Annotated in this window: 62 protein-coding genes and 1 tRNA gene (1 of these 63 only partly in view); 24 read left to right on the top strand and 39 right to left on the bottom strand. The window is 56.2% G+C overall.

The genetic code is table 11. The features are described from left to right. Nucleotides 1-67 precede the first annotated feature (67 nt). Nucleotides 68-154 (bottom strand) — tRNA-Leu (locus tag ACYCZJ_RS07860). Between the two features lie 106 nt (nucleotides 155-260). On the opposite strand from ACYCZJ_RS07860, the gene queA reads away from it, so the two are divergent. From queA to ACYCZJ_RS07900, 8 genes are all read left to right on the top strand, one after another. Beyond that, the gene (gene queA / locus ACYCZJ_RS07865; protein WP_461553679.1) at nucleotides 261-1298 is read left to right on the top strand and encodes a tRNA preQ1(34) S-adenosylmethionine ribosyltransferase-isomerase QueA; all 1038 of its coding nucleotides are present in this window, start codon (nucleotides 261-263) and stop codon (nucleotides 1296-1298) included. Further along, nucleotides 1288-2391, top strand: a complete 1104-nt coding sequence (gene tgt / locus ACYCZJ_RS07870) for a tRNA guanosine(34) transglycosylase Tgt (protein ID WP_461553680.1) — start codon at nucleotides 1288-1290, stop codon at nucleotides 2389-2391. The genes queA and tgt overlap by 11 nt, the downstream gene beginning before the upstream one ends. 30 nt (nucleotides 2392-2421) lie before the next feature. Continuing rightward, entirely contained in the window at nucleotides 2422-2745 is a 324-nt protein-coding gene (gene yajC, locus ACYCZJ_RS07875) for a preprotein translocase subunit YajC (protein ID WP_461553681.1), read from the top strand. 40 nt (nucleotides 2746-2785) lie between these two features. Next, the gene (secD, locus tag ACYCZJ_RS07880; RefSeq protein ID WP_461553682.1) at nucleotides 2786-4600 is read left to right on the top strand and encodes a protein translocase subunit SecD; all 1815 of its coding nucleotides are present in this window, start codon (nucleotides 2786-2788) and stop codon (nucleotides 4598-4600) included. A 10-nt stretch (nucleotides 4601-4610) separates the two neighbouring features. Next, nucleotides 4611-5555 (top strand): protein translocase subunit SecF, encoded by a 945-nt coding sequence (secF, locus tag ACYCZJ_RS07885; protein ID WP_461553683.1) that lies wholly within the window; start codon nucleotides 4611-4613, stop codon nucleotides 5553-5555. 4 nt (nucleotides 5556-5559) lie between these two features. Then, on the top strand, nucleotides 5560-6168 hold the full coding sequence (locus ACYCZJ_RS07890) for a DedA family protein (protein ID WP_461553684.1): 609 nt from the start codon (nucleotides 5560-5562) through the stop codon (nucleotides 6166-6168). A 2-nt stretch (nucleotides 6169-6170) separates the two neighbouring features. Continuing rightward, nucleotides 6171-6581: a YchJ family protein gene (locus ACYCZJ_RS07895; protein WP_461553685.1), complete on the top strand. Its 411-nt coding sequence runs from the start codon at nucleotides 6171-6173 to the stop codon at nucleotides 6579-6581. Between the two features lie 411 nt (nucleotides 6582-6992). Next, the gene (locus ACYCZJ_RS07900; RefSeq protein ID WP_461553686.1) at nucleotides 6993-8201 is read left to right on the top strand and encodes a hypothetical protein; all 1209 of its coding nucleotides are present in this window, start codon (nucleotides 6993-6995) and stop codon (nucleotides 8199-8201) included. Between the two features lie 246 nt (nucleotides 8202-8447). Here ACYCZJ_RS07900 and ACYCZJ_RS07905 read toward each other — a convergent pair whose 3' ends face one another. The 10 genes from ACYCZJ_RS07905 to ACYCZJ_RS07950 form a co-directional block, all read right to left on the bottom strand. Beyond that, nucleotides 8448-9752 (bottom strand): DUF58 domain-containing protein, encoded by a 1305-nt coding sequence (locus ACYCZJ_RS07905; RefSeq protein WP_461553687.1) that lies wholly within the window; start codon nucleotides 9750-9752, stop codon nucleotides 8448-8450. Next, a complete protein-coding gene (locus ACYCZJ_RS07910; RefSeq protein ID WP_461553688.1) occupies nucleotides 9749-10753 on the bottom strand; it encodes an AAA family ATPase in 1005 nt (334 codons plus the stop codon). The genes ACYCZJ_RS07905 and ACYCZJ_RS07910 overlap by 4 nt, the downstream gene beginning before the upstream one ends. After that, nucleotides 10750-11874: a DUF4350 domain-containing protein gene (locus ACYCZJ_RS07915; RefSeq protein WP_461553689.1), complete on the bottom strand. Its 1125-nt coding sequence runs from the start codon at nucleotides 11872-11874 to the stop codon at nucleotides 10750-10752. The genes ACYCZJ_RS07910 and ACYCZJ_RS07915 overlap by 4 nt, the downstream gene beginning before the upstream one ends. Further along, a complete protein-coding gene (locus ACYCZJ_RS07920; RefSeq protein ID WP_461553690.1) occupies nucleotides 11871-13418 on the bottom strand; it encodes a hypothetical protein in 1548 nt (515 codons plus the stop codon). Before ACYCZJ_RS07920 ends, ACYCZJ_RS07915 begins: the two co-directional genes overlap by 4 nt. Then, nucleotides 13408-14391 (bottom strand): stage II sporulation protein M, encoded by a 984-nt coding sequence (locus ACYCZJ_RS07925; protein ID WP_461553691.1) that lies wholly within the window; start codon nucleotides 14389-14391, stop codon nucleotides 13408-13410. Before ACYCZJ_RS07925 ends, ACYCZJ_RS07920 begins: the two co-directional genes overlap by 11 nt. A 6-nt stretch (nucleotides 14392-14397) precedes the next feature. Continuing rightward, nucleotides 14398-15081: an RDD family protein gene (locus ACYCZJ_RS07930; protein WP_461553692.1), complete on the bottom strand. Its 684-nt coding sequence runs from the start codon at nucleotides 15079-15081 to the stop codon at nucleotides 14398-14400. An 8-nt stretch (nucleotides 15082-15089) separates the two neighbouring features. After that, nucleotides 15090-15650, bottom strand: a complete 561-nt coding sequence (locus tag ACYCZJ_RS07935) for a DUF805 domain-containing protein (RefSeq protein ID WP_461553693.1) — start codon at nucleotides 15648-15650, stop codon at nucleotides 15090-15092. A 216-nt stretch (nucleotides 15651-15866) separates the two neighbouring features. Continuing rightward, complete coding sequence (locus tag ACYCZJ_RS07940) at nucleotides 15867-16199, bottom strand: hypothetical protein (RefSeq protein ID WP_461553694.1); 333 nt, start codon at nucleotides 16197-16199, stop codon at nucleotides 15867-15869. A gap of 102 nt (nucleotides 16200-16301) precedes the next feature. Beyond that, a complete protein-coding gene (locus tag ACYCZJ_RS07945) occupies nucleotides 16302-17426 on the bottom strand; it encodes a M14 family metallopeptidase (RefSeq protein ID WP_461553695.1) in 1125 nt (374 codons plus the stop codon). Nucleotides 17427-17500: 74 nt separating this feature from the next. Next, nucleotides 17501-17689 (bottom strand): YgaP family membrane protein, encoded by a 189-nt coding sequence (locus ACYCZJ_RS07950; protein ID WP_461553696.1) that lies wholly within the window; start codon nucleotides 17687-17689, stop codon nucleotides 17501-17503. A gap of 296 nt (nucleotides 17690-17985) precedes the next feature. On the opposite strand from ACYCZJ_RS07950, the gene ACYCZJ_RS07955 reads away from it, so the two are divergent. Beyond that, nucleotides 17986-20664 carry a bifunctional diguanylate cyclase/phosphodiesterase gene (locus ACYCZJ_RS07955; protein WP_461553697.1) on the top strand — a complete coding sequence of 893 codons (2679 nt, stop codon included), beginning with the start codon at nucleotides 17986-17988 and terminating at the stop codon, nucleotides 20662-20664. Nucleotides 20665-20712: 48 nt separating this feature from the next. Here the strand turns inward: ACYCZJ_RS07955 and pdxJ are convergent, their stop codons facing one another. The 13 genes from pdxJ to rpoE form a co-directional block, all read right to left on the bottom strand. Beyond that, nucleotides 20713-21453, bottom strand: a complete 741-nt coding sequence (pdxJ, locus tag ACYCZJ_RS07960; protein WP_461553698.1) for a pyridoxine 5'-phosphate synthase — start codon at nucleotides 21451-21453, stop codon at nucleotides 20713-20715. Continuing rightward, nucleotides 21450-22208, bottom strand: coding sequence for a DNA repair protein RecO (gene recO, locus ACYCZJ_RS07965; protein WP_461553699.1), 759 nt, complete (start codon nucleotides 22206-22208; stop codon nucleotides 21450-21452). The genes pdxJ and recO overlap by 4 nt, the downstream gene beginning before the upstream one ends. Next, nucleotides 22205-23101, bottom strand: coding sequence for a GTPase Era (gene era, locus ACYCZJ_RS07970; RefSeq protein WP_461553700.1), 897 nt, complete (start codon nucleotides 23099-23101; stop codon nucleotides 22205-22207). Before era ends, recO begins: the two co-directional genes overlap by 4 nt. Nucleotides 23102-23198: 97 nt before the next feature. Then, a complete protein-coding gene (rnc, locus tag ACYCZJ_RS07975) occupies nucleotides 23199-23879 on the bottom strand; it encodes a ribonuclease III (RefSeq protein ID WP_461553701.1) in 681 nt (226 codons plus the stop codon). Between the two features lie 15 nt (nucleotides 23880-23894). Beyond that, nucleotides 23895-24263 (bottom strand): DUF4845 domain-containing protein, encoded by a 369-nt coding sequence (locus ACYCZJ_RS07980; RefSeq protein WP_461553702.1) that lies wholly within the window; start codon nucleotides 24261-24263, stop codon nucleotides 23895-23897. A gap of 10 nt (nucleotides 24264-24273) precedes the next feature. After that, entirely contained in the window at nucleotides 24274-25080 is an 807-nt protein-coding gene (lepB, locus tag ACYCZJ_RS07985) for a signal peptidase I (protein ID WP_461553703.1), read from the bottom strand. Nucleotides 25081-25114: 34 nt separating this feature from the next. Next, the gene (gene lepA / locus ACYCZJ_RS07990; protein WP_461553772.1) at nucleotides 25115-26911 is read right to left on the bottom strand and encodes a translation elongation factor 4; all 1797 of its coding nucleotides are present in this window, start codon (nucleotides 26909-26911) and stop codon (nucleotides 25115-25117) included. A 57-nt stretch (nucleotides 26912-26968) separates the two neighbouring features. Further along, nucleotides 26969-27220, bottom strand: a complete 252-nt coding sequence (locus ACYCZJ_RS07995; RefSeq protein WP_461553704.1) for a glutaredoxin family protein — start codon at nucleotides 27218-27220, stop codon at nucleotides 26969-26971. Beyond that, nucleotides 27217-28626, bottom strand: coding sequence for a DegQ family serine endoprotease (locus tag ACYCZJ_RS08000; RefSeq protein ID WP_461553705.1), 1410 nt, complete (start codon nucleotides 28624-28626; stop codon nucleotides 27217-27219). Before ACYCZJ_RS08000 ends, ACYCZJ_RS07995 begins: the two co-directional genes overlap by 4 nt. Continuing rightward, entirely contained in the window at nucleotides 28623-29102 is a 480-nt protein-coding gene (locus ACYCZJ_RS08005) for a SoxR reducing system RseC family protein (RefSeq protein WP_461553706.1), read from the bottom strand. Before ACYCZJ_RS08005 ends, ACYCZJ_RS08000 begins: the two co-directional genes overlap by 4 nt. Next, complete coding sequence (locus ACYCZJ_RS08010; RefSeq protein WP_461553707.1) at nucleotides 29099-30058, bottom strand: MucB/RseB C-terminal domain-containing protein; 960 nt, start codon at nucleotides 30056-30058, stop codon at nucleotides 29099-29101. Before ACYCZJ_RS08010 ends, ACYCZJ_RS08005 begins: the two co-directional genes overlap by 4 nt. Further along, nucleotides 30055-30585 (bottom strand): sigma-E factor negative regulatory protein, encoded by a 531-nt coding sequence (locus ACYCZJ_RS08015; protein ID WP_461553708.1) that lies wholly within the window; start codon nucleotides 30583-30585, stop codon nucleotides 30055-30057. The genes ACYCZJ_RS08010 and ACYCZJ_RS08015 overlap by 4 nt, the downstream gene beginning before the upstream one ends. Before the next feature lie 11 nt (nucleotides 30586-30596). Further along, a complete protein-coding gene (gene rpoE, locus ACYCZJ_RS08020; RefSeq protein WP_461553709.1) occupies nucleotides 30597-31196 on the bottom strand; it encodes an RNA polymerase sigma factor RpoE in 600 nt (199 codons plus the stop codon). Nucleotides 31197-31389: 193 nt separating this feature from the next. On the opposite strand from rpoE, the gene nadB reads away from it, so the two are divergent. Beyond that, complete coding sequence (gene nadB, locus ACYCZJ_RS08025; RefSeq protein WP_461553773.1) at nucleotides 31390-33003, top strand: L-aspartate oxidase; 1614 nt, start codon at nucleotides 31390-31392, stop codon at nucleotides 33001-33003. 26 nt (nucleotides 33004-33029) lie between these two features. On the opposite strand, the gene ACYCZJ_RS08030 is transcribed toward nadB, so the two are convergent. After that, complete coding sequence (locus ACYCZJ_RS08030) at nucleotides 33030-33494, bottom strand: protein YgfX (RefSeq protein ID WP_461553710.1); 465 nt, start codon at nucleotides 33492-33494, stop codon at nucleotides 33030-33032. Nucleotides 33495-33502: 8 nt separating this feature from the next. Here ACYCZJ_RS08030 and ygfZ point away from each other — a divergent pair, with 8 nt between their 5' ends. The 3 genes from ygfZ to ACYCZJ_RS08045 are packed head-to-tail and all read left to right on the top strand — an operon-like array spanning nucleotide 33503 to nucleotide 34961. Continuing rightward, nucleotides 33503-34450 (top strand): CAF17-like 4Fe-4S cluster assembly/insertion protein YgfZ, encoded by a 948-nt coding sequence (gene ygfZ, locus ACYCZJ_RS08035; protein WP_461553711.1) that lies wholly within the window; start codon nucleotides 33503-33505, stop codon nucleotides 34448-34450. Next, the gene (locus ACYCZJ_RS08040) at nucleotides 34447-34761 is read left to right on the top strand and encodes a DUF4936 family protein (RefSeq protein ID WP_461553712.1); all 315 of its coding nucleotides are present in this window, start codon (nucleotides 34447-34449) and stop codon (nucleotides 34759-34761) included. Before ygfZ ends, ACYCZJ_RS08040 begins: the two co-directional genes overlap by 4 nt. A 38-nt stretch (nucleotides 34762-34799) precedes the next feature. After that, nucleotides 34800-34961 (top strand): hypothetical protein, encoded by a 162-nt coding sequence (locus tag ACYCZJ_RS08045; RefSeq protein WP_461553713.1) that lies wholly within the window; start codon nucleotides 34800-34802, stop codon nucleotides 34959-34961. A gap of 286 nt (nucleotides 34962-35247) precedes the next feature. Here the strand turns inward: ACYCZJ_RS08045 and ACYCZJ_RS08050 are convergent, their stop codons facing one another. After that, complete coding sequence (locus tag ACYCZJ_RS08050; RefSeq protein ID WP_461553714.1) at nucleotides 35248-35652, bottom strand: putative toxin-antitoxin system toxin component, PIN family; 405 nt, start codon at nucleotides 35650-35652, stop codon at nucleotides 35248-35250. Next, complete coding sequence (locus tag ACYCZJ_RS08055) at nucleotides 35653-35928, bottom strand: type II toxin-antitoxin system prevent-host-death family antitoxin (protein WP_461553715.1); 276 nt, start codon at nucleotides 35926-35928, stop codon at nucleotides 35653-35655. It abuts the gene before it with no gap. Between the two features lie 228 nt (nucleotides 35929-36156). Between ACYCZJ_RS08055 and ACYCZJ_RS08060 the strand changes: the two genes are divergently transcribed. After that, nucleotides 36157-37233: an NADH:flavin oxidoreductase/NADH oxidase gene (locus ACYCZJ_RS08060; protein ID WP_461553716.1), complete on the top strand. Its 1077-nt coding sequence runs from the start codon at nucleotides 36157-36159 to the stop codon at nucleotides 37231-37233. Nucleotides 37234-37280: 47 nt separating this feature from the next. Here the strand turns inward: ACYCZJ_RS08060 and queF are convergent, their stop codons facing one another. The 10 genes from queF to ACYCZJ_RS08110 all read right to left on the bottom strand — a co-directional run bounded on the left by queF (nucleotide 37281) and on the right by ACYCZJ_RS08110 (nucleotide 44900). After that, nucleotides 37281-38111 (bottom strand): NADPH-dependent 7-cyano-7-deazaguanine reductase QueF, encoded by an 831-nt coding sequence (queF, locus tag ACYCZJ_RS08065; protein WP_461553717.1) that lies wholly within the window; start codon nucleotides 38109-38111, stop codon nucleotides 37281-37283. 1 nt (nucleotide 38112) lies between these two features. Continuing rightward, nucleotides 38113-39180 (bottom strand): alanine racemase, encoded by a 1068-nt coding sequence (alr, locus tag ACYCZJ_RS08070; protein WP_461553718.1) that lies wholly within the window; start codon nucleotides 39178-39180, stop codon nucleotides 38113-38115. A gap of 16 nt (nucleotides 39181-39196) precedes the next feature. Then, entirely contained in the window at nucleotides 39197-40582 is a 1386-nt protein-coding gene (locus tag ACYCZJ_RS08075) for a replicative DNA helicase (RefSeq protein WP_461553719.1), read from the bottom strand. Between the two features lie 126 nt (nucleotides 40583-40708). Next, nucleotides 40709-41158 (bottom strand): 50S ribosomal protein L9, encoded by a 450-nt coding sequence (gene rplI / locus ACYCZJ_RS08080; protein WP_461553720.1) that lies wholly within the window; start codon nucleotides 41156-41158, stop codon nucleotides 40709-40711. A 10-nt stretch (nucleotides 41159-41168) separates the two neighbouring features. Then, the gene (gene rpsR, locus ACYCZJ_RS08085) at nucleotides 41169-41438 is read right to left on the bottom strand and encodes a 30S ribosomal protein S18 (RefSeq protein WP_124704950.1); all 270 of its coding nucleotides are present in this window, start codon (nucleotides 41436-41438) and stop codon (nucleotides 41169-41171) included. Nucleotides 41439-41451: 13 nt separating this feature from the next. Then, nucleotides 41452-41748 (bottom strand): primosomal replication protein N, encoded by a 297-nt coding sequence (gene priB, locus ACYCZJ_RS08090; protein ID WP_461553721.1) that lies wholly within the window; start codon nucleotides 41746-41748, stop codon nucleotides 41452-41454. 4 nt (nucleotides 41749-41752) lie between these two features. Further along, nucleotides 41753-42160 carry a 30S ribosomal protein S6 gene (gene rpsF / locus ACYCZJ_RS08095; protein ID WP_461553722.1) on the bottom strand — a complete coding sequence of 136 codons (408 nt, stop codon included), beginning with the start codon at nucleotides 42158-42160 and terminating at the stop codon, nucleotides 41753-41755. Nucleotides 42161-42346: 186 nt separating this feature from the next. Continuing rightward, on the bottom strand, nucleotides 42347-42691 hold the full coding sequence (locus ACYCZJ_RS08100) for a SpoIIAA family protein (protein ID WP_461553723.1): 345 nt from the start codon (nucleotides 42689-42691) through the stop codon (nucleotides 42347-42349). 251 nt (nucleotides 42692-42942) lie between these two features. Next, entirely contained in the window at nucleotides 42943-43794 is an 852-nt protein-coding gene (locus ACYCZJ_RS08105) for a DMT family transporter (RefSeq protein WP_461553724.1), read from the bottom strand. Next, the gene (locus tag ACYCZJ_RS08110) at nucleotides 43791-44900 is read right to left on the bottom strand and encodes an aromatic ring-hydroxylating oxygenase subunit alpha (RefSeq protein ID WP_461553725.1); all 1110 of its coding nucleotides are present in this window, start codon (nucleotides 44898-44900) and stop codon (nucleotides 43791-43793) included. The genes ACYCZJ_RS08105 and ACYCZJ_RS08110 overlap by 4 nt, the downstream gene beginning before the upstream one ends. A gap of 174 nt (nucleotides 44901-45074) precedes the next feature. On the opposite strand from ACYCZJ_RS08110, the gene ACYCZJ_RS08115 reads away from it, so the two are divergent. From ACYCZJ_RS08115 to folE2, 4 genes are all read left to right on the top strand, one after another. Continuing rightward, entirely contained in the window at nucleotides 45075-45320 is a 246-nt protein-coding gene (locus ACYCZJ_RS08115; RefSeq protein ID WP_461553726.1) for an exodeoxyribonuclease VII small subunit, read from the top strand. Then, the gene (locus ACYCZJ_RS08120) at nucleotides 45310-46200 is read left to right on the top strand and encodes a polyprenyl synthetase family protein (RefSeq protein ID WP_461553727.1); all 891 of its coding nucleotides are present in this window, start codon (nucleotides 45310-45312) and stop codon (nucleotides 46198-46200) included. The genes ACYCZJ_RS08115 and ACYCZJ_RS08120 overlap by 11 nt, the downstream gene beginning before the upstream one ends. Continuing rightward, nucleotides 46197-48050 carry a 1-deoxy-D-xylulose-5-phosphate synthase gene (dxs, locus tag ACYCZJ_RS08125; RefSeq protein WP_461553728.1) on the top strand — a complete coding sequence of 618 codons (1854 nt, stop codon included), beginning with the start codon at nucleotides 46197-46199 and terminating at the stop codon, nucleotides 48048-48050. The genes ACYCZJ_RS08120 and dxs overlap by 4 nt, the downstream gene beginning before the upstream one ends. Before the next feature lie 62 nt (nucleotides 48051-48112). Beyond that, nucleotides 48113-48922 carry a GTP cyclohydrolase FolE2 gene (gene folE2 / locus ACYCZJ_RS08130; protein WP_461553729.1) on the top strand — a complete coding sequence of 270 codons (810 nt, stop codon included), beginning with the start codon at nucleotides 48113-48115 and terminating at the stop codon, nucleotides 48920-48922. Between the two features lie 64 nt (nucleotides 48923-48986). On the opposite strand, the gene ACYCZJ_RS08135 is transcribed toward folE2, so the two are convergent. Beyond that, the gene (locus ACYCZJ_RS08135; RefSeq protein ID WP_461553730.1) at nucleotides 48987-49871 is read right to left on the bottom strand and encodes a tetratricopeptide repeat protein; all 885 of its coding nucleotides are present in this window, start codon (nucleotides 49869-49871) and stop codon (nucleotides 48987-48989) included. A 136-nt stretch (nucleotides 49872-50007) separates the two neighbouring features. Further along, entirely contained in the window at nucleotides 50008-50649 is a 642-nt protein-coding gene (locus ACYCZJ_RS08140) for a retropepsin-like aspartic protease family protein (protein ID WP_461553731.1), read from the bottom strand. Nucleotides 50650-50677: 28 nt separating this feature from the next. On the opposite strand from ACYCZJ_RS08140, the gene ACYCZJ_RS08145 reads away from it, so the two are divergent. From ACYCZJ_RS08145 to aprA, 6 genes are all read left to right on the top strand, one after another. Next, nucleotides 50678-51382, top strand: a complete 705-nt coding sequence (locus ACYCZJ_RS08145) for a type 1 glutamine amidotransferase (RefSeq protein ID WP_461553732.1) — start codon at nucleotides 50678-50680, stop codon at nucleotides 51380-51382. Continuing rightward, on the top strand, nucleotides 51382-51645 hold the full coding sequence (locus ACYCZJ_RS08150) for a hypothetical protein (RefSeq protein WP_461553733.1): 264 nt from the start codon (nucleotides 51382-51384) through the stop codon (nucleotides 51643-51645). Before ACYCZJ_RS08145 ends, ACYCZJ_RS08150 begins: the two co-directional genes overlap by 1 nt. Nucleotides 51646-51724: 79 nt before the next feature. Continuing rightward, nucleotides 51725-52138 (top strand): hypothetical protein, encoded by a 414-nt coding sequence (locus ACYCZJ_RS08155; protein ID WP_461553734.1) that lies wholly within the window; start codon nucleotides 51725-51727, stop codon nucleotides 52136-52138. A 181-nt stretch (nucleotides 52139-52319) separates the two neighbouring features. Beyond that, entirely contained in the window at nucleotides 52320-53537 is a 1218-nt protein-coding gene (sat, locus tag ACYCZJ_RS08160) for a sulfate adenylyltransferase (RefSeq protein ID WP_461553735.1), read from the top strand. Nucleotides 53538-53708: 171 nt separating this feature from the next. Then, entirely contained in the window at nucleotides 53709-54176 is a 468-nt protein-coding gene (aprB, locus tag ACYCZJ_RS08165) for an adenylyl-sulfate reductase subunit beta (RefSeq protein WP_124704962.1), read from the top strand. A gap of 81 nt (nucleotides 54177-54257) precedes the next feature. After that, nucleotides 54258-55938, top strand: the 5' portion of a protein-coding gene (gene aprA / locus ACYCZJ_RS08170; RefSeq protein WP_461553736.1) for an adenylyl-sulfate reductase subunit alpha. Its footprint extends 341 nt past the window's final position; the window shows 1681 of its 2022 coding nt (coding positions 1-1681); its start codon is at nucleotides 54258-54260; its stop codon lies beyond the right edge, outside the window.

Genomic DNA, 55938 nt, shown 5'->3' on the forward strand with positions numbered 1-55938 from the left:
CGACTGCCGTTAAAGCCATAAAACGCGGGCTTTTTGAGACTTTATGAGATGTTGCGATATGCTGCCTTGGTGCCGGGAGGGGGACTCGAACCCCCACAGTGTCACCACCGGCGGATTTTGAGTCCGCTGCGTCTACCAATTCCGCCATCCCGGCCATGAGAGGTGAATCAAAGAGGGCGAATTATCCTCGAAATGCCGTCATCCGGCAATGCTCAATGATGACAAGGTATAATCGCGCCTTGTTTTGAGCCTTCATCTATATGCGCACGACCGATTTCGATTTCTCTCTGCCTGACGATCTTATCGCCCAGTTTCCGACCGCTTCGCGTTCATCCAGCCGCCTGCTGCATCTGGATGGCGCGAACGGCCAGCTTGCCGATTGCCGGTTTACCGACCTGCCCGGCTATTTGCGCCGTGGCGATGTGATGGTATTCAACGATACCCGGGTGATCAAGGCGCGTTTATATGGGCGCAAGGCCAGTGGTGGACAGGTGGAGTTGCTGATCGAGCGCGTTACTGACGAGAAGGAGGCGCTGGCATTCATCCGCGCCAGTCACGCGCCGCAGCCGGGCAGTACGCTCAGCGTGGCGGATGCAGTCACGGTAACCGTGTTGGGGCGCGAGCAGGATCTTTACCGGCTGCGCTTTGATGGCGACGCGAGCGTGCTGGAAGTACTCGATCAATATGGTGCGCTGCCGCTGCCGCCCTATATCGAGCGGGCCGCCGATGGCTCGGACGATGCGCGCTATCAAACGGTATACGCACGACATCCCGGTGCAGTGGCCGCGCCCACAGCCGGGCTGCATTTCGATGAAGCCATGCTGGCGCAACTCGACGCCATGGGCGTGATCCGCGCCCATGTGACCCTGCATGTCGGTGCGGGAACCTTCCAGCCGGTGCGCGTGGACGATGTGGCCGAGCATAAAATGCACAGCGAGCGCTACACCATTCCACAGACTACGGTGGATGCGATTGCCCATGCCAAGGCGAATGGCGGACGCGTGATTGCCGTGGGTACCACCAGCCTGCGTGCGCTGGAAGCCGCCGCACAATCGGGAGCCTTGCTGGCGGGCGAAGGCGAAACCAGTATTTTCATCACGCCGGGCTACCAATTCAAAGTGGTGGAACGTTTGCTCACCAATTTTCATCTACCCAAATCCACGCTGCTGATGCTGGTGTCGGCGTTTGCCGGGCTGGACCATATCCGCCGTGCTTACGCCCACGCGATAGCCGAACGCTACCGCTTTTTCAGTTATGGCGACGCCATGCTGATCGAAAGAAAAAACCATGGAATTTAAGCTGCACCGCACCGATGGCCTGGCCCGCCGCGGCACGCTCACCCTCGCCCACGGCACGGTGGAAACGCCCGCTTTCATGCCGGTCGGCACCTACGGCACAGTCAAGGCCATGTCGCCGCTGGAGCTCAAGGAGGTCGGCGCGCACATTGTGCTCGGCAACACCTTTCACTTGTGGCTGCGCCCCGGTCTGGAAGCCGTTGAGATACATGGCGGTCTGCACCGTTTCATGGGATGGGATCGACCCATCCTGACCGATTCGGGCGGATTTCAGGTATTCAGTCTCGGTGCACTGCGCAAGATTACCGAAGAAGGGGTGAAATTCGCCTCGCCGCTAAATGGCGACCGGCTGTTCCTGACACCGGAAGAATCCATGCGGATTCAGAAAGTGCTGAATTCCGACATCGTGATGATTTTCGACGAATGCACACCCTATCCGGCCGAACCCGACGCAGCGGCGTATTCCATGCGCCTGTCGTTGCGCTGGGCGGAGCGCTCCAAAGTAGCCCATGCGGGCAACCCGAATGCGCTGTTCGGTATCGTGCAGGGAGGGATGTACGAAGATTTGCGCGACGAATCGCTGCGCGAGCTCGCTGACATGGATTTCGACGGCTATGCCATCGGCGGGCTTTCCGTGGGCGAGCCCAAGGACGACATGCGCCGCATCCTCGCCCACACGGCACCGCAGTTGCCGCAACACAAGCCGCGCTATCTGATGGGCGTCGGCACGCCGGAGGATATTGTGGCATCGGTGCAACATGGCGTGGATATGTTCGACTGCGTGCTGCCCACGCGCAACGCGCGCCACGGTATCCTGTTTACCCGGCACGGCGACCTGCGCATCAAGAACGCGCGCTTTCGCACCGACGTCACACCGGTAGACGCGCAATGCGGCTGTTATTGCTGCCGTAACTTTAGTCGTGCCTACTTGCACCATCTGATCCGCTGCGGCGAGATTCTCGGCGCGCGCCTGGCCACCATTCACAACCTGCATTACTACCAGGAATTGATGGCCGGGCTGCGATCAGCAATTGAAACAGGTACATTAGCCGACTTCGTTGCCCACTTTCATGAGCAGCGCGCGGGGTCATGTTAGAATGTCCCGATTTATTGAAGGAGTAAAACCATGCTGATTTCAAACGCCTTCGCCGCACCGGCTGCAGCATCCCCCACCAGTGAGCTGATGAGCTTTTTACCTTTGGCGGTTATCGCAGTCCTGTTTTTCTTCATGATTATCCGCCCGCAAATGAAACGCGCCAAAGAATTGCGCACCATGCTTGAATCGCTGCAAAAAGGCGATGAGGTCGTCACCAGCGGCGGCCAGGTAGGCAAAATTGTCAAAATGGGCGAACAGTACATCAGCCTTGAAATTGCCGATGGCGTCGTCACCCACGTGCAAAAAGCCACCGTGCAAACCCTGCTGCCAAAAGGCACCATCAAGGGCCTGTAATCCGCTGTACCCATATCCATAACAGTATGAAGGCCGCGCCGTGAACAGATTCCCGCTTTGGAAGTACATCCTCATTGCAGTCGTGCTGTTAGTCAGCGTGCTGTATACGCTGCCCAATTTTTATGGCGAAGTGCCTGCCGTGCAGGTGTCGCCTACACGAACTGCGATCAAGGCCGATGCGACCCTGATGCAACAGGTCGAGGATGAACTGAAGGCGCAGAAAATTCCTTACGCAGGTGCCTTCATCGAAGGCAATAGTGTCAAAGTCCGTTTCACCAGTACCGATATCCAGCTCAAGGCCAAAGATGCGCTTCAGGCCCGTTTTGGAGATGGTTACAGCGTGGCGCTCAATCTGCTGCCGGCATCACCTGCCTGGCTGACTGCCATTGGCGCCAAGCCCATGTTCCTGGGTCTGGATTTGCGCGGTGGCGTGTATTTCCTGATGCAGGTGGATATGCCCGCAGCACTGGATAAAGCCGCCGACCGTTATAACAACGATTTACGCGTCCAGCTGCGTGAACAGAAAATCCGTTACAACGGCATCAATCGTGTCGGCCAGAAAGTTGAAATCCGGTTCAGTGATGCGGCCACACTTGAACAGGCCAGGAAATATATTTCCGGCAATTTTTCTGATCTGCTGCTCACGGAACAGGACAGTGGCGGTGACTACAAACTGATTGCTGCTCTCCGTCCCGAAGCGCAAACACGCACCCAGGATTTGGCCATTCAGCAAAACATTACGACACTGCGCAACCGGGTGAATGAACTGGGCGTGTCCGAGCCTGTTATTCAACAGCAGGGTCTGGATCGCGTGGTCGTGCAACTGCCCGGCGTGCAGGACACCGCCAAGGCCAAGGAAATTCTGGGGCGTACCGCCACGCTGGAAATCCGCATGGTGGATGAGGAGCATGATGTCACCGCCGCGTTGCAAGGCCAGGTTCCATTTGGCGATGACCTTTATACGGACCGCAGCGGCCAGCCATTACTGGTGAAAAAGAATGTGGTGCTGACCGGCGATTACATCACCGACGCGGCCCCCGGGTTTGACCAGCAAACCGGCCAGGCCACTGTCCATATCAATCTGGACAGCCGCGGCGCGCGCATCTTCAAGGATGTCACACGTGACAACGTGGGCAAGCGCATGGCCATCCTGCTGATCGAAAAGGGTAAAGCCGAGGTGATTACCGCACCGGTGATACGCGAGGAAATCGGTGGTGGCCGGGTACAGATTACCGGCATGGACTCAGCCCAGGAAGCTTCCGACGACGCGCTGCTGTTACGCGCCGGCGCGCTGGCAGCGCCGATGAACATTGTCGAAGAACGTACCGTGGGCCCCAGCCTGGGTGCAGACAACATCAAAAAAGGCTTTCATTCCAACTTGTGGGGCTTTGCAGCGGTTGCCATCTTCATGATGTTCTATTACCGCTTGGTGGGGGTTTTCTCCACCCTGGCGCTGGCGTTCAACGGCCTGTTCCTGGTAGCGCTGCTGTCCATGATGCAAGCCACGCTGACCCTGCCGGGTCTGGCGGGTATCGCACTCACGCTGGGTATGGCGATTGACGCCAACGTGCTGATCAACGAGCGTATCCGGGAAGAACTGCGCAACGGCAATTCGCCGCAGGCCGCCATTCATGCCGGCTACGACCGCGCCTGGGGCACCATTATGGACTCCAACATCACCACCCTGATTGCCGGTGTCGCACTATTCTGGCTGGGCTCGGGGCCGGTACGCGGCTTTGCCGTGGTGCTGTGTCTGGGCATCCTGACCTCCATGTTCAGCGCGGTGACAGTATCGCGTGCCATGGTCAACCTCACTTATGGCCGCACCGTGCGTCTGGCCAAAGTTTCCATCTAAGGTATCCGTCATGGAATTTTTCAGACTCAAAAAAGACATCCCGTTCATGCGCTACGGGAAGGTGACCACGGCCATTTCCCTGCTCACCTTTATCTTCGCAGTATGGGCGCTGGCGAGTAAAGGCCTGAATCTGGGGGTGGACTTCACCGGCGGCACGGTGATGGAAGTGTCGTACCCTCAACCGGCCCAGCTGGATACCATCCGCACTACACTGGCACATACTGCCCTGCCTGAAGTATCGGTGCAGACTTTCGGCACGACGCACGATGTGCTTGTCCGCCTGCCGCTGAAAGGCAAAACCAGCAGCGCCAAAAGCAGTGATATCGTCATGGCGGCATTGAAGGCGCAAGATCCCGCAGTGGAACTGAAACGCGTCGATTTCGTAGGCCCGCAGGTCGGCAAGGAACTCTACAACAATGGCGCGCTGGCGCTGGTGGTCGTGGCGATCGGCATCCTGATTTATCTGGCGCTACGCTTTGAATGGCGTTTTGCACTCTCGGCCATCATCGCCAACGTGCATGACGTCGTCATCATCCTCGGCTGTTTCGCGTTCTTCCAGTGGGAATTCACCCTTACGGTTCTCGCCGGCGTACTGGCAGTGCTCGGCTACTCGGTGAACGAATCGGTGGTGGTTTTCGACCGGATCCGCGAAAACCTGCGCAAGATGCGCAAGGCATCGATCCCCGACATCATCGACAGCGCCATCACCACCACCATGAGCCGTACCATCATCACCCATGCGATGACGCAGATGATGGTGTTGTCGATGCTGTTCCTGGGCGGCGAAGCGTTGCACAACTTTGCCCTCGCCCTCACCATCGGCATCATGTTCGGCATCTACTCGTCGGTGCTGGTGGCTTCGCCGATACTGCTCATGCTCGGCGTCAAACGCGAACACTTCATCAAGGACAACAAGCCCAAAGAAGGCGTGGCCGCCGACGGCGCGCAGGTCTGATTTCATGGAGATGCTGCATGAATTCATTACCTGGCTACTTGCCACCGTCCATGGCTGGGGCTATGCCGGCATATTCATCCTGATGGCGCTGGAATCCACCGTGTTGCCGGTGCCTTCCGAGCTGGTGCTGATCCCGGCAGGCTATCTTGCCTATCAGGGACACCTGAGCTTGCCCCTGGTGCTGATCTCGGCCACCCTGGGCTGTCTGGCAGGCGCCTCGCTCAACTACGCCTTTGCACTTTGGGTAGGACGGCCGTTCCTCGAACGCTACGGCAAATATTTTTTCGTGCGCCCGGCATTGCTGCACAAGACAGATGTTTTTTTCGAGCGCCACGGCAAAATTTCCACTTTCACCGGCCGCCTGATTCCCGGCATCCGCCACCTGATTTCCTTGCCCGCCGGACTGGCGCGCATGAACATCGCGGCGTTTGCACTCTATACCAGCCTCGGCGCCGGTCTCTGGTCCAGCGTACTGACCCTGCTCGGCTACTTCATCGGCGGGAATGAACTACTCCTCAAGGAATACCTGAAATATCTCAGCGCAGGCGTGATCATCTTCGTCGTTCTGGCAATTACCATTTACTGGCAGTGGCAAAAACGCAACGGCAAATAAATTTGTCCCCACTGGGCGCAACGGCTTGCCCGTGCGGTGCCACGTTCACCCTTGATTCATGCTGCGGCCGCTATCTCGCAGGCGAGGCCGCACCTACCGCAGAAGCACTGATGCGCTCACGCTACACCGCCTTTACGTTGCAGGATGAAGCTTATCTGTTATCCAGCTGGCATATCTCCACCCGCCCCGCTTCCCTTGATTTCCTTGCCTCGCCGCAGCCGAAATGGCTGGGACTGAAAATTCTTGCCCATCACATTCAGGATGAAAACCATGCCACAGTCGAATTTGTGGCGCGCAGCAAACTGGCTGGCAGAGCGCAACGCTTGCATGAAGTGAGCCGCTTTGTGCGTGAAGACGGACGCTGGTATTACCTCGACGGTGAGGCACCGCCGATTCCAGCTCAAAACCGCTAGTGGTTCCAGTCAAAACGCGTCACCTCTAACGGTATGGTTACGCTAGATACTGAAAGTCGCAGAAGTGCCAACAAGCGGTCAGATGGGCTACCAAAATGACAGACCCTAATATGCAAACAGCGGCCATTCAGTGAGAAAATATTGAGAAGGAATACTTCTTTTGGGTAGATTGACAGATAATCTCGCCGCTTTAATACTTTAGATAATACGAACCAGAGGATGCATCACATCATATCTAGACCTGACCCTGAATTTCTAGACCTGACCCTGAATTTCTAGATAATACGAACCAGAGGATGCATCACATCATATCTAGACCTGACCCTGAATTTCCTGAATTTCCAGTCGAGATCAGGATAGGCCAGACAAACAAATTTGTGGCGAATATTTGGTGGCAACGCTGGAGGATGGATGAAGCACTACCAAGATGCAGAAACGGGTCAGATCCATGCGTTTGAGGATGGCATTGATCCGCATACTCTGAACAACCGGAACATCCCCACCATGCTTTCTGAAGACATTAGACCAAAGCCCGATGATTCATACGTTTGGCATCAGGGGGACTGGATTAAACAGGAAGATGCCCCTCCGGGTTACACGCAACCCCTCTCCAGTATTCCATCGTATAACCCCGCATGGATGGCCTATCTGCTCCCATATTCGGCAGTCTATCGTGATGAAGCCTCTGGATTGAATATCTCTCTCGATCAGATCAATGCAAATTTCTACGATGGCAATAAGCTGGCAGAAGTCGTTGCAACCCTCCCGTTAGGCACTCCGTGCGGAATACCTGCGCTTATCAGCTATGACGGGGCAGTAGCAATTCCCCAATGTGAAGACTTCCCATGCAAGGCTGATGGCGTTAACAAGCTTAACGAGATTCTTTGTAGCCTTTTGCTAGGAGGTGTCCATACGGAGGTGCTTCACTCGAATGCTCTTGTCGTCGGTTCTTTGCAGGACGGGATAAGGCTATTTGCCTACACGCTATCCCTTCATACCCGACTGCGGTTTAACGGGGCCGTCATAACTGATCGACTACAGCCTTTGATGTTTCCAAGGGTGTTGATGGTGACGGAGATACAAGAAGCTTACAGTCAGGGGCAACAAGTCGTTAAGGCCATCCACAACTTCTCTCCATTTTTTCTCTTGAACGGCTACACAGCCATGGTGTATCGGAATAACAGTGACGCACTCAATAACCTTTGGATAACCGTGGAGCAGCTTACAGACTACCTATGGACAGAATACTACGTTAAAAACAAGAGCACTTTCCCCGCTCGTGTTGCTAAGTGTCATGACCATCTTAAGCGGGAAAAGCAGCTTAAGAATATTTGGGCAAAACATCAGCTTCTACGACTCTCGAAGATCATCAGCAAGGAATGTCACAAGGCGCTTTGCCAGGCGCGTAACAAGCGTAATGACCTAGTGCATGACGGCATCGTGCCCGACTTACAAATTGTCGAAGCGCTCTGGAAAGCTCTGCCCGAGCTGCTCGAAGTGGCATCGGGAATTCGAGAACTGTGCGTGAGAAGGCTTTATGGTGGTGGCGCAAACAACTGGTCTATACCCGCGAGGACTAACTTCGATGAATGGGCGGAGCTTGCTACCAAGGTCCTTTGAAAATTTAACTTTGCGTTCAACCGGCCTTGCTCCAGAATCTGTGCAGGCTAATCGGCCACGACGTTGAAAAACTTATTTCCAATAGCACGAACATCGTCTTTGGGTCGTTAACCGTCTTCGCTCATCCCCAGCTTTTAAATCAATACGACTGACCGCTTTGGGCTGGAATCGGTAGTAGGTTTGGATTGGCGTGCGTAGCTGTTTTAGCGCGGAACACCAGCGTCGTTCGCCCTGTCTGCGGCGGACTTACAGACGCCCGCTACGCTTGATATCCAGATAGCGATTCACCAATGCCACGGGCAACTTCTCCGGCTCGACATCGACGCCCAGTACCCCGTACGCCTTGATGGCCTCATGTGCCTTGCGCCGTTCTTCCAGATAAATATGCGTTGCACTATTGCGCAAGGCGGCGCTGAAATCCTGGACCGGTTCGGACAGGACGTCATTGATAATGCGTTCCTGCAGACTGGCCAGAAGCACTAGATGACGTTGCCGCATCAAGTGTAATGCGGGCAGCAGTTCGTCATTATCTTCATCGCGCAGATTGGTCACCAGCACGACCAGCGAGCGCTTGTTGAGACGCGACATCAATTCTGTCGCCGCTTTCAAAAAATCCGGACTGCTGGTGCCTGCCTGCAAATCGTAGACGGTATCGAGCAGGCTGTTAATCACGCCTGCGCCCTTGCGCGGCGGCAGATAACACGGGCGGCCGCCGAATGCCATCAACCCGACAGTATCGCCCTGCCTTAACGCCACATAAGACAGTAACAGTACTGCATTGAGCGCATGGTCGAAGTGGCTCAGTTCGCCGTCCCTGGCATGCATGCGGCGCCCGCAATCGATCAGGAACACCACCTGCTGGTCGCGCTCATCCTGATACTCGCGCGAGATGAATTTTTTCAGGCGCGATGTGGCTTTCCAGTCGATCTGTCGCAGCATGTCGCCGGTCCGGTATTCGCGCAACTGGTGAAACTCCAGCCCTTCCCCGCGACGCTGGCGCAAACGTATGCCCATCATGCTGAGCCGGTTGTCGGTGGCGAGCAATGCGTAACTGGTCATCGCAGCAAAGTTTGGATACACCTTGACGCATTCACGCGCACCCGCCATATGGCTGCGACGCCACAGCCGCAATGGTGACAAAATCAGTAACCGGGTTGCAGAAAAACACTGTTCGCCACGTTCTGTTGGCCTGACTTCGTAGCTGATTTCGACCCAGCCGGAAGCGGGAATCCGTGTCTGGACCGGCATCCCCCGGACTTCGACCTGCGCCGGAAAGTGATCGAAAATTTCCACAGTGACAGGCGATTTTTTTGCCTGCCGCACACGCAGCCGAACCTCACTCCAAACGCCCAGAGCGAGCGTAGCGGAAACCTGCCGCACGACGGTTATTTCAGCTTGCCGCAATGAAGCAAGCAGATCGAGGCCTGCGGCCAGCAATATCAGTACACCGCCACCGATCCAGACCATCACCAGCACCGGCCAGAATGCCGCGGCCACGCCTATAGCCAGCCACAACCACAGCAAGTAGAACAGCCGCCGTGCGGGTATCACGCGCGCGGCGCTTTCACTTTTTCCAGCATGGCCTTGAGGACATCGTCCGCACTTTGGCCTTCGATTTCCAGTTCCGGCCGCAGCATGATGCGATGGCGCAGGGCTGCGATTGATACTGACTTGACGTCATCCGGCGTAACAAAATCACGCCCGGCCAGCAATGCCTGTGCACGCGCCGCACGGATCAGGGCAATGCCGCCGCGCGGCCCAGCGCCGATGGCGATCCCCGGCCACTCGCGGGTTTGGCGTACTATTTGCACGGCGTAATCATTCACTTGCTGATCGACACGCAAACTCGCCACGATCCGCTGTATCCCCAGCACCGTCTGCGGCTTGATAACCGTGGCCACACGTTCGACATTGAGCGCGTCACCGGTCTGCCCGGCCGTCACGCTGGCCACCAGGGATTTCTCCTCGTCTTCGCCTGGATAGCCGATCAATATCTTGAGCAAAAACCGGTCAAGCTGTGCTTCCGGCAGTGGATAGGTACCTTCCTGTTCGATCGGGTTCTGCGTTGCCAATGTCATGAACGGCGGCGCCAAAGTCATGGATTGGCCTTCGATCGTGACCTGGCATTCCTGCATCACTTCCAGCAACGCCGCCTGGGTTTTGGCAGGTGCGCGGTTGATTTCATCCGCCAATAGCAAATTGGTAAAGATCGGCCCTTTGCGGATGCTGAACTGCTCGCTTTTCAGATCATAGAGTGCATGGCCGGTAATATCGGATGGCATGAGATCCGGGGTGAACTGGATGCGCGCAAATGCGCCGTCAAAAGTTTTTGCCAAGGCGCGCACCAGCAAGGTTTTTCCGAGTCCCGGTACGCCTTCAATCAGGACATGGCCGCCTGCAAACAGGGCGATCAACACCTGATCCACGGTGTCTGTCTGCCCGATCAAGGCTTTGGCTATTTCGGCACGCATGCGTTGCGCAATCGCGCTTGCCTGCGCAATTTTACTGGTTGCCGTGGCGGCTTCTGCTTCCAATGGGGTGGTTTCATTCATAGCTTTTTCCTTATCGTCTCCAGCAGGATGATTGCTTCGGTAAACTCGGTTTCATTCGGGGCGTATTGATTGAACAGGATTTTTTGAATCGTGTCAGGCGTCGTTTTCGACAATTCAGCGAGATGTATCGCCAACGCAGCAGGGGGCAGACTGGCCAGCGCCGGGTGCCTGGATTCCAGCATCCGCAGCAAGGCCGCGCGCGTGCCATTCAACAGTTTTGCACGCTGACCCTGCTGCCACAGAAAACGCCCGCTGGCGACGATGTGGTCCAGCAGGCGCCGCCGTGCCAGCGACGGCATCGCGCGCTTCGGGCCCAATCCACGACTGCTTGACCATAGCCATGCGATCAGCAGCGCGGCTGCGCTGACCAATACCGTCCAGGCGTTCATGCCCAGCCATTTCCACAGCGGCGGCATATCCCCGCTGTAGATCAGCCAGATTTCACCCTCGCGCTGATGATGGGTCAGATACCACAGAAACGCAGCGTTGTCGTAACGCCCAATGGATGCATTGCGCATAAAATCAGCATCGCTCAAAACCGTCAGATCGCCGGCACCCAAGCGGTAGCGCAGCAGATGCCCATCCATGTCACCCACCATGACGGCATGCGTTTTCTGGTTGCGATATGCCAGCGTGGTGCATGGCTTGAAAGTCACCTGCATGAAATCGCTGGCCGCGGGGATGTCCACATTGGTCGGCACAAAAGCTTCACGTGCCCTGGCTGGATTATTTACACGCCGCACCCCTAATCCGTCCAATAACCAGTCTTGCGCTTTTTCGTTTTCGGCAGTGTCGGCCGGAATGACGATCAGATGGCCGCCCGCGCGTACCCAGCCTAACAATTGTGCGGCCTGCTGCGGGCCCATCTCATAGCGCTCGCTCGGCATTACCAGCGTAGCGCCGGTTGGCGGCAGGCCCGACAGGCTGGGCATGCTCCGCGCAGAATTCTTTTTGGTGTTCAGGAAACGTGTGGCTGCCAGCAGCGGGTTGTCACGTGCCTCACCCTGGTAACCGACCTGTACTTTGTCGGAAACCAGCTCAAAATTCCGGTAAAACCAATAGCCGCCCGCCCCCGTCAGTACTGCGAGCAAAACGGCAATCAGCCAGGGTCTGGCGCTCATGGCGTGCGTCCGAAATGAACATCCCAATTGCGGCACAACTGCTGCATTGCTTCCGCATTGGGATGGCGATCGGCATAGGCAATGCTTTGCCAGGCAGTGGTTAGCAGACAGAAATAGTCGCCGGTTTCCTGTGTCGCGCCGCTACGGAACAAACGGATGCATTCTCCCTCCGTGGCATTGGCCCCCAGCACTACTTTTTCCCGCGTCACCCAATGCGCAAGCGCACCCCGGTAAAGCAGGCCCAGCGCGTTGCGAGGCTGGCCATCCTGCCACAGCTTCCAGGCCGTCTCTGCGATATTCTCCGGTAACGATTGCGGCTGGATATCCAGGCCGAAAAGCGCCTGCACAGGTGGCGTGGCCGTGGCTGCCGGCTGATGCCCGAACCAGCCAAACCAACCGAGCCAACGCTCACGTTTTACAATCAGCCAGACGATGGCGGCAGCGAGCACCAGCCACAACAAGCCTTCGAAAACGCGCGCCATGCCCGGAACAATCCTGGCCAGAAATTTCAGCCAGGCAGGCGTGTCGTCCGGTTGTTTTTTCTGAGCGCGCTTGCCTATATATTTCCAGTGCTGCTCGACTTTTCCGGTTTCAAACTCGGGTTGTTTCAGCACGCTGGAAATTCGTTGCTTCAGTTGTTGGGTTGTCTCTGTTGCGACAACAGTCTGCGATGCCGGAATGGATGCTGGTGCAACAACCGCAGCCTGGGTCTGGCCTGGCAAAGCGAATACGCCGCCTAACGCACAGATCATCAATATGGACATGAGCGCCGTTCCGGCTGGCACCGATTTTTCGGAAGGCTGCTGGCGCTGGGCAATACGCCGGAAAGCAATTTCGATATCCCAGCCTTCCAGCAGCGTGCGGCGATTAAGGTAGAGCGCAAAACCGCCAGCGACATAAAACGGTTCCATCACCGTCATCGCAACCAGATAAAAAACATGTTGCAATACATCCTGCCAGGCCGCCTGGCCGCTGGTGGCGAAAAACAGTTTGAAAAAATCCTGCTGCATGGCCTGCGGCAACAATAAATAGAGCAGCGCGAACAAGGCGATATTCAGCACGACTTCCAGGTTGACACAAACGATAGTCAGCCACACTGCACCGTTACGCGTCTTCTTTTGCAGAACTTTCAGGCGTTGCCTGCGTGCCTTGCCATGCAAGCCTTCCAGGTCCCTTACCGGCATATTGAATGAGCGCGCCATGTTGAAGCGGCCGAGCGTCAAATCCCACACAAAACTCCGGCGCCACAATGGCAGCACGGCCCTGATGGTTTCCTTGATTCCCGGCGTATCGCCGAATGTGGCGCGGCTTAAAATATAGAGCGGGATACGGTCGAATAAAGGCTTTAACCACCATATCAGCAGCGGCGCCAGCCATTGCACTTCCCAGCACAGCAGATTGATGACCACGGCAACCGGCAACACCACTGCCAGCCATGCACTGAATACCGGCTTCCACCAGCGATGCACCATGCTGAAGCCAAGATCGATCGCTTCCCAAGGCTTGCGCGGGCGCAATGCAACAGTAACCGAATCAAGCTGCACGATTGCGCCCCATCAACATGAAGTAGCCTGCAACAAGCAACCACAGCAGCGCCCCTACCGTATATTTCACTACCGGTGCGATCGCTGCGGAGGATGACCAGAATGCTTCAAGAAATGCGGCAATCAACAACATGCCAACCACGCCATAGACGATACGAATGCTGACCTGCGCCGCATCGCGCAAGGCGTTCAAACGCGTTTTGTCGCCCGGGGCCAGTAATGCCAGGCCCATTTTCAGTCCGGCCATTCCCGACAAGGCAATCGCCGTCAATTCAAAGGCGCCATGCCCCACCACAAACGGATAAAATGTTGTGCCATAGCCTATGCGCGTCAAATGTCCCGCCACCGCGCCGAGAAACAATCCGTTGTAGACCAGATAAAAAATGCTGCCCAGGCCGTATAGCAATCCGCCCGCGAATGTCTGAAAACTGATCCCGATATTGTTCTTGATGTAATAGCCAAACATCAAAAAGTTTCCATCCGATTGGCGTTCACGGCCGATATGCGCCGCACCCGGGTTGTACATGCTCTCGATGGAAGCCAGATTGTGGTGGTCCAGCATGGTGTAAACCATTTGCGGTTCATACTGCAGCGCAATACCCATCAGCAGAGCCGGCAGGTATAACAGCGCGAAAGACAGCCAGAGCAGGCGCGCTTCGGCACGGATCAATGCCGGAAAACCGGCGCCGATAAAATGCAATGTCTGGGACAGAAAAAAACTGCGCGCCCGATACAAATGCCGATGGCCGTCAACCATCAGCCGGTCGAGGCGGTCGATCAGATAGGTTGCATACTGACGTTCCCTTGCCAGCGCCAGATGATGGCAAATCTGCCGGTAATCCTGCGGGAATGCGCCTATATCCGCGGGCAGTTGCGAACGCTTTGTCCTGCGCTGCTGTTCGAGCGCCACCAGCAGTCCTTCCATGCGCTGCCACAGGGCTTCATGCCGGATTTCGAAATCTTGCTGTTTCATTTCGGTTTAACTTTTCTTGCCCAGTAGCCAGTTGGCTGTCGCGTGAAGCTGGTTGATGCCGCTACCGTGCTGGTTTCCGCTATGCGGGAATACGATGCCCGCCAGTTCCTCCATACGCTCCGGTGATATTTCCTGAGAACGTTCGGCAAAATTGATCACCGCACGTTGGGCTTCCAGATTCAGCGGAAAGTGCGGTGGCCGGGCTGGAACGGCAGGGACCTGAGCCACCTTCTGTGCCGCATCCCGGTATACCACACGCGTCCCGGCGGCAATATCTCCAAGACGCTTGAAATCGGGATGCAGCAACATGGAAACCAGTCCAAAGCCATACAACACCGGCAGGAAATCCACGTAGCGCAGGAGATTACGAATCATCGAAGCCGACCAGCCGACGGGCGTACCGTCGTCGTTGACCACACACAGTCCCATGCTGCGCTTGCCCGGCGTCACCCCATGCCGGTACACCTCGAACAGCACAGGATAAAACCATTCGATCAAAAACAATCCAACCAGCAGCAATCCCCAACCAAATTTTCCGAACATGGAAAAAACAATGGATAGCGCAATATAAATACCGCCACGGACCAGCAAATCAATCGCCCAGGCGAGACTGCGCACCACCGGACCGGCGACGCGCAGCCTTAATTCGACGCCTTCCGGCGTCTCGATCGCACGATAGGTATCAAGCAAACCGAAAATTACTCAGGCCGGGCAGCCGGTGCGGGCAGATTGTTTTGTGCTGCCGCTTGCGCTCTGTGCACATATGTCTGGTATGCGGGGATTGCGATGGCCGCGAGTATGCCGATGATTGCGATGCCGACAATGCCGATCACCACCCATACCAGCACGCCCCGATTGGGCGGCGTCTGCTTGCCAAAACGGTTCTCGCCTTCGGTGCCCGGAATAAACCAGAAAATCAGGTTTATCAATGGAATAAAGACCAACAGGGCGAGCCAGCCGGTTTTATTGAAATCATGCGCACGCTGAATTGTCAGCATCAAGGACATTGCCAGAACCAGGAAATAGCCAAACCCCACCAGGCCCATAAATATTCCGCGCGGCAATCCCATGGCAATCGTGATGCCTCCCAAAACTGCGAAAGCCATGTAGATCAGCATGCCGTAGCCCATGCTGTAACCCAGATATCTCAAACGACCGATTCGGCCACTAATCGACAGAAGCTTTACTTCTGAATAATCGTCCTGGCCTTGATAGTCGACATTGGATTGCGGAACCTGATACGGATTGGCTGTCGTCATGATGTGTTCTCTCCCTGAAAACAATTATTGATTTTTTAGACGTCCGGGTTAAACAGTTCCCGGCGTCTGTCTTTATATGCCTGCATGAACATACCTCGTTCATGCCATGCAGAGAATACACCACGCATGTTTTGTCTGTATACAGAAGCGTCACCAGGCGCAGGAAACAAAAAAAACCGCACTTGAAAGTGCGGTTTTTATCGGCTTGAATAAAACTTAGCTGGCATGCTTATCGTGACGACGCTCCATGCGGTCATGCTGCCGATCATGGCGCGCATGGCTCAAATGGCGACGCTGGTGATGCAGTTTGGCCCGGTCATGAGCCAACTCGTGACGCTGTTTGGCAACGCCTGCGGCATCTCCCTCACGTTTTTCATGGCGCAGTTCGCGTCGATCCTGGTGAATGTCGCGCACATTCTGGCGTACAGCATGCTGGTCGGCGTGGATCGCCTGGTTATCTTGATGGATGCCGCCATCGGCTGCGTAGGCAGCAGGCAAAACAGTAATGGCGAACACAGCACCAACAGCAATCAAAGTGGATTTAAACATTGCGGTATCTCCTGTAAGTGGTTTATGTGATTGAGTACAACCACAGTACAGATAACGCGCTTGGTCCAACTGCCGGGGGACAGGATTGTGTATCAAGTTGTGTCAAATCGTTTCAGGCTTGCTGTTTATGCAATGCGCCAATACGGCTTCCAGCAAGGCTGCGCCCAGCCGTTTGCTGCGCGTGGCGCTCCAGCCATGTACAGGATCCGGCAGATTGTTGTTGTCCTTGAACGGCATTTCCAGCGTAAGTGATGCGCAGTCGAAGGTATACCCCACATACTTGGAGGCCAGGGTGAGCATCTCATCGGAAAAGCGATCCGGCGCGTAGCCGTGTTCGCGCTGAAAATCCGGGCTGGCCTGCAGCAGACGCGACAGGAATCCTTCCTGTCGCGCCACCAGGCTGGCGGCATAGCCGGGGATCATTTCGCAACCATCAGTGAAGACATACGGAATGGTCTCGTCACCGTGGATATCCAGGAACAGATCCACACTGCTGGCATGCATGGCCTGCCGCACATGCAGGACTTCCGGACTTTTTTCCGGGCTGGGGGTCATCCATTCGCGATTGAGATTGGCGCCTGCTGCATTGCTGCGCAGATTGCCCAACGCGGCGCCGTCCGGGTTCATGTTGGGTACGATATGCAGCGTGGCCAGTTGCGCGAGCTTGCGCGCCACCGGATCGGCAGGGTCTAGCAAACGTTCGATCAATCCCTCGACCAGCCATTCGGCCATGGTTTCGCCCGGGTGCTGGCGCGCGATGATCCACACTTGCTGCGCACCGCTGCCCCAACTGAGCTTGTCGATATCCCGGCCTTGCAAACTGCTTCCCAGACGCGTGACGCGCAGGTCCGGTGCAGCCTGGGCAATCAGGTCGAGATGGCGCTCCCATGAATACGGTTCGAAATAGGCATAATAAACGCTGTCGCACTCGGCAGAGTGGCTGATAGTCAGCACTTGCCCGTCGTATGTAGTGGGCACGCGAAACCAGTGGCGGCGGTCGTAGCTGGCGACAGCCTGGTAACCATGCCAGCCGGCGCTGTAAGTGCAGTTACCTGCATTGAGCAGGCGCATCACCAGTGCCTGCCCGGCGACGCCGCTCACCCGGAAGTGAAACCACTGGCGGAATTCGGCGGCACTGTCGCTGCGGATATTGAGACGGATGTCGGCAGGGTCGGCGGCGGCGACAATTTCAATCGCGCCGGAATCAAACTGGCTGGAAATGTGCATGGCAGAATACTGGATCAAACATCATGATAAAAAAGGCGACGCCAGCGGCATCGCCTCTTGAAAAATACGCAAAATTACCTGGTCTTGCAGGTTTTGATACCGAACGGCAAATAGGCCGGGCACCAGCCAATCAGGCCAGTAGCGAGCGGTACCACGCCGATGTAGCCCCACACGCCGATCCTGGCCGTTACCGCCAGGCCAATCAGCACGATACCAACAATGATGCGCAGTGCGCGGTCTATGCCGCCAACATTACAACTCATGGTCAACTCCTTGCGGGTGGATGGAACCCTCATTAAAGCACATGTTGGCAGGTGCGCCGTAACCAACGCCATCGAATAAACTACCATCCAATCCAGCGAGCTGCGACTTGAATGAACTTATCCTTTCATCGCGACAACTTAAGTTGACGCCAATGATTCTGTCTGGATTAGAAGCTGCCACCCTCCAGAAAATACTTGTTCGCACCGTTAATGTCATATGAATACAATCTGCCTGGGTATATAGGGCCGTGCGCACATTTTCGATCCGAACCCATCTCCTGCTGTTGGTCCTGGCAGTGTCCGTCCCACTCGTGGCGACCGTAGGCTATGTCATTTATTCCGACATGCAGCAGACCATCGCTTACACCAAGACTTCTCTGCGAACATTGGCGAGCACGATAGCCATAAACACGGGCGGCAGGATTGCCGATAAACGCCAGCTTCTTGAACGCGTGGCTACGCGTCCGCTCATCAGGCAGATTGACCCCAAAAAATGTGATGGGATACTCAAGGAACTGTTAATCCTGAATCCCTACTACGCCAATATCGGTTATACGGATATGGCGGGACAAGTAATCTGCTCTGCAGTGCCGCATCCTGATAGCAAATCGATTAATTTCCGGAAAACGCCATGGTTCCAGAAGTTTCTGAAGGAAAAACGCTTCACGGTCGGGCAACCGTTTTTCGGTCCGATTTCCCACAAGTGGGTCTCCGTTCTGAGCGCACCGATCTGGAACGAGCGTCACGAAATGGTCGGGGCGGTCAACCTTCCTCTCGACCTGCAAGTCCTTGATCCAAGGATTCCTGCTCATATGCTGCCAGCCGGGAGCCACTACGGCTTCTTCAGCCAGGATGGCATGCTGGTCTGGCGCGATTCTGACCAGGCTGCCATAGGTACGCGGCCGAAAGCGGATGCGGCGAGACAGATTGTCAAAACAGGTAATGGCGAATTTGAAAGCCAGGCGGCGGACGGCGTGACGCGTTACTTTTCGGTGGTGTCGATGCCGGAAGCAGGGTGGATTGCCTATGTGGGCGTACCCGTGTCGACGATTTATGCCGAGGCCAGACAGCGTACGATAACCGCCACGGTTATCGTACTGGCCGTCATTGTCTTGCTGTTTGTTCTAGCCATTACCATTGCACGCCGGATTGCCAAACCGGTGGCGAAACTGGAAAGAACTGCGCAAGCAGTTCAAGGCGGGAACTTCGAGGTCAGGGCAGCAACTGAAGGTCCAAGTGAAATCGTAGCCGTGGCACAGGAATTCAATGCCATGGTCGATTCCCAGCAACGCAATATTGCTCAACTCCGTATAGCCGCCGCGGCTTTTGAGTCGCAGGAAAGCATGATGGTGACCGATGCCAACACTGTAATCTTGCGAATCAACCGGACTTTTACCGAGACCACCGGCTACACATCGGCGGAGGTTATTGGTCAAACACCGCATCTGCTTCAATCGGGTCGTCATGACGCAGAATTTTACCGCTCCATGTGGAAAAGCATCCACCGTACCGGCGGATGGCAGGGAGAAATATGGGGCCGCCGCAAAAATGGCGAGATATACCCCAAATGGCTCTCCATTACTGCGGTGAAGGACGATGATCATACCGTCACTCATTACATCAGTACGCATTTCGACATTTCCGAACGCAAGAAAGCCGAAGAAAAGATCAATGAACTGGCCTTCTTTGACCAGTTGACCGGTCTGCCCAACCGGACACTCCTGCTGGATCGCCTGAATCTGGCCATGTCCACCAGTACCCGCAGCGGCAGTTTCGGTGCGCTGCTGTTGATCGATCTCGATAATTTCAAGACCCTTAACGATACCCTCGGCCATGATATGGGCGACTTGCTGCTGAAGCAGGTTGCACAACGCCTGAGCGCATGCATTCGTGCGGGAGAAACCGTGGCGCGGCTGGGCGGCGATGAATTTGTGGTCATGCTGTCGGACCTGAGTACGTCTGAAATAGATGCCGCCACCCGAGCCAAAACAGTCTGCGAAAAAATTCGCTCCGCCCTGAACCAGACATATCAGCTCAACAGTTTGGTTTACCACATTACGCCAAGTATCGGTGCCTCCTTGTTCAGAGGTCATCTGGTAAGTATCGATGACCTGGTGAAACAAGCCGATCTCGCCATGTACAAATCCAAGGAAAGCGGACGCAATGCCATCCATTTCTTTGATCCGGCCATGCAGGCCAGCGTGGTCGCACGAGCCAATCTGGAAACGGATTTGCGCAGGGCAATCGAGGAAAATCAATTCCTGCTGCACTATCAGGCCCAGGTGGTGGGCGCAGGCCGCGTCACCGGCGCCGAAGCACTGGTGCGCTGGCAGCACCCCCAGCGCGGCTTGGTGTCTCCTGCCGAATTCATTCCCCTGGCCGAAGAAACCAGATTGATTTTGCCACTGGGTCTATGGGTTCTGGAAACTGCTTGCACCCAATTAGCCGTATGGGCCGGCCAACCCAGGATGGCTGATCTCACCCTTGCGGTGAATGTCAGCGCCCACCAATTCCGCCAGGCCGATTTCGTCGATCAAGTGCTGTCAACGCTCAAAAACACGGGCGCCAATCCGCATCGATTGAAACTGGAACTGACCGAAAGCCTGCTGGTAGACAACGTGCAGGACATTATCGAGAAAATGTTCGCGCTGAAGGCCAAGGGCGTGGGCTTCTCTCTTGATGATTTCGGCACCGGGTATTCCTCGTTGTCCTACCTGAAGCGCATGCCGCTGGACCATTTAAAGATCGACCAGTCTTTTGTGCGCGACGTGCTCAGCGACCCCAACGATGCCGCCATAGCCAGAACCATCGTCGCACTGGCCCAGAACCTGGGGCTGGGTGTGATCGCAGAGGGTGTTGAAACAGAGGCGCAACAAGAGTTTCTGGCAAGTGCAGGCTGCCATGCCTATCAGGGCTATTTCTTCAGCCGGCCCCTACCCATAGACGACTTCGAGGAATTTGCGCAACGGCTTTGATCCTGAATGATTATACAATTCTCACCAACGCAAGCGCACTTCCACGGCTTAATCGCCGCGTGACTCCGGTGCGACAACCAGCATCAACCGCTTCATCTCGCGCACGGCTGCTTCCCAGCCCACAAACAACGCATGCGCGACAATCGCGTGGCCGATATTAAGCTCTGCCACGCCGGGGATGGCAGCGATGTCCTGTACATTATGGTAGTGCAGGCCGTGCCCGGCATTCACCTGCAAGCCGATGCGATTGCCGTATTCCACTGCTGCAACAATCCGCTGCAATTCACCGGCCTGATCTGCGCGGCTGTGTGCATCGGCAAAACGGCCGGTATGAATTTCCACCACCGGCGCGTCACAGGCGCGTGCGGCGTCGAGCTGGCGCGGGTCGGCATCGATAAATAGCGAAACACGGATTCCGGCCTCGCCCAGCACGCCGCAGGCACGCTTGATCTTGTCAAGCTGGCCGGCCACGTCCAGCCCGCCTTCGGTAGTGAGCTCTTCGCGCCGCTCCGGCACCAGGCAGGCGTCCTGCGGTTTGACGCGGCAGGCAATGCCGAGCATCTCGTCAGTCACCGCCATTTCCAGATTCATGCGCGTGGTGAGCACTCGGCTCAGGGTATCCACATCGTGATCCTGGATGTGGCGGCGGTCTTCGCGCAGATGCAGGGTAATCGCGTCCGCACCGGCGGATTCAGCCACCAGCGCGGCCTGCACCGGACTGGGGTAGCGCGTGCCGCGCGCCTGGCGGATGGTGACGATGTGGTCGATGTTGACGCCGAGCTGGATCATAGCTGTTGCAGGTCCTTCAAAAGTTCACGGGCATGCAGGGTTTGCCCGCCCAGGTGATGGTTGATAATAAGCCGCATAAGCTGCTTGCTTTGCATCAGGGTAACCGGGTCATGGTAATCGTCTGCCGCCATGTCGAGCAGTGTCTTGCCGGACAACTGCATGTCAGCGTGACCATGGGCGCGTTGGGCAGGCAGCGCACCGCGATCGAGCACATAGACATAATCCTGTTGCGCCAGCACGGCCTGCCCGGAATCCGCCTCGAATTCGAACGGTTGCGCGTAACCCAGTTCCGCCAGCAGCCGTTTTTCGAAACGGCGCAGGATGGCAGCATAGGCGCTTTGCGGCATCGCGCTGGACAAAGCCTGCAACGCGGCCTGGTAATCAGTGAACAGGTTCTCATGCGGGTCTTCGCGCGCCAACAGTTTCAGCATCAGTTCGTTCAGATAAAATCCGCACAGCAGCCCCATGCCCTGCGGCAATGCCAGCCCGCCCTGCCACTCGGCACGGTGCAGCGTGCGCAACTCGCCCTTGCCAGCCCATGACAGCAGCAACGGCGTAAACGACTGCACCAGGCCGCGCAATTGCGAGCGTGGCCGCCGCGCACCGCGTGCTACCAGGGCGACCCGCCCATGCGCACGGGTGAAGGTTTCCACAATCAGGCTGGTTTCACGGAACGGATAACTGTGCAGCACAAAGCCGGCAGCGTTATCTACGCGGCTGCGCTCCTGTGAAAATGTGGCGGGACGAGCATTCATTCATAACCCAGCTGTTTCAATATGCGTTCACTATCTGCCCAGCCACCTTTGACCTTGACCCATAGCTCCAGATAAACCTTGCCGCCGAACAGCCTTTCCATATCCAGGCGCGCGGCGGTGCCGATCTCCTTGAGCTTGGCTCCCTGATGGCCGATCAGGATGCCTTTCTGGTTAGGCTTGTCGACCAGAATACCGGCAAAAATGCGGCGCATCTCGCCTTCCTGCTCGAATTTTTCGATAATCACGCTGGCTGAATAGGGTACCTCTTCGCCGGACAGGCGGAACACTTTTTCGCGCACGATTTCGGCCGCCAGAAAGCGCTCGCTCTTGTCGGTGATTTCATCTTCATCAAACATCGGCGGCGCTTCTGGCAGGTGCTTGCGTATTTCTCCCATCAGGCCCGGCACATTGTCACCGTCACGTGCCGACAACGGCACCACGGCGGCAAACGGAAACACCTCGCTCATCTGCGCGATAAACGGCAACAGCTGGTCCTTGTCCTTGATCAGATCCAGTTTGTTCAACACCAGAATCACCGGCATGTCGCGCGGCAGCAATGCCACCACCTGACGGTCGCGCGCGTCGAAGTGGGTGCCATCCAGCACGAACAGCACGACGTCTGTAGATCGCAGCGCATCCACGACAGTCTTGTTCATGCTGCGGTTGAGCGCATTACTGTATTTGGTCTGAAAGCCGGGCGTATCAACAAAAATGAACTGCGCGTCAGGCGTTGTGTAAATACCATGTATGCGATGGCGGGTAGTCTGTGCCTTGCGCGAGGTGATGCTGACCTTGGCACCGACAATGTGATTGGTCAACGTGGATTTACCCACATTGGGACGGCCGACGATGGCAATGTACCCGGTACGGAAATCTGACTCGGCTGTATGCATTTTGTATCCTGTTTAGAGCTTGCTATCAAAAAAACACAACAGCCGTGCAACCCATCCTGGCGCTACATGCAGCATTTCCTGCGCATCCCATTTGAATTCAGAAACTGTCCTTGGCGGCAGCCACTATCAGATTATAGGCGGCCCGCGCGGCCGTTTGTTCGGCCGCACGGCGGCTGGCAGCTTCGCCTTGCGTACAAATCCGCAATGCCGGTACGCTGCAGGTCACCCGGAAAGTTTGCGCATGGGCATCGCCGGCAGTCCCCGCCAATTCATAGATTGGCAAGGGCAGTTTGCGGCTTTGCAGGATCTCCTGGAGCAGCGTCTTGGAATCCTTGGCTGGCAGATCGGGGTTGATGTCTGCCAATCGCGAATCATACAGCGCATGAATGACGCGCTCCGCTTCGGCAAAGCCGCCATCCAGGAAAACCGCCCCGAACAGCGATTCCAGTCCATCAGCAAGGATGGATGGGCGATTGCGGCCGCCGCTTTTTACTTCGCCGTCGCCCATCTTCAGCAGCGTCCCCAGTTCCAGCGTGAGCGCAATTTCAAACAGGCTTTGCTTGCGCACCAGATTGGCGCGCAAGCGGGACAGCACGCCTTCCGGCAAATCCGGAAAATGGATATACAGCAGATGTGCAATGGCGCAATTCAGCACACTGTCGCCGAGGAATTCCAGGCGCTCGTTATGCGGCGTGCCGAAACTGCGATGCGTCAATGCCTGATGCAGGTGACGCGGTTGTAGAAATGTATAGCCTAACGCCTGTTCAATCGCTGCCAAGTCAGAAGCTTCGCGCTATTGCGCGGTCCCGGGTGCGGTCGAAGCGGAAAAATCCATATATATGCCAAGATTACCGAACAATGGTTTTTCTACCCGGTACTTGGCGGAAACCACCAACTGGCCGCTCGCACGCGAGATGTCCAGATCATCGGGTTTGACTACAGTGACGTAGCCAGCATCAGAGCGACGCGCAAAGGACGAGCGGACTTCTTGTGAAGTGGCGTCTTTCATCGCTGGATCGGCCGCCATGGCGCTGAACACTTTCTTGACTGAAAAATACTCGATATAAGCCGGCACTATTTTCATGACGACAATCGCCGCGAACACAATCACGATGCCCACCAACAGCATCCCGATCAGCGTAGCTCCCTTTTGCTTTTGCATGCTATTTTCCTTATTCAAGGATGTGGCCAATACGTTTGAGATGATCAAAATTCCACCACACCATGAAGGCGCGACCAACAATGTTGCGTTCCGGGACAAAGCCCCAGTAGCGGCTGTCGGTACTGTCATCACGGTTATCGCCCATCATGAAGTAATAACCCTGGGGTACCTTGCAGGTGAAACCTGCGTCATTGTAATCGCAATTTTCACGGTGCGGAAACTGGCTGTCCACCTGGCTCAAATCGATACTGGGACGGTCGGACTGAGTAATGATGCTATGCAGATGCTGGCCAAGCTGCTCCTTGTAGCGCTCGGTGGTGACATAATTCAGCCCCCTGCCGATATAGCTATATGAACCATCATTTGTGGTTGCCAGCGCCTGTCCATTGATGGTGAGGCGTTTGTTGCTGTAGGTCACCGTATCACCTGGCACACCGACCACGCGCTTGATATAGTCAAGCGATGGATCCTTGGGGTAACGGAACACCATGATATCGCCCTTTTTTGGCTCGCCTACATTGATGATTTTCTTGTTGATAATGGGCAGGCGGATGCCGTAGGTGTACTTGTTTACCAGAATGAAATCTCCCACCAGCAGGGTCGGTATCATCGAGCCGGATGGTATTTTGAACGGCTCCACCAGAAATGAGCGCAGCATGAATACCGCCAGAATCACCGGGAAAAAGCTCTTGGCGTACTCGGTCAATACCGGCAGCTTGGCATCTTTGGGACGTTTCGGTTTGAAAAACAAACTATCCAGCAGCCAGATCACGCCGGTGATGACCAGCGCGATAAACATGATAAGTGCGAAGTCCATACTGCTCCCTTACAGCTTGATTGATGAATGAAGCCTATTTATCCCCAACTTGCAGAATCGCCAGAAAGGCTTCCTGCGGGATTTCCACATTACCCACTTGTTTCATGCGTTTCTTGCCTGCCTTCTGCTTTTCCAGCAACTTGCGCTTGCGGCTGATATCACCACCGTAGCACTTGGCCAGCACGTTCTTGCGCAGCGCCTTGACGTTTTCACGTGCGATGATCTGCGCACCGATGGCGGCCTGAATGGCAACGTCGAACATCTGGCGCGGGATGAGTTCACGCATTTTGGACGCCAGCTCGCGACCTTTGTACTGGCTGGTGGCACGATGCACGATCAGCGACAGCGCATCGACCTTCTCACTATTTACCAGAATATCGAGCTTGACCAGATCGGCTGCGCGGAATTCCTTGAAATCATAATCGAGCGAAGCATAACCGCGCGTGGCTGACTTGAGCCGGTCGAAAAAATCCATCACCACTTCGTTCATCGGCATGTCGTAATTGAGCATGACCTGCCGCCCCATGTACTGCATATTGGTCTGCGCACCACGCTTCTGCGTGCACAGCGTCATCACGTTGCCCAGATATTCCTCCGGCACCAGGATGGTGGCGGTAATAATCGGCTCGCGGATTTCCTCAATGCTGGACAGGTCAGGCAGCTTGGACGGGTTCTCGATGTGGATCACGCTGCTGTCTTTCAATACCACCTGGTAGATTACCGTGGGCGCGGTGGTAATCAGATCCATATCGTATTCGCGTTCCAACCGCTCCTGCACGATTTCCATATGCAGCAGGCCAAGAAAGCCACAGCGGAAACCGAAACCCAGCGCCTGTGATACTTCCGGCTCGTATTGCAGCGAGGCATCATTAAGCTTGAGCTTTTCCAGCGCGTCGCGCAGCGAGTCATAATCGTGCGATTCCACTGGATACAGTCCAGCGAACACTTGCGGCTTGATTTCCTTGAAACCGGGCAATGGCTCTGCGGCGGGCCGGGCATCCAGCGTCACCGTATCGCCGACCTTGGCAGCCTTCAGTTCCTTGATACCGGCGATAATGAAACCGACTTCCCCGGCAGATAGCTGGGTGCGCTGCTTTGCCTTGGGCGTAAAGACGCCCACCTGTTCGGTGAGATGGACCGAACCCGCAGCCATCAGGCGAATTTTTTCCTTGGGGCGCAACATACCGTCCACTACCCGCACCAGCATCACTACGCCGACATAATTATCGAACCATGAGTCGATGATCAGCGCTTTCAGCGGTGCTTCCGGATCACCTTGCGGCGGCGGGATTTTCGCAATCACCGCTTCAAGTATGTCTTCCACGCCCAGCCCGGTCTTGGCCGAGGCGCGCACCGCGTCGTGCGCGTCGATGCCGATAATGTCCTCAATTTCCTGGATCACCCGATCCGGCTCGGCGGCAGGCAGGTCAATCTTGTTCAGCACCGGCACCACTTCCACTCCCAGCTCGGTCGCGGTATAGCAGTTGGCCACGGTTTGCGCTTCCACGCCCTGCGAGGCATCCACCACCAGCAGCGCCCCTTCGCACGCCGACAACGAGCGGCTCACCTCATAGGAAAAGTCGACGTGGCCGGGGGTATCGATCAGATGCAGCTGATACACCTGGCCGTCGCGCGCCTTGTATTCCAGCGCCGCAGTCTGCGCCTTGATGGTAATACCGCGCTCTCGCTCCAGATCCATGGAGTCGAGCACTTGCGCCTCCATTTCACGTGCAGCCAGCCCGCCGCAAAGCTGGATGATACGATCCGCCAGGGTGGATTTACCGTGATCGATATGGGCAATAATGGAAAAATTACGGATGTTTTTCATCAACACAATCAATAAAAAAGGCACACCGCGTGTGCCTGGAATGCTCAACAGCCGTGAATTTTAACGGATTTTCCCCAAACAATCAGCAAGCGCAGCCGCGTCCAGAAAATAATGGCAGATTTCCACCCCGTCAGGCCCGGTCAGCACAGGGATCAACGTGCCAAAACGGGCCTCCAGAGCGGGATCCAGGTCAATGTCAACTTCCTGCACAGTAAAATCCAGTTGAGATTTGTATGGCGCCAATGCTGCCAACAGGTCATCGCACAAATGGCAGTAGCGGCGCAGATAGACCGTCAATACGGTCTGGCTCATGGCATACGCAAGGGAATGTACACCGTGTCCTGTCCGCGCTTGACCAACAGGGCCACACGCTTGTTCGCACCAATTCCTTTTAGCAACTGGTCAAATTGAACGGCATTATGTACCGGCGCATTGCTTACCGCCAGAATCACATCACCTGGCTGGATACCGGCACGCGCTGCCACACCTCGCGATTCTACCACCTGGACACCATGACTCACGCCAAGCGCATGCTGTTGATCCTTATTAATATCCGCGAGTACCAATCCTATTTTATTCGGCAGCTTCGAACCTTTGACCGGCTTGCCGGAGGCGGTCGTCTTCGCATCAGGAAGTGCGCCCACGGTGACGTCAATACGCTTGAGCGCACGATTTCGCCACAATTCAATGTCTACTTTGCTTCCCGGCTTTGTAGCCGCGACCAGACGCGGCAAATCGAACGAGCTATTGATGGCCTTGCCGCCAAACTTGAGAATCACGTCTCCCACCTTCACCCCGGCTTTTTCGGCTGGACTGTCTTTTTCCACACCGGACACCAGCGCCCCGGCAGGTTTGGGCAACCCGAATGCATCGGCGTTACCAGCATTCACCTCCTGAATCACCACACCCAGGCGCCCACGGCTGACTTTCCCCTGCATCTTGAGCTGATCGGCGACCTGCATGGCCACATCGATGGGGATGGCGAATGACAGCCCCATGTAACCGCCCGAACGCGACAGAATCTCCGAGTTGATGCCGATCACTTCGCCATTCATGTTGAACAGCGGGCCGCCGGAATTTCCAGGGTTGACAGCTGCATCCGTCTGGATGAAAGGGACGTAGTTGTCATTGGGCAATGCGCGGCCCGTCGCGCTGACGATACCCGCCGTAACTGAATTTTCGAACCCGAAGGGTGAACCAATCGCAATCACCCATTCACCCACCTTGATTTGATCCGGCTTGCCGATCACCACTTGCGGGAGATTGGTGGCGTTGATCTTGATCAGCGCCACATCACTTCTCTGATCTGCGCCGATTACCTTGGCCCGGAACTCGCGCCGGTCGGTCAGCTTGACCGTCACCTCGTCCGCACCATCGACCACATGCGCATTGGTAAGAATGTAGCCGTCCGGGCTAATGATGAAACCCGAGCCACTGCTGCGTACCGGCACCTCGCTAGACGCTTGCGGCTGCTGGGGTGAGGGCATCGCGCCATCGGGAACAGACCCGGGAGGCATGAAGCGGCGGAAAAACTCGAGCATGTCCTGCTCGGACATGGTCTGCCCCTGACCACCGGACTTAACCAGCTGCGTACTGGTAATGTTGACCACAGTGGGACCATATTTCTGCACCAGCCCGGTGAAATCAGGCAAATCACGCGCCCATGCAAAGCTCGCCAGCATTAACCATAATGCCCATACCCAAACCACTTTTTTCATGATCCAAGTTCCTTTAATACAAATGTGTTTTCATTTACCGCACGCAGGATGACAGGCTGAAAACGCGCATCGCGTGCGGCCCTGCGGCTAAACCACAACAGCCAGAACGTACCCATTACAAAACCAGTTGCTGCCCCGGCGATCGACCAGACATCGCTGTTTGCCAATGGCGCGAAGTGGCTCGCCAACAGCGCACCTGCAAAAACCAGCAGTAGCGGCAGCAAATACACTGCACCCGATCCGCGCAACACCGCACCGTCGGCCACGCCAATCACCACGGCCTCGCCCACTTTGCTGCCACGCGGATCGAGCACCCGGTAATTTTTACTGCGCAGGGTAAACACCTGACCAATGCGATCCGCACCGCAACCGCCACCCTTGGTACCGCCGCATGCTGAACAACCGGATGGCTCCATTGGCTCTACCAATGCCGCGCCCGCTTCAATTTCCAGGATTCTGGCTTGGGTTTCGATCATTTGCTGTCGTTTTCGTGGACCAGGCTATCTGCCATCTGTATCACAGTTTCGGAGGGTACTTCGCCTAACGCAGTAACCTGGTATTTACCTACCGGCCTTGCGTACACATTCAGCAGACTGCGGGTGGATAGCCCGCGCATCGGATTGACCAGGTTCGCATAGGGTTCGATAAACAGTGATACGGTAGCCAGACCATCCGAATAGACCAGCTGCACCACCGGGGTTTTCTTGCCGGGCAACATGCGCCGTCCTTCCATTACCTTGGCAAATCCGGCAGGCAATTGTTTGACACGCCAATCGGTCAACCCATAGGTATCCTCATTGGCTACACGCACGGTTTTCTTGTCATCAAAACCGGATTTGAACGTCTCACGCGGGGCACTGCCGATGCTCACCTGGGTAAACAAGAACTGTCCGGAGGGCCGATTATCGGCATCAAGCGGCTGGGCTTTCAACAGCAATCCAGTAGCGGCATCTGCCCACAATACATAGCCAAAACGGTATTCGTCCTTGGGCACAAGCATGACCCCGACGCTATCGTGTCCGGCAACCATGGCATGACCCAGCGGCTTCAATACATATTGTTGCGCCAGCGTCGAGGCCTGTACCGGCAATAGCGCGGGGAAAAACTTATGACGTTCGCGCTTCTCCACCTTGACCCGATCGCCATCAGGTATGTAACAGTACACATCGTCATTGACACTTACAAACGCGTGCGGCGGGCCGGAAAGCACATCGATCTTGGCCATCTCGACACCATTGTCAACACGATGAGAAATTTTGGAAACCTCCACTGTGGAGCCATGCTGGTATACGAAGGTTCCGGTGTAATCCAGCCGCTCTGCGGCGGCCGCTACCTGGTTCAACCAGGCAACCAGATCACCTGGATAGGTAGCGCCTGCGGCATTGGCCAGCGGCATCGCCGCCAGCCACAGCCACATCAACCACCATCTCATCGGGCAGGATCCGCCGGCACTTCAAACGAGGCGTCAGCCAGCATCGCGCCTGGGGAAAAATCACGATGCGCCGTCATATAATCGTGCATGTCATCCGGCGCTTTAGCCAAAGAATGAACCGGACTGATTGAAGCCAACTGACTACCGGAAAATGACTGGCTGCCGTTTTGCATCAAATTGACGGCCCCCCAGGCGACCAGCATTACGGCGGCGAGCGAGGCCGCTGCGGGCATCCCGAAACGGGTCAGAAGTGAACGGCGCGGGGCCAGGATCGTGGGTTCATCCGCCAGCAACAGGCTGATCCGCGTAGCCAGATCGGATTTTAGCGGAGGGGTGCTGCGCAGGCAGTCGCCGATCACATGATAGCTCTGCCAGCGCGCGCGCCAGTCCTCACCATGACTCATCGTTTCGAGGATACGCACGGTTTCCTGATGATCCAGTTCGCCATCGGCAAGCGCGGACAGCGTCGTATCTTCAGCAAGGGGACTGCTTTCATGAGTGTGGGTGGATATTGCAGAATTTCGCATGTCGTTACTCCTTACCATCTTGTATCTTTGCTGGTGCCCAAAATTGGGCGCAGACGCGTTGCAATTGCCTCACGCGCACGGAAAATCCGGGATCGCACCGTACCAATCGGACAACCCATGATCTCGGCGATCTCTTCGTAGCTCATCCCTTCCATCTCGCGCAGCGAAATCGCTGTGCGTAAATCCTCCGGCAAATCCGCCATCGCTGCATTCACTTCTTGGGCAACTTCTTTGGAGAGAAGTTCGTTCTCCGGCGTATTGAGATCACGCAAACCATCGGCATCTTCAAAACCTTCCGCTTCTTCGGCATCGAACTCGGTGGAGGTGGGCGCACGCCGTCCGCGCGACACCAGATAATTTTTCGCGGTATTGATACCGATCCGGTATAACCACGTGTAAAAAGCCGATTCGCCGCGAAACGCGGGCAGCGCACGATAGGCCTTGATAAACGCCTCTTGCGAGATATCCTCGACCTCCGCCGCATCGCGCACGAAGCGCGACAGCAGCCGCGCCAGACGCCGCTCGTATTTAATCACCAGCAAATCGAAAGCGCGCTTGTCACCGCGTTGTACCCGCTCGACTAGTAATTGATCGACATCGCGATCACTCATCGTGAATCTTCATCCCTGATTCCTGTTGTATGCCGTAGTATACCTGCGGCCAAGGCAATACTGCACCGGCATGCCTTATAGTGCGTGACAGACAGTGCGATGTATGGCGAAGTTCCATGACAATGCCGGGAATGGGTATTCAGCCATGGAACGCTCTGCTATTCTTGCCGCACCCAATACCTTGCAGGTCAATATGGAGCGCACCGACGTACTCATCATCGGCAGTGGCCTGGCTGCACTGACCACAGCACTGCACCTGGCGCAGCAGCGCCAGGTGGTCCTGCTGACCAAAAAAACCCTGCAGGATTCAGCCAGTGCCTGGGCGCAAGGCGGTATCGCCGCAGTACTCGCCGATGACGACTCGGTGGAGGCACATATCCGCGACACCTTGATCGCGGGTGCAGGCTTATGCGATGAGGAAACAGTGCGTTTCGTGGTGGAGAATGGCCATGCAGCGATACGCTGGCTGGTGGAAATGGGCGTGCCGTTTACGGCCGATGCCACCAGTTCAACCGGATTTCATCTCACCCGGGAGGGTGGCCACAGTACGCGCCGCATCATTCATGCGGCCGATGCCACCGGCCGCGCGGTGCAAAAAACCCTGTGCACCCAGATCCGCAACAATCCCAACATTACGCTACTCGAGCACCACATCGCCATTGACCTGATCACCGGTGACAAACTCGGGCAGGATGATCACACCTGCTATGGCGTTTACGCACTGGACAATATCAGTGGCCAGATCAAGACTTTCGCCGCCAGCCATACCGTATTGACAACCGGCGGTGCAGGCAAGGTTTACCTGTACACCACCAACCCGGATGTGGCCACTGGCGACGGCATTGCCATGGGCTGGCGCGCGGGATGCCGGGTGGCGAATATGGAATTTATCCAGTTCCATCCCACCTGCCTGTATCACCCCCATGCGAAATCCTTCCTGATTACCGAAGCGGTACGGGGTGAAGGCGGCCAGCTCAAACTGCATGACGGTACGCGCTTCATGGCCACGCATGACCCGCGCGCCGAGCTGGCCCCGCGCGACATCGTAGCGCGGGCAATTGACTTCGAGATGAAAAAACGCGGCCTTGATAGCGTCTATCTGGACATTACGCACAAACCGGCAGAGTTCATTCTCGAGCACTTCCCGACCATTTACGAACGCTGCCGTGCCCTGGGTATCGATATCACGCGCGAACCGATCCCGGTGGTGCCTGCCGCACATTACACTTGCGGCGGCATCGTCACCGATCTGGCCGCACGAACCGACCTCACCGGACTGTATGCGGTTGGCGAAGTCGCCTGCACCGGGCTGCATGGCGCAAACCGGCTGGCCAGCAACTCGCTGCTGGAATGCCTGGTATTTGGCCACGCCGCCGCCAAAGATATTCTGGCGAGTGCTGGCGCACCGCCATCCAACATCCCCGAATGGGACGAAAGCCGCGTCACTGACGCCGACGAAGAAATCGTCCTGTCACATAACTGGGACGAGTTGCGCCGTTTCATGTGGGATTATGTGGGCATCGTACGCACCAACAAACGCCTGGCGCGAGCCGCCAGCCGAATCCGCCTGCTGAATGAAGAAATCAGCGAGTATTATCGCAATTTTCGCGTCAGCAATGACCTGATTGAATTGCGCAACCTGGTGCTGACTGCCGATCTGATCGTGCGTTCCGCACAGCTGCGACGCGAATCACGGGGGCTGCACTTTAGCCGCGATTACCCGGACATGCTGCCCATTACCGGCAACACGGTTCTGAATCCAAAACCGGGGCGGATTTGTCCGGGCGCGTGCGACGCGAATTTCTGATCCACATGCATGATGGCCGGGCAGTGCTAAACACCGTCTTCGGTCATGCCCCATTTCAGGCGGATACGCAGACGACGGAAATCATCCTCCGCCAAATTATCAGGCAACAGCGTCACCACACCGGTCCTGCCATTCTCCAGGCGCAGGCGGATTACCGTCAGCAACGGCGTCACGAAGGCATCGAGTAGTTGCGCCGTCTGCCAGACCTCCGCGCGGCATAGCCGAAAGCTGTTATCCGCATCCAGTTCCAATCCGGTAAAGCGCCGGTGCCCGAGCTGTGCCAGATTATAAGCAAGGCTGGCCAGCAGCACCAAGCTACCCGATATACGTATCCAGCCTTCCGGAAATGCCCACCAAACGGCCCATCCAGCCACACTATGCATGGCGATCAATATCGCCATCAGGTGGCGCGATAAATGCACATTAATGCGTAAAGGCGGCAAGTTCATGGCGATGATTGTAGAATAAGCGCATTCGGATTCCAATTTCATAGCACACCATGACCCAAAATATCCTCGACACCCTGCAAACCGGCGCAGTTTTCGCCGACCTCGCACCGCTCGGCTTGATCGCTTTCAGCGGCGAGGACACCGCCACCTATCTGCAAGGCCAGCTCACCAATGACGTGCGCAAACTCGCTGCTGGCGCAGCGCAGTACAGCGGTTTCTGTTCGCCCAAAGGACGGCTGATGGCCAGTTTCCTGCTGTGGAATCAGGGCGACGCGACCTACATGCAGCTTGCCGGTGATTTGCAGGAGACCATCCAGAAGCGCCTGTCCATGTTCATCCTGCGCTCCAAGGTCAAAACTCGCGACGCCCGTCCCGAGGTCGTCCGCATCGGCATAGCGGGTAAACGGGCCACCCAGCTGATCGAAACTACACTGGGTGCGTTGCCACCCACTGATATGGGCGTGGTGCACACTCCGGCGGGCAGCGTGATTCGCCTGGCTGCCGAGCGCTACCAGATCATCACCACACCCGAATCCGCCGCGCTCAATGAAACTTTGAGCCGCGACGCCAGCCGGATCGATTATCCCGTCTGGCAGTGGCTGGAAATCCGTGCCGGCATTCCCACCATCCTGCCCGCCACGCAGGAGCAGTTCGTCCCGCAGATGGTCAACTTCGACCTCACCAACAGCGTCAATTTTCAGAAAGGCTGCTACACCGGCCAGGAAATCGTCGCCCGCACCCAATACCTGGGCAAGCTCAAGCGCCGCATGTATCTGGTGCACAGCGACAGTCCCGCTGCGCCCGGTGACGAACTCTACAGTGCCGATATGGAAGGCCAGGCCAGCGGCATGATTGTCAATGCCCAACCCGCCCCTAGCAGCGGCTGGGACGCGCTGGCGGTAATCCAGATCAGCAGCGCCGACGCCCATCCCATCCACCTCAAGTCGCTCGATGGCGCGCGCCTGGCGATCGAACCGCTGCCCTACGCACTGGCGTGAACCACTATTACATTTACTACCGGGTGAAAGACGACGACGCCGAGACTGAAACCCAGATACGCGCCATGCAGGCGCGCTTGGCTTGTCGCAGCAATATCAGCGGACGCCTGCTGAAACGCCGCGACGATCCATCCACCTGGATGGAAATCTACGAAAATGTGGCGGATAGTAACAACTTTGAGCACCAACTCGCCCGTGCCGTGTCCGAGTTCGATGTGGGCATGTTTTTAACCGGCGATGGACGGCGCGTGATCGAGTGCTTTGTCGGAGATGTTGCGGCATCATCCATACCACCCTGCAAGACAAGCTAAGACGCATTTTTTCAACCACTGACAGACAGGAAATCAAATTGGCCAAACCCAACTATCAATACGAAAAGCGTCAAAAAGAACTCGCCAAGAAAAAGAAGAAAGAAGACAAGCTGAAGGAAAAAGCACAGAAAAATGAAGAACCGGCGGCAGATGACACTGCGGATACGCCCGCAGATGTCGGGTCAGAAAACACCAAATAAGTACTGCGTCATCATCAGTCGCAACGCCGACACGCACGCCGTCTTGCTGACTGATGGCGACTTGTACCCGGTGGATTGCACCGCCTGAGCCATGTTCGACCCGGTAAACTGTTCACTGCCAATGCCTTACTCTTCGCCACCAAGGCCGGGAGTAATAATGGATCTAATAATGCGTAATAATTGTGCGTAATAATGTGGTCGTACTCGATATACCGCCTCATTAAAAAATTTGTCCGCATTCCCCCAGCCCAATACACGAGAAAATCCACCCGGGACACCCGCATTTTTACCCATGCACTTGCCAGAACTGCGCGGGGGTGATGAGGGGGTATTCATTTCCCAGGGCTAGCAGGGCTTTGTCCCCGGTCAGCAGGTAATCAGCCTGGGCGGCTCGCCAGGTGTTCAGGACGGGCTGATCCATCGGGTCGGTCAGGCGTGGTTCCAGGTGGTTATCGGGTTCGACGAGGTCCGCCTGGAAGGCGAGAATATCGACCAAGTCGGCTATTTCCTGGGCATTCAGACCATGCCGGTGTGCCAGCTTGGGCAACACAAGCGTCAGTTCATTGAGGATGTAATGGCTGAGCACAACTTCGAGCGAACCATGCTGCCATGCGGCTACAATCCTGCCGGGCAGGCTGTGCGGGTAGGCCAGTCCTGATAGCAGGACGTTGGTATCGAGTACAACGCGCACTTATGTTGGTTCGCCGCGTATAGCCTGCACAGCGGCTTCGATTTCCGCGATGCCTTGTTCCTCGGGCACGGCAGCGAACCCCGCAGCCAAACGCGCACTTAAATCATCAAAGCGGTTTTGCATGCGGCGAATGCGCGCAAACAGCCGCGCATCGACCAGGGCGGCGACAGGCTTGCCGTCCTTGTTGATGAGGATGCTATCGTTACGGTACTGCACCTGGTTGAGCATATCGCCCAGATTCTGGCGGAATGCGACTGCGCTGGTTTCGGTAATCATGGCTGTTCTCCATAATGACCATTATGATAATAATGGTCATTATAGTCTGGAAACTGCGCGAAAACCAACAAAAGGAGTGCGTCAAAAAACCATCCAATAAAGCTAGAACCTGCCTCTGATGTTGAAGCAACCTGGATCATAGTGAACCGCCCCACTGGAAGAAGGTCTGCTACTTACAGGCTGACAAACGGCCATTCACCTCTCTGGAAAAATCATTAGGAATCTTAAATGAGTACGCTTTTTTCACCATTCAAGCTACGTGACCTGGAATTCAAGAACCGGATTTTTGTCTCGCCCATGTGCCAGTATTCGGCCATTGACGGCCTTGCCAACAACTGGCATCTGGTGCATCTGGGTTCGCGTGCCATAGGCGGCGCGGCGCTGGTGATGGTCGAAGCAACGGCGGTCACGCCGGAAGGACGGATTTCTCCCGGCGACATGGGGTTGTGGTCGGAACAACATGCGCGGGCGCTGGCACCCATCGCCCAATTCATCAAGGAACACGGCGCAGTACCCGCCATACAGCTTGCCCACGCAGGGCGCAAAGCGTCTGCCGAAGCGCCCTGGCTGGGGGGTGGCGCGCTTACCCCGGAAACCGGCGCATGGCCGGTGGTGGCGCCCAGCGCAATAGCGTTTTCTCCTGCCTCACCCACGCCTGCCGAGCTGAGTCCGGCACAACTCGATGTCATTTGCGCGCAGTTTGTGGAAGCTGCCCAGCGCAGTCTGGAAGCCGGCTTCGAAGTAGTCGAGTTGCATTTTGCGCATGGCTATTTGCTGCACGAATTTCTGTCTCCGCTCAGCAACCAGCGCAACGATGAATACGGCGGATCGCTGGAAAATCGCGCCCGCTTTCCACTCCAAGTAGCCCGTGCGGTACGCGCGGCATGGCCGCAACATTTACCGCTCTTTGTGCGCATCTCGGCCACCGACTGGGTAGAAGGCGGCTGGGATCTGGCGCAATCCATTCAGCTCGCGCACTGGCTCAAAGCCATCGGCATTGACCTGATCGATTGTTCCTCCGGCGCTCTGGTTCCATACGCCAAAATCCCCGTCGCGCCCGGCTTTCAGACCCCCTTTGCCACCGCAATCCGCAACCAGGCCGGTATCGCCGTCGGCACAGTGGGGCTGATTACCGCGCCCGAGCAGGCGGAGCAGATCGTCGCCACGGGACTTGCGGATGTGGTCCTGCTCGCGCGCGAGTTGTTGCGCGACCCGTACTGGCCGCTGCACGCAGCCGCAGTGCTCGGCGTCAAGCTGGATTGGCCGGTACAATACCAGCGCGCCCAGCCCAGCCGGCACTCCTGAAAATAGCCTAACCACGCAGAGGGCGGGGGGTGCTGCTTGCTCCGGGTTTATTGACGTGCGCAGCGCAGGTTGAGCGGCGACGGGCTACCGCTGATATTGCTGCGCCACGGATTGATATCCAGACCGCCCCGTCGCGTGTAACGCGCGTAGACAGCCAGTTTGAGCGGTTTGCACTGGCGCAGTATGTCCATGAAAATGCGCTCCACGCATTGCTCGTGAAATTCATTATGGGTACGGAATCCGATCAGATACCGTAGCAAGTCGGCTTGCTCTATCGGTGCGCCCACATAGTGGATTTGTACGCTGCCCCAGTCCGGCTGGCCGGTGACCAGACAGTTGGATTTGAGCAGGTTGGATACCAGTGTTTCCTCGACCGGTTCGGCATCCTGGGACGCACGCAGCAACGCCGGGTCAGGCGCGTAACTGTCCACCTCGATATCCAGACGGTCCAGAGACAAACCTTCCAGTTCTGCAAAGGCTACTTTGCCAAACATATCGGGCAGGGCCAGGCGCACCTGCACCGGCGCGCCCACGGCTGCCGACACATCGGCCTTCAAACGTGCCAGCAGGGTGTCGGTACCGTCCAGGCGGGTCTGGTTGTAGCTATTCAGATACAGCTTGAACGATTTGGACTCGATGATATTGGGCGACTCGGCGGGAATAATGAACGTTGCAATGGCAACTTGCGGTTTGCCGCGCTGGTTGAGCCAGGAAACTTCGTAGGCGTTCCAGATATCCGCACCGAAAAATGGCAGCGTGCCGCGGATGCCGATCTCGTTGCGCTTGTCCTGACGCGGGATGGGAAACAACAGCGACGCATCGTATTCAGCCTGATAGCAGGCAGGTTTTCCCAGCAAGGACTGTTCGGGTGTCTGCATGTCACGCCTCGCTGATTGGTACGCGTTGCGCCACAGCGCACAGCAACTCATAGCTGACCGTACCCGCCGCCGTGGCGACTGCCTCCACTGGCAGGCCCTTTCCCCACAGCACCACAGGCGTATCGACATTTGCGCCAGGCAGGTCAGTCAGATCAGTGCACAGCATGTCCATGGAGACGCGTCCCAGTGTACGCGTAAGCTGACCATTCACCAGAATTGGCGTCCCCGTGGCGGCGTGTCGCGGATAACCGTCGGCATAACCGCACGCCACGATACCGACGCGCATCGGCCGGTCCGCGATAAAGCTGGCGCCATAGCCAACGGCATCTCCGGGTGCCAAAGTCTGTACAGCAATAATACGGCTCGACAAAGTCATCGCCGGTTGCAGATCGAGCGCGCGCGCATCTTCTTCAACAAATGGCGACGCTCCATACAACATGATGCCGGGGCGCACCCAATCGCACCGGGTAGCCTGGTAACGCAGCAAGGCAGCCGAATTGGCGAGACTGACCGGGTGATTGAGGTTAGCGAATACCGCTTGAATCACTTCGAGTTGGTCGATCACACCGACGGCTTCATCCGCCGTCGCAAAATGGCTCATCAGGGTGATGCCACCGACATTGGGACAGGCAATAAGCCGTGACAGCGCCGCATGGAAATCCGGCGGTTTGAAACCGAGCCGGTTCATGCCGCTGTTCAGATTGAGGAATACCGGCAACGGGCTGACCACACGAGCCTGTTCCAGCATGGCGATTTGCTCGGCGTGATGGACAACAAGGGTAATGCGCTGTGCAATGCATTCGGCCAGCTCGCCTGCCTCAAACATGCCTTCCAGCAGCAAAATGGGCTTGCCCCATCCCGTATCGCGCAAAATGATGGCTTCTTCCAGCGACACGACTGCCAAGCCATCCGCATCCCGCAAAGCCTGCGCCACCCGGCGCAAGCCATGACCGTAACCGTTCGCCTTGACCGCAGCCATGATGCGGGCAGTGCCCGCATGACGGCGTGCCACTGCCAGATTATTTTTGAGTGCGGCAGGATGAATTTGGGCGAGAATCGGGCGCGACATTAGGTACGCTTAGATATTAATAGTTACCGCCGCCACTGGCGTAGTTCTCGAAACGCGTATGCTCGCCCATGAAAGTCAGGCGCACGGTACCGATCGGGCCATTTCGCTGCTTGCCGATAATGATCTCGGCGCTGCCTTTGTCCTGGCTGTCAGGGTTATAGACTTCATCCCGATAGATGAACAGGATCACGTCGGCGTCCTGCTCGATGGCGCCGGATTCCCGCAGGTCGGACATCACCGGGCGCTTGTTGGGGCGCTGCTCCAGCGAACGGTTGAGCTGGGACAAGGCAATCACCGGCACCTGCAATTCTTTCGCCAGCGCCTTGAGCGAGCGTGAGATTTCGGAAATTTCGGTGGCGCGGTTTTCACCGCTACTGACGCTGGACATCAATTGCAGGTAATCGATGATAATCATCCCCAGCTTGCCGCATTGCCGATGCAGACGGCGCGCGCGCGCGCGCAGTTCGAGGGCGTTCAAAGCCGGCGTTTCATCGATAAAAATCGGTGCCTCGTTCAGCTTGCCCACCGCGTAAGTCAGCTTTTGCCAGTCGTCGTCCTGCAGGCGTCCGGTACGAATCTTGTGCTGGTCGAGGCGGCCGATGGAGCCCAGCATGCGCATCACCAGCTGCGCCCCACCCATTTCCATGGAAAAAATCGCCACCGGCAAACCGCTCTCAATGGCCACATTCTCGCCCATGTTGATCGAGAACGCCGTCTTCCCCATGGACGGGCGGCCCGCGACGATAATCAGATCGCCCGGTTGCAGGCCCGCCGTTTTCTGATCGAGATCGGCAAAACCGGTGGGTATGCCGGTGACATCACTCTGATTATCCCGGCTAAACAGTTCATCGATACGCTCCACCACTTCCGTGAGCAAGGGCTTGATTTCGAGAAACCCCTGCTGGCTGCGCGCACCGGATTCGGCGATATCGAACACTTTGGCCTCTGCCTGATCGAGCAGATCATTGGCTGAACGGCCGGCCGGATTGTAGGCAGACTCGGCAATATCGGTGCCGACCTCCACCAGTTTTCGCATCACCCCGCGCTCGCGCACAATCTCGGCGTAGCGGCGAATATTGGCGGCGGACGGTGTGTTTTGCGCCAGTGCGACCAGATAGGCCAGTCCACCCACGTTGGAAAGTTCGCCATGATTTTCCAGCAATTCGGCCACAGTCACCACATCGGCAGGCTTGCCCTGCTCGATCAGTTTGGTGATCATGCGATAGATCAGCTTGTGATCATGGCGATAAAAATCATTCTGGCTGATGACGTCGGCAATACGATCCCATGCATGGTTTTCCAGCAACAATCCGCCCAACACAGACTGCTCTGCCTCAACGGAATGCGGCGGCATCTTGAGCGCGGCAAGTTCGGGATCAGCAGTATTCTGGAATGTGGCCATGTTTGGGTTTTAATGGGGCAACGCCTGGAGGCGGAATGCCATTTTAACGCGTCTCGGGCGGCAGAGTGAAAATCCAATAAAAAAGGGGCTGTACTCAGCCCCTTTTCATGCGGTTATGAAACCGGCTTAGTGTTCGCCCAGCACCGAAACGGTAATCTCGGCCACCACGTCAGCATGCATCGCGATGCTGATGGGGAAATCGCCGATCGCCTTGAGCGGACCCGTCGGCATGCGCACTTCAGCCTTGGCCACTTCGAAGCCCTGCGCATTGAGCGCGTCAGCAATATCCGCATTGGTTACGGAGCCGAACAAGCGACCATCCATACCGGCCTTCTGCGAAATTTGCAGCATGAAGCCGGCCAGTTTCCCGGCACGGGCCTGGGCTGTAACCAATGTGGCCGCATGGGCTTTCTCCAGCTCGGCGCGTTTTTCTTCAAAGTGCTTGAGGTTGGCGCTGGTGGCGCGCTTGGCCTTGCCTTGCGGGATCAGAAAATTACGCGCGTAACCGTCCTTGACCTTGACCACATCGCCCAGGGTGCCCAGGTTGACCACTTTTTCCATCAGAATAATTTGCATGGCGGTCTCCTTAATGCAGGTCGGTGTAAGGCATCAGCGCCAGGAAGCGGGCGCGCTTGATGGCGGTGGATAGCTGACGCTGGTAGCGGGTCTTGGTGCCGGTGATGCGGGCCGGGATAATCTTGCCGTTTTCAGCGACAAAATCCTTCAGGATTTCCACGTCCTTGTAGTCGACCCACTTGATACCTTCAACGGTAAAGCGGCAGAACTTGCGGCGTTTGAACAGCTGGCGGGAACCTTCCCGGCGTTTGGTGTTTTTGCTATTGGTTGGACGAGGCATGATGCACTCCTATCTAAATTGTTTTTAAGCTGCAAATATGCAGCACGATCTGATTACTCTGCGGGCTTTTCCTGGCCAGAAAACCTTCTACACTGATGTAGTCACCACCGGGAAGCGCACTGATGCTTTGCGCCATCTCCCCCATTGCGACTGCCGCCATCTCTACATTTACCCGGCGCGTTACACCTGCTTCTACCTGTTGTGATTCATGGCGAATACGCAAGCTTACCAAGGGTACCCCGGCCGGGGTATAACGCAGCGCTTCGGCTTCAGCAACGATACCGGTCAGTATCAGCCTATTGGTTTCCAAACATTCAGGCAGCTGGCGCGGCTGACTCTGCCAGGACTGCCGGAGCAGCCTGCTCAGGCTTGGCTTCAACGGGTTGGGTCAGGGAGCGCGATTTTTCCTCCTTCATCATTGGCGAAGGAGCGATCACCGCCTCATCCATGCGCACCGTCAGATGGCGCAACACTGCGTCATTGAACTTGAAGCCATGCTCAAGCTCGTCCAGCGTTTCCTGGTCGCACTCGATGTTCATCAACACGTAGTGGGCTTTGTGTACCTTCTGGATTGGATAAGCCATCTGACGGCGGCCCCAGTCTTCCAGACGATGAACCAGTCCATTGCGTGCTGCAATCTGGCCGCGATAGCGCTCGATCATCGCGGGCACTTGCTCGCTCTGATCCGGGTGCACAATAAATACGATTTCATAATGACGCATGCAAACTCCTTCTGGGTTAAAGCCCCCCGTGCGTTGGCGGTGGGGCAAGGGAAACCGCGCATTGTACTGGTTATTCAGGTGTTTTTCAATGCCGCATGCGATTCCATGAGAAACAACCTGCCGGCGAGAGACCAACAATGAAATCGGCGCTTAAAATCGAGCCGAATACCCATATGAATATTATTGTCAGGCTTTGAGCCAGTTTTCCGCCTGTTCAGAATCTTCGAAAACCTGGGTTTGCGCATCGACAAACATGCGCGAGACCCAGGTACTCCAGATCACCCATTGCTGTTGAGCCACGACGGCCACACGGGAAAAATCGGCTGCGTGGGCACGCCCAAAGCTGATTTCTTCCCACGCCACATCCACGGTAAATTTGAGCATATCGCGCAAATCCAGTAGCAGATTGACTTTTCCATCAAGCTTCAGCCCGGCCAGGATTGCCTGTTCGAATTCATGGTAGTCGGCCAGCGTGAACTCGCCCAGTACGGCAGCACGAATGGTGTTACCAGCGATTGAGATATTGATCATGAGTATTCCCGGTATTGTTGTTGATGGTTTGGACAACTATAGGGGAGTTGCGTGTGACAGGCAAAAAAAGCGGGCGTCCGAAGACGCCCGAAATACCGCATGGAGGATGAAGATGAAACATGCATTAACTCGTAAACACATGCTTCGATTAACATTAAGCAAATCCGATGCCAAGTTATTTATTGTTAAATAACATATTGTTAGTGAAATTTCATTATGACTGCTGCGCATCAAAACTGTGCACTCCGGATTTATTTCGCCCCAACTGTACGCACACTCACCAGCCCGCTGATCACAATAAGCCCCATACCCAGCCATGCCTGCAGCGGTAAAATTTCATGCCATAACAGCATGCCGAACAGGCTGGCAAAAATTACAGTGCTATAGGCCAGACTGCCCACTACCAAGGCATTGCCCAGACGATATGCGCGCGTCAAAGCAAGTTGCGCCAGCGTGGCGGTCATTCCCAGGCCGAGCAACAACAAGGCTGCGTGTGCATTGACCGCGTGCCAGCCATTCCAGGTCGCCCATGCGCCAGCACCCAGCGTGGACACCAGCGTAAAATAAAATACCGTACGCCAGTCCGGTTCACCCATACGGCTCAAAACACGCAAATTCAAATATGCTACGCCCGCCAGGAAACCCGACGCCAATCCCATCAGGCCAGCGCTCAATTGCGCACCTTCAAGACTTGGGCGCAACAGCAACACCACCCCGCAAAACCCCAGCGTCACGCCCGCCACCAGGGGCCAGTGCGGTTTTTCAGCCTGCCATAGGGTGAGCAATAACGCCAGAAACAGGGGTGATGTGTAGTTGAGCGTTACAGCCGTTGCCAACGGCAACACATCAATCGCGTGGAAAAACAAGAGTAGTGCGACAAAACCTGAAATACTGCGCACCAGGTGAGCTCGCAAATGTTGGGTGGAGAATGGCCGCGAGAGATGTGGATGACGGCGGCGGACCACCCAGTAAATCATTACCAGACCAAACAGGGACCGGTAAAACACCAGTTCGGCACTGGAAAACTGGCTCGAAGCAAGTTTGACCAGCACGCCCATGATGGCGAACAGCAAACCCGCCACCAGCATCCAGGTGGATTTCACTCGCTCAGATACGGTGTAATCTCGCGCCGGATAAATTCATGGAAATGCACCATGCCGTCCTCCATGGGCGATTGATATGGCCCCGCCTCGTCGCGCCCTAGCCGATAGAGCTCACGACGTCCCTGATGCATGCGCCGACAAATCTCATCGTCTTCAAGCGCAGTCTCGTTATAGGCAGCCTGTTCGGCCTCTACAAATTCACGCTCGAACAGCGCGATATCTTCCGGGTAATAAAACTCCACCACATTGCGGCAGGATTCGATACCGGTAGGCATGATGGTGCTGATAACCAGTACGTGCGGGTACCACTCCACCATGATATTCGGATAATAAGTCAGCCAGATCGCGCCCTGATGCGGTGCCTGGCCGGCATTGTATTGCAGCACCTGTTCCTGCCATTTTTGATACACAGGCGTGCCCGGCTTGCCCAGACCCCGCGCCACGCCGACGGTCTGTACGCTATACCAGTCGCCATACTCCCACTTGAGGTCAGCACAAGTGACAAAATTTCCCAACCCGGGGTGAAAAGGCTCGACGTGGTAATCCTCGAGATAAACTTCGATGAAAGTCTTCCAGTTAAAGTCGTAATCCTCGACCATCACGCGGTCGAGCATATAGCCGTCAAAATCCAGGTCTTGCAGTACGCCCAGCCTGGCCAAATCGCGCGCCACATCACGTTGGCCGTTGAACAGCAGGCCGTTCCAGTTTTGCAGGGGCGTCTTGCCCAAATTAAGACAGGGATTGCCATGGAAATGCGGCGCACCCAGCAGCCGGCCTTCCATATCATAAGTCCAGCGATGCAACGGACAAACGATGCTTTTGCGATGGCCGCGGCCTTCATACATCATGGCCTGGCGGTGACGGCAAATATTGGACAGCATCTCCACGCCGTGGACGTTATGCACCAGCATGGCCGCATTATGAGTGGTTTCCAGTACCTGATAATCGCCCGGATTCGGCACCATCAGGGCATGGCCGATGTATCCCGGGGCACGCGCGAACAGATACTTTTGCTCAAGTGCATAAACCTGGGCATCGAAATACCAGCTGATTGGCAGCTGGGGGGAGGTGTGAGTCAACGTAGTGCTGACGGCCAAATCGGACATATTTAAGATTCGGAATACCCTGGACCAGGCCCATGGACACGGATAATCAAGCTGAGTGACCGCCGCTCGATATCCCTGTAACGCAAATGAAAACAAAGCCGCGAATTATCGCCAATAATAGCTTTGAGCGCAATAATTCGGTAAGATTTCCGCCTTTGCCCCCTCTTCACTGTAATGACACGCAAGTCCTCAACCCAGCCACAGAGCTTTGAAGCCGCCATGGCGGAGTTAGAGCGCATCGTCGCCGACATGGAATCCGGCCAGTTGGCTTTGCAGCAATCACTTGCCGCCTATCAACGCGGCGCCGAACTGCTGCAATTCTGTCAGCAGGCGCTGGCCGACGCACAACAACAGGTGCAGGTACTCGAAAATGGCATGCTGAAACCTTTTACTTCGGCAGATGGCGCGAATGAGTCCTGATTTTCTGGCCTGGTCCGGCAATCTGCAGGCACGTATCGAAACGACCTTGTCGCGGCTGCTGCCTGATCCTCAGCACGCACCGCCAGCCCTGCATGCCGCCATGCATTATGCAACGCTGGGGGGCGGCAAGCGTGTGCGGCCGCTCCTCGCATTTGCGGCGGGTGAAGTAGTGGGTGCGGATCCGGCACGCGTAGAGATCGCGGCCAGTGCAGTGGAACTGATCCATGCCTATTCGCTGGTCCATGACGACTTGCCTTGCATGGACAATGATATGCTGCGTCGCGGCAAGCCCACCTGCCACGTTGAGTACGGGGAAGCTACCGCACTGCTGGCAGGTGACAGCCTGCAAAGCCTGGCGTTTGAACTGCTCACTACGCACACCTTATCGGATACACCTGAGCGTCAGCTGGAGATGGTGGAACTGCTTGCCAATGCGGCCGGATCGTGCGGCATGGCTGGCGGCCAGGCCATCGATCTGGCCAGTGTCGGGCAGACGCTTACCCTGCCCGAGCTGGAATTCATGCACATCCACAAAACCGGCGCACTGATTCGCGCGTCAGTGCTGCTGGGCACCTATTGCGGCAATGCGCTGGACGACGCCGCATTAGCCAAACTTGATCATTATGCCAAATGCGTCGGCCTAGCCTTCCAGGTTGTCGACGACATTCTCGACGCAGAGGCGCCCACCGCCACGCTGGGTAAAACCGCCGGCAAAGATGCCGAAAACAACAAGCCGACTTATGTGACCCTGATGGGCAGTGCGCGCGCCAAAACATTTGCTGCCGAACTGCACAAGGACGCGCTGGACTCGCTGGCAGGATTCGATTCGGCGCAACGCCTGCGCGAACTGGCCGACTTTATTGTGCAGAGACAATTTTGACTCCCGCTTATCCGCTGCTGGACAGCATTGCCACACCTGTCGATCTGCGTGAACTCAGCCGGGAACAGCTGGAACCGCTGGCCGCAGAATTGCGTGCCTTCATCCTGCACAGTGTGGCGCAAACCGGGGGGCATCTCGCTTCCAATATGGGGGCGGTGGAGCTCACGATCGCCCTGCATTACGTATTCAACACCCCGGATGACCGTCTGGTGTGGGACGTAGGTCACCAGAGTTATTCGCACAAAATCCTCACCGGGCGGCGCGAAGCCATGAGCGGACTACGTAAAAGTGGCGGCATTGCAGGTTTCCCGAAGCGCGACGAGAGTCCCTTCGACACTTTTGGCACCGGCCATTCCAGCACCTCGATTTCTGCGGCGCTGGGCATGGCGGTGGCCGCCAAACGCGCCGGGCTGGAGCGCCGTTCCGTCGCCATCATCGGCGACGGCGCGATGACCGCCGGCATGGCGTTCGAAGCGCTGAATAATGCGGGTGATATTGACGCCAATCTTTTGGTCATACTGAACGACAATGACATGTCGATCTCGCCCAATGTCGGCGCGCTCAACAATTATCTGGCCCGGCTCATGTCCGGGCGTTTTTACGCCGCTGCACGCCGTGCCGGAAAAAAAACCCTGGGTAAATTACCGCCCATGCTGGAACTGGCGCGTCGCACTGAAGAACATGTCAAAGGCATGGTCACCCCGGGCACCCTGTTTGAAGAATTCGGTTTCAACTACATCGGGCCCATCGACGGCCATGATCTGGATGTACTGGTGGAAACGCTGACCAATATCCGGCGCCTGGATGGCCCGCAATTTCTGCATATTGTTACCCGCAAGGGTAAAGGCTATACGCCGGCCGAGGATAACCCCTGCCTGTATCACGGCGTCAGCCGGTTTGAGTCCGACATTGGCATCGTTGAAAAAACCGCTTCCAAACCAACCTACACGCAAATATTCAGTGACTGGTTATGCGACATGGCGGCAGCCGAACCGCGCCTGATCGGCATTACCCCAGCCATGCGCGAGGGTTCGGGGCTGGTGCGCTTTTCCGAGAAATATCCTGACCGCTACTTCGATGTCGGCATAGCCGAGCAACACGCGCTGACTTTCGCTGCCGGCCTGGCCTGTGACGGTTATAAGCCGGTGGTCGCAATCTACTCGACTTTTTTGCAGCGCGCCTACGATCAACTCATCCATGACATCGCCCTGCAAAACCTGCCCGTGGTGCTGGCAATTGATCGTGCCGGGCTGGTAGGGGCAGATGGGCCGACCCATGCCGGCAGCTTCGATTTGAGCTATCTGCGCTGCGTCCCCAATCTGACTTTGATGGCGCCTTCAGATGAAAACGAATGCCGCCAGATGCTGTATACCGCAATGACGCTGGATGGCCCTGCCGCAGTCCGCTACCCGCGCGGTACCGGGCCAGGCGCTGTGATCGAAACCACTATGCATGCCTTGCCGGTCGGCAAAGGCATCTTGCGCCGTCAGGGACGGCGCGTTGCATTGCTGGCATTCGGCAGCATGGTCTCGCCGGCCTTGACCGCCGCCGCCCGGCTTGATGCCAGCGTCGTCGACATGCGTTTCATTAAACCGCTGGACGAAGAGTTGCTCCGGCAATTGGCACAAAACCATGAGCTGCTGATCACACTGGAAGAGAATGCAGTCATGGGCGGTGCCGGTAGTGCGGTGAGCGAATGCATGCGGCGTCTGGAATTGACAACGCGACTGGTGCAACTGGGCTTACCCGACACTTTCATTGAGCACGGCGATCACGCCGCCATGCTAAGTACATGCGGGCTGGATGCGGATGGCATTGAAGCTGCCATCAGCCGACATTTATCCGAGTAGTTTACTCAACTATTAGGCTGGTTTATACTTTGTCTAGATCAGATCATCAAGGAAATGACATCATGAACGACTGCTGCGAAGTCGCCGCCATGCCTGATGTGCAGAACTATGCGGATACCCGCCAGCTCGCCATCAATAAAGTCGGTATCAAATCCATCCGCCACCCGGTCAAGGTCGCCGATAAAAGCGGCGGCGTGCAGCATACCGTGGCCAGTTTCAATATGTATGTATACCTGCCGCACAATTTCAAAGGCACGCACATGTCGCGCTTTGTCGAGATACTGAACACGCGCGAGCGTGAAATCTCGGTGGAGAATTTCGAGTCCATGATGCGCCAGATGGTCGAACGCCTGGAAGCCGAATCCGGTTATATCGAAATGAGCTTTCCCTATTTCATCAACAAGGCTGCGCCGATATCCGGTGTACAAAGCCTGATGGACTACGAGGTGACCTTCATCGGCACCATCGAAAATGGCCGCTATACCCACACCACCAAAATCGTGGTGCCGGTTACCAGCCTGTGCCCCTGCTCGAAAAAAATCTCCGATTACGGCGCCCACAACCAGCGTTCGCATGTCACGGTCAGCGCGCGCACCAACGGCTTCCTGTGGATCGAAGATCTGGTACGCACCGTTGAGGATCAGGCTTCGTGCGAACTCTACGGCCTGCTCAAGCGCCCCGATGAAAAATACGTCACTGAACGTGCTTACGACAATCCGAAATTCGTCGAGGACATGGTGCGCGACGTCGCCTCCGCATTGGAAAAAGAGACCAAAATAGATGCTTATGTAGTGGAATCAGAAAATTTCGAGTCTATCCACAACCATTCGGCCTACGCCTTGATCGAAAATGATAAAACGCGACCAGTTTGAATTGGTATACCCCAGCTTGGTACTGCTATGACTTGAGGCTGCCTGGTCCAGGCTGATACAAAAATCAGGGTTTAGCGGATTGTGCCCGGATTGCCCAGTATTCGGCAATCCTGGCATCCGGCGTCACGCCATCGAGCCCCTTGGCGTAAATATGCGCGAGGCTTTTCATCGCCATGACATGACCATTGCCGGCAGCCTGTTTGAACCAGTACAGCGCCCTGGCATTATCCTGTGATTCGCCGTGGCCGCTTTCGTAGCGCGTCGCCAGCCGGTATTGGCTCTCCACATCGCCATCCTGCGCCAGTTTATGAATGTCCGCCGGACGCTGGTGAAACAACTCCGACACCTTGTAGCGGGCATTCTCCATAAACTGCAGAAACTCTGCTGCCGAACCAAAACCCTGCGAAGCAGACTTGGCCAGCATATTGCCCGACAACGCTTGCTCACGCGCATTCGAATCGCGCAGTTTGTACATTTTTCCCAATAGAAACTGCGCTTCGCTGTTACCTTCAATCGCCGCGCGTTGTAGCCAGTATTCGGCTTTTTCCGGGCTCTTCTCCACACCAGCACCGGCCAGATACATTTTACCCAGACTTACCTGGGCGCCGGTATTGCCACGCAACGCCGCCTTGGTGCGCCAATCCGCGCTGACCTTGAGATTTTCCGGTACGCCGCGGCCCTGCTCATAGAGGTCGCCCAGCATTTTCTGCGCCGCCACATTGCCCTGCACCGCCGCGCGCTCGAACCAGTACGCGGCCTGTTTTTCATCTTTTGCGCGCGCAGTATCACCATGCAGATATTCGAAAGCCAGCAAGAGTTGCGCACCATCATTACCGCGTTCAGCTGCATTGGACAGCATTACGGTTTCTTCTGAGGTCATCGCCTGACTCAATGACGGAACCAGCGCGGCCATTGCCAGAACAGTCAATACCGCGATTTGCTTATGCATTCTTTTCATGTTGTATGATTTAAAGGAATTTATTCATATGGGTAACTGCTAATTGTAGTGCGCGCCAGCGCTGGCGTACAGGCTCGTCACCTCAGCCCATTCGATGGGTGTGGTATTGATCCGTTGGAACGATGCATCAATAACGCTGGGTGAGCGTCATTAAAGTTCCTTCGCGTTTCATGTCAACCTGATTAAGGAAGGTCATTCCCAACAAAGCTACCGACATGCCGTCACCTTCCAGCACCATCCCCGGCACCATGTTGAGACTGATCCCGCCAATACGGACATTATTGAGCAACACCCGATACGCTACCGCCGTGCCGTTTGCAGTACTCACCAGACCGCGCTGGCCGTTACGGTAATTCACCCCCATGCGATCCGCATCCCGTGAACTGATGGCAACTGAACTCGCGCCGGTATCCACCATAAAATCGATACTATGTCCATTGATGGTACCGGTGGTAAAAAAATGCCCGCGGCCGTCCGCATTCAGGTTCACAACAGGCTTCGCGCTGCCGCCGCTGCCTGCATAAGATTGCCCCATGTTCAAAACGCGGCGTTTACCATCCACCTCGAAAGTCGCCGACTGCGCATCGGCTGAGAGCAGTTTCACTCCCTGCTCCGATTCCCCTGCAGCCAGCACACGCGGCTTGCCGCCATTGACGATCACCATGGCTCTGTCCTTGAACAGTCCGACCACATTGATCTGTGCTGCTGTCGCATTTGCACTCAACAAAACCGCCGCAATTGCCATACAATGCAAATTCAGTTTATTCATCTTCTTCATCGCCGCCCTGAATTGAAATATGAAAACCGTTGCTATTTTTCGCCACACCCCGTCAGAGGGCCCCGGCTATTTTGCCACCTTTCTGGATAAACACGATATTCCCTGGGAAATTATCAAGGTGGATGAAGGTCAGCCGATCCCCGACGACCCCGCCAGTCATGCCGGGCTGGTGTTTATGGGCGGTCCGATGAGCGTGAACGATCCACTTCCATGGATTCCGCCCATCCTGCAGCTTATCCGTTCCGCAGTGGCCGCAGACGTGCCCGTTCTGGGCCATTGCCTGGGCGGGCAATTGATCTCCAAGGCGCTGGGTGGCATGGTCGAACCCAATCCTGTCAAGGAAATTGGCTGGAGTGACGTCAGCGCAACCGACAATGACGCTGCCCGTGCCTGGCTGGATGGACTGACCCGGTTCGAGGGCTTCCACTGGCATGGCGAGACATTTTCCCTGCCTGAATCCGCCACCCATATCATGCGCAGCGCTCATTGTGAAAACCAGGCTTATGTCATCGGCAAACATCTGGCCATGCAATGCCATATCGAGATGACGCCGACCATGATCCGCTCCTGGTGCAATAGCTGGGCCGATGAAATCGCCACCAGCGACAGTCCCGCGGTCCAGACGCCGGAGATCATGCAGGCCAATATGGAGGATCAGATCCGTGCACTCAATCAGGTCGCTGACCGGCTTTATGCCCGCTGGATCAAAGGCCTGGTGCAATAGTGGAAGCACTGCCGATCAGTCTGGCGCAATTGCAGGGCATGATCGGCATGCGTCTGCGCTGGCGCGACCTGGATTATGAAATAGTGGAAGTGCTGGAAGACGGCCCGTCATTGGTTGCGCAAAGCTTTGCTGCCAGTACCGCCATCCAGAGTGACGTGCACGGACGTGCCCGGCGCGAGGTGCAACAGGTAGTGGTCATTCCCGTACTCAACTCCGACAAAACCCTGCTGCATCCTGAATTTCTGGAAATAGAACTGCTTTGACAAAGACTGCAAACAGGCACACGATTACACCATAAAAACAGCTTACACAGGTCGCACTTTATTTAATGGAGAATGAAAAATGGAAGCGGTGAATTACAGCCAGTTCAATTTCGGCAGTCGACTGCGTGAATATATGCATGAAGTATTCAATCACAGCGGTGTAACGCGCACCGAAGCCGAACTGACCGATGGTCAGAAAGTGTTCCTTAAGGCGCTCAAGCGCGAACTGTTGAAATACGTTGACACCAGCCGTACCGGTTACCCGCACAACCAGCTGGAGCAGATGGAATCATTCACCCGCACCATCGGCGATCTGCACAATTCCTATTTCGACAACGGCATGCACAAGGTAAGCGACTGCCTGTTCAACCGCTGGCGCATGTTATTCGAGGAAACAAAAAAACTGGCCGCTGCCGGCGGCGCCAGCCAGTCTTGCTGGATAGAAAAAATTGAAGTCGAGCAGTCCGACATGCCGATGTTTTTTGACGCTTAAAAAATATTAGCAAGAATTATCAAATTAAAAATGCCCGGTTTTTTGCCGGGCATTTTTAATTTGGCACAGCCAAGAATCGAAATTTCTTATTTTGGAATAAGAAACTTGGATTAGGGCGGCTCCGCCTTGGTGCTATCCTGTTCAGCACAAATAAATATCATCAACTGGATGAGGAAACCGGATGTCCAAACTCGTAAAGCCACACGGCGGTGGTGAACTAAAGCCGCTACTCCTTACTGGCGCTGCATGCGAAGCCGAACTCGCACGCGCGCAAAATCTTCCCAAAGTGCGCATGTCTTCGCGTGAAACCGGTGATCTGATCATGCTCGGCATTGGCGGTTTCACCCCGCTGGATGGCTTCATGACCCATGCCGACTGGCAAGGCGTTTGTGATGGCTACAAAATGGCTAACGGCCTGTTCTGGCCGATCCCGGTGACGCTTTCTACGGATACCATCTGCGCGCAGGGCATCAAGGAAGGCTCCGAAGTAGCGCTGGTGGATAATGCAACCGGCGAAATCATGGGCACCATGAAAATCACCGAAAAATACACCATCGACAAGGCACACGAGTGCATGATGGTGTACAAAACCGCCGATCTGGCTCACCCCGGCGTCAAAATGGTCATGGAGCAGGGTCCGGTCAATCTTGCCGGACCGGTTAAAGTACTCTCTACCGGTGGCTTCAAGGAAGAATACGGCGACCAGTTCATGACTCCCGCCGAAACCCGTGCCGCGTTTGAAAAAGCCGGCTGGTCCAAAGTAGCGGCGTTCCAGACCCGCAACCCGATGCACCGCTCACACGAATACCTGGCCAAGATCGCCATCGAAACCATGGACGGCGTGCTGATCCACTCATTGCTGGGAGCGCTGAAGCCGGGTGATATCCCCGCCGAAGTCCGCTCCGAGGCGATCAGCACCCTGGTCGAGAATTATTTCGCGCCCAACACCGTCATCCAGGCCGGCTACCCGCTGGACATGCGCTATGCCGGTCCGCGCGAGGCGCTGCTGCATGCGCTGTTCCGCCAGAATTACGGTTGCTCGCACCTGATCGTCGGCCGCGACCACGCCGGCGTGGGCGACTACTACGGCCCGTTCGATGCGCAGAAAATCTTCGACGAGATTCCTGCCGGCTCGCTTGAAACCACCAACATGAACATCGACTGGACCTTCTGGTGCAACAAATGCGGCGGCATGGCATCGCAACGCACCTGCCCGCATACCAAGGATGACCGCATCCTGCTGTCCGGCACCAAAGTACGTTCGATGCTGTCCGAAGGGCAGGACTTGCCAAAGGAATTCAGCCGCCCCGAAGTAGCGAAGGTATTGCAAAAATATTACGCCGGTTTGAGTGCGGAGCAGAACATCAAAATCGAATTGAAAGGCCACTCGGCTGCGTGATGTTTCGGCGTCGCAGTCAATGAATGCGACTTGCAATACAGGAATTTGAAGCTCTGAGCCTCCGGAAGCGGAAGAAGCTGGACAGCCCGGCATTCGCCCCGGCCAAGGCTGGTTCAGCGTCTCAAAGGGCCGCGACTTACGCGGTGTTTTTAACGTAATGGAGACTAAGACATGCCTACCTATGTTCGTACTGACAAGTGCGATGGCTGCAAGGGTCAGGACAAGACCGCTTGCATGTACATCTGCCCGCACGACCTGATGAAGCTGGACAAAGACGGTTCCGAAACCGGTCACGCCATGAAGGCGTTCAACCAGGAACCCGAGCAGTGCTGGGAATGTTATTCCTGCGTGAAAATCTGCCCTCAAAACGCGATTGAAGTGCGTCACTATGCCGATATCGTGCCGCTGGGCGGCTCGGTTCAGCCATTGCGCGGTTCCGATTCCATCATGTGGACCATCAAATTCCGCAATGGCACGCTCAAGCGCTTCAAGTTTCCGATTCGCACGACTCCGGAAGGCTCGATTGACTGCTACGGCGGCAAGGAAACAGCCAAGCTGGAAAACATCACCAAATCAGGATTCTTCACCGCTTCGGGTGGCTATCGCGCCGGTAATCCTGCCGAGTTGATCCGCAAGTAAGCCGAGAAGTTAACCCAACACATATTGCAGGAGGGAGCGGGCCTGTGCGCCACGCTGAACTGCAAGCTAGGAGATTAGATAATGGCTGGAGAATTTGGTAATCCCGAAGTGGTTCAAGAGGAAGTAGACATCCTCTTCATTGGCGGCGGCATGGCCTGCTGCGGTGCCGCTTACGAAGTCATGCGCTGGGCAGACGCCGCCAAGGCTGAAACCGGCATCGACCTGAAAATCAAACTGGTGGACAAAGCCGCCATGGATCGTTCCGGTGCCGTGGCACAGGGACTGTCCGCAATCAATACTTATATCGGCACCGAGCAGGACCCTGCCGATTACGCCCGTATGGTATCCAACGACCTGATGGGTATCACCCGCGACGACCTGTCCTATGACCTGGGCCGTCACGTCGATGAATCCGTGCACCTGTTCGAAGAATGGGGCCTGCCAATCTGGAAGACTGACGAAAACGGCGAACGCCATGACGGCTCCAAAGGCATGCCTGCATTGAAAGATGGCGGCAAGCCAGTGCGCTCCGGCAAATGGCAGATCATGATCAACGGCGAATCCTACAAGTGGATCGTTGCCGAAGCCGCCAAAAAAGCGCTCGGTATGGATCGTATTGAAGAGCGTATTTTCATCGTCAAGCTGGTCAACGACAAGAACGATCCTTCGCGCATTGCCGGTGCAGTCGGTTTCTCCACGCGCGATCACAAAGTTGTCGTCTACAAGGCCAAGGCCATCCTGTTGGCAGCTGGCGGTTGCGTTAACCTGTTCCGCCCGCGCTCGGTGGGCGAAGGTCAGGGCCGTGCCTGGTACCCGGTATGGAACGCCGGTTCGACCTACTCGATGGCTGCAGAAGCAGGCGCCGAGCTGACCATGATGGAAAACCGTTTTGTGCCCGCCCGTTTCAAGGACGGCTACGGCCCGGTGGGCGCATGGTTCCTGCTGTTCAAAGCCCAGGCCACCAACGCCATTGGCGAAGTGTACATGGTGAAAAACAAGGAGCTGCTGAACGACTACCCTCCCTACGGACAAGCAGCCGTGCCCGCTTCTTGCCTGCGTAACCACCTGATGCTGAAGGAAATGCGCGAAGGCCGCGGCCCGATTTACATGGATACGGTGACAGCGCTGGCCAAATTGCGCGAGACCCTGTCTCCGCGTGAAGTGAAGCACCTGGAAGCCGAAGCCTGGGAAGACTTCCTCGACATGTGCGTGGGCCAATGCGGCGTATGGGTCGGTGAAAACATCGAACCAGAGAAGAAAAACTCCGAACTGATGCCGACCGAGCCCTACCTGCTGGGTTCCCACTCCGGTTGCTGCGGTATCTGGGTATCCGGTCCCGAGGATCTCGGCGCCCCCACCTCGGAAGAACACGCCGAAGCCGACAAAATCCCGAGCTACCTGCCCAAAGGCTGGAACTGGGGTTATCGTTCCATGACCACGATCAAGGGTCTGTTCACCGCTGGCGACGGCGTGGGCGCGTCCGGCCACAAGTTCTCCTCCGGCTCGCATGCCGAAGGCCGCATGTGCGCCAAGGCGATGGTCAAATACTGCATCGACAACAAGGACTGGAAACCCGAGCTGGATACCTCGCCCGAGCAACTGGTGGCCGATATCTATCAGCCGGTGAAAACCTATCTGGAGCACAAGGATTACACCACAGCGATCGATATCAACCCGCACTACATCACGCCCAAGATGCTGCAGTTCCGTCTGCAAAAAATCATGGACGAGTACGTAGCCGGTGTTGCCACCTACTACCAGA

This window comes from Sulfuriferula sp. (genome assembly GCF_054605375.1).

Excerpts from the sequence above, each read along its gene's own strand:
- queA (WP_461553679.1), top strand. The coding sequence starts at position 261 with ATGCGCACGACCGATTTCGATTTCTCTCTGCCTGACGATCTTATCGCC.
- tgt (WP_461553680.1), top strand. The coding sequence starts at position 1,288 with ATGGAATTTAAGCTGCACCGCACCGATGGCCTGGCCCGCCGCGGCACG.
- yajC (WP_461553681.1), top strand. The coding sequence starts at position 2,422 with ATGCTGATTTCAAACGCCTTCGCCGCACCGGCTGCAGCATCCCCCACC.
- secF (WP_461553683.1), top strand. The coding sequence starts at position 4,611 with ATGGAATTTTTCAGACTCAAAAAAGACATCCCGTTCATGCGCTACGGG.
- ACYCZJ_RS07890 (WP_461553684.1), top strand. The coding sequence starts at position 5,560 with ATGGAGATGCTGCATGAATTCATTACCTGGCTACTTGCCACCGTCCAT.
- ACYCZJ_RS07900 (WP_461553686.1), top strand. The coding sequence starts at position 6,993 with ATGAAGCACTACCAAGATGCAGAAACGGGTCAGATCCATGCGTTTGAG.
- ACYCZJ_RS07910 (WP_461553688.1), bottom strand. The coding sequence starts at position 10,753 with ATGAATGAAACCACCCCATTGGAAGCAGAAGCCGCCACGGCAACCAGT.
- ACYCZJ_RS07915 (WP_461553689.1), bottom strand. The coding sequence starts at position 11,874 with ATGAGCGCCAGACCCTGGCTGATTGCCGTTTTGCTCGCAGTACTGACG.
- ACYCZJ_RS07925 (WP_461553691.1), bottom strand. The coding sequence starts at position 14,391 with ATGAAACAGCAAGATTTCGAAATCCGGCATGAAGCCCTGTGGCAGCGC.
- ACYCZJ_RS07935 (WP_461553693.1), bottom strand. The coding sequence starts at position 15,650 with ATGACGACAGCCAATCCGTATCAGGTTCCGCAATCCAATGTCGACTAT.
- ACYCZJ_RS07940 (WP_461553694.1), bottom strand. The coding sequence starts at position 16,199 with ATGTTTAAATCCACTTTGATTGCTGTTGGTGCTGTGTTCGCCATTACT.
- ACYCZJ_RS07945 (WP_461553695.1), bottom strand. The coding sequence starts at position 17,426 with ATGCACATTTCCAGCCAGTTTGATTCCGGCGCGATTGAAATTGTCGCC.
- ACYCZJ_RS07950 (WP_461553696.1), bottom strand. The coding sequence starts at position 17,689 with ATGAGTTGTAATGTTGGCGGCATAGACCGCGCACTGCGCATCATTGTT.
- pdxJ (WP_461553698.1), bottom strand. The coding sequence starts at position 21,453 with ATGATCCAGCTCGGCGTCAACATCGACCACATCGTCACCATCCGCCAG.
- recO (WP_461553699.1), bottom strand. The coding sequence starts at position 22,208 with ATGAATGCTCGTCCCGCCACATTTTCACAGGAGCGCAGCCGCGTAGAT.
- era (WP_461553700.1), bottom strand. The coding sequence starts at position 23,101 with ATGCATACAGCCGAGTCAGATTTCCGTACCGGGTACATTGCCATCGTC.
- ACYCZJ_RS07980 (WP_461553702.1), bottom strand. The coding sequence starts at position 24,263 with ATGCAAAAGCAAAAGGGAGCTACGCTGATCGGGATGCTGTTGGTGGGC.
- lepB (WP_461553703.1), bottom strand. The coding sequence starts at position 25,080 with ATGGACTTCGCACTTATCATGTTTATCGCGCTGGTCATCACCGGCGTG.
- ACYCZJ_RS07995 (WP_461553704.1), bottom strand. The coding sequence starts at position 27,220 with ATGAGCCAGACCGTATTGACGGTCTATCTGCGCCGCTACTGCCATTTG.
- ACYCZJ_RS08000 (WP_461553705.1), bottom strand. The coding sequence starts at position 28,626 with ATGAAAAAAGTGGTTTGGGTATGGGCATTATGGTTAATGCTGGCGAGC.
- ACYCZJ_RS08005 (WP_461553706.1), bottom strand. The coding sequence starts at position 29,102 with ATGATCGAAACCCAAGCCAGAATCCTGGAAATTGAAGCGGGCGCGGCA.
- ACYCZJ_RS08010 (WP_461553707.1), bottom strand. The coding sequence starts at position 30,058 with ATGAGATGGTGGTTGATGTGGCTGTGGCTGGCGGCGATGCCGCTGGCC.
- ACYCZJ_RS08015 (WP_461553708.1), bottom strand. The coding sequence starts at position 30,585 with ATGCGAAATTCTGCAATATCCACCCACACTCATGAAAGCAGTCCCCTT.
- rpoE (WP_461553709.1), bottom strand. The coding sequence starts at position 31,196 with ATGAGTGATCGCGATGTCGATCAATTACTAGTCGAGCGGGTACAACGC.
- nadB (WP_461553773.1), top strand. The coding sequence starts at position 31,390 with ATGGAGCGCACCGACGTACTCATCATCGGCAGTGGCCTGGCTGCACTG.
- ACYCZJ_RS08030 (WP_461553710.1), bottom strand. The coding sequence starts at position 33,494 with ATGAAATTGGAATCCGAATGCGCTTATTCTACAATCATCGCCATGAAC.
- ygfZ (WP_461553711.1), top strand. The coding sequence starts at position 33,503 with ATGACCCAAAATATCCTCGACACCCTGCAAACCGGCGCAGTTTTCGCC.
- ACYCZJ_RS08055 (WP_461553715.1), bottom strand. The coding sequence starts at position 35,928 with ATGATTACCGAAACCAGCGCAGTCGCATTCCGCCAGAATCTGGGCGAT.
- ACYCZJ_RS08060 (WP_461553716.1), top strand. The coding sequence starts at position 36,157 with ATGAGTACGCTTTTTTCACCATTCAAGCTACGTGACCTGGAATTCAAG.
- queF (WP_461553717.1), bottom strand. The coding sequence starts at position 38,111 with ATGCAGACACCCGAACAGTCCTTGCTGGGAAAACCTGCCTGCTATCAG.
- alr (WP_461553718.1), bottom strand. The coding sequence starts at position 39,180 with ATGTCGCGCCCGATTCTCGCCCAAATTCATCCTGCCGCACTCAAAAAT.
- ACYCZJ_RS08075 (WP_461553719.1), bottom strand. The coding sequence starts at position 40,582 with ATGGCCACATTCCAGAATACTGCTGATCCCGAACTTGCCGCGCTCAAG.
- rplI (WP_461553720.1), bottom strand. The coding sequence starts at position 41,158 with ATGCAAATTATTCTGATGGAAAAAGTGGTCAACCTGGGCACCCTGGGC.
- rpsR (WP_124704950.1), bottom strand. The coding sequence starts at position 41,438 with ATGCCTCGTCCAACCAATAGCAAAAACACCAAACGCCGGGAAGGTTCC.
- rpsF (WP_461553722.1), bottom strand. The coding sequence starts at position 42,160 with ATGCGTCATTATGAAATCGTATTTATTGTGCACCCGGATCAGAGCGAG.
- ACYCZJ_RS08100 (WP_461553723.1), bottom strand. The coding sequence starts at position 42,691 with ATGATCAATATCTCAATCGCTGGTAACACCATTCGTGCTGCCGTACTG.
- ACYCZJ_RS08110 (WP_461553725.1), bottom strand. The coding sequence starts at position 44,900 with ATGTCCGATTTGGCCGTCAGCACTACGTTGACTCACACCTCCCCCCAG.
- ACYCZJ_RS08115 (WP_461553726.1), top strand. The coding sequence starts at position 45,075 with ATGACACGCAAGTCCTCAACCCAGCCACAGAGCTTTGAAGCCGCCATG.
- ACYCZJ_RS08120 (WP_461553727.1), top strand. The coding sequence starts at position 45,310 with ATGAGTCCTGATTTTCTGGCCTGGTCCGGCAATCTGCAGGCACGTATC.
- folE2 (WP_461553729.1), top strand. The coding sequence starts at position 48,113 with ATGAACGACTGCTGCGAAGTCGCCGCCATGCCTGATGTGCAGAACTAT.
- ACYCZJ_RS08135 (WP_461553730.1), bottom strand. The coding sequence starts at position 49,871 with ATGCATAAGCAAATCGCGGTATTGACTGTTCTGGCAATGGCCGCGCTG.
- ACYCZJ_RS08140 (WP_461553731.1), bottom strand. The coding sequence starts at position 50,649 with ATGAATAAACTGAATTTGCATTGTATGGCAATTGCGGCGGTTTTGTTG.
- ACYCZJ_RS08145 (WP_461553732.1), top strand. The coding sequence starts at position 50,678 with ATGAAAACCGTTGCTATTTTTCGCCACACCCCGTCAGAGGGCCCCGGC.
- ACYCZJ_RS08155 (WP_461553734.1), top strand. The coding sequence starts at position 51,725 with ATGGAAGCGGTGAATTACAGCCAGTTCAATTTCGGCAGTCGACTGCGT.
- sat (WP_461553735.1), top strand. The coding sequence starts at position 52,320 with ATGTCCAAACTCGTAAAGCCACACGGCGGTGGTGAACTAAAGCCGCTA.
- aprB (WP_124704962.1), top strand. The coding sequence starts at position 53,709 with ATGCCTACCTATGTTCGTACTGACAAGTGCGATGGCTGCAAGGGTCAG.